Here is a 57,671-nt window from a genome sequence, read left to right as displayed (position 1 = left end):
TACCAGCGTCCCTTACTCAAAACCTATACAGGAAATACTTATAATTACGAAATACCTATGGAATTATGTGCCTTAGTGAAAAGTAAATCATTAAGCTACGGTGTAACTCCATTTACTGTTTTGGTAGCAGCAATAAACGGGCTGTTTTACCGCTACACGCAACAAGAGGACATCTTGATAGGAATGGTAACCGAAGGCAGGGGACATCCTGATATTGATCATCAAATAGGATTTTTTGTGAATACGCTTCCTTTGAGAACGCAGTTAGATCCGGAAAAAGGGTTTGGCCTGTTGTGTAAGGAAATTCAGCATCTCGTCTTACAGAATTTCAATTTCCAGGCCTATGCCCTTGATGAGCTCATTGATGAACTGAAAGTCGCGCGCGATCCATCCAGGTCACCATTATTTGACGTGGTGGTTACCTATGAGAATTATGAGCAGGAACTCATCTTTTCAGAGATGAAAGCCTTAAATCTGGAGAAAAAAACTGCTCAGTTTGATATGACTTTTGGCTTTGTCGAAAACAGAGATTTTATCAGTGCAAAAATTGAATTTAATACCAGTTTGTACGCGCACTCAACTATCCAAAGAATGGCTGCCCATCTCACTGAATTCTTAGCAGCTGCATTAGCGAGAGCAGAAGATGCATTATACACTTTAGACTATTTAACCCCGGAGGAGAAAAACTATGAATAAGAACCAGGATTCAGAAGAACTGAATGGTCTAATTGGAAATCATCAAACAATTATCAGTTTTTTTAAGCTTGTTAAAGAGAAATCCGGCCAGAAAACTGCAGTAATTTATCAAGACAACTCACTCAATTATGAGGAATTAGATCAACTTTCCGATCAGCTGGCAAATTATATGCACAGCAGAAAAGAAATTAATGCCGGTGATTATATCGGCGTCAAGTTAGAAAAAAGTGAATACCTGATTGCTGTTATTCTGGCGGTTATAAAATCAGGATGCGCTTATGTTCCTATTGATCCTGGTTACCCTGCTCAGCGCATACAATTTATTGAGAATGACAGCAATTGTAAATTTATATTCGATAAAAATGAATTAGAAAAGGCACTAAGCAGTCCCCGAAACAATCAGAAACCGGAAACTATAATTTCTCCGGATGATGCCGCTTATGTGATCTATACCTCCGGTACCACCGGAAACCCTAAAGGGGTAGTGATCTCCCATCGTAACCTGATTAACCTATTGTTTGCTCCGGGAACCCCTTTCGATTTGAAATCTTCTGACGTCTGGACCATGTTCCATTCTCATTGTTTTGATTTTTCTGTCTGGGAAATCTTTTGCCCGCTATTGACTGGCGGTACCCTGATTGTGCTCGATCGTGCACTTGTCCGCGACCCTGTTCAGGTTAAAAAGGTTATTGAAGATTACGGTGTAACTATGTTTAGTCAAACGCCATCGTCTTTCTATATGCTGACTCCGGCATTTAAATCCGCATTCAAAGAAAATAAACTTCGCTATATCTTTTTTGGTGGAGAAGCATTATCCCCTATGCAACTTTCCTGGTGGCATTCAGTATACCCGGAATTAAATTTCCTTAACCTTTATGGAACTACAGAAACAACCATCCATGTAACCGCTAAACTAATTACTGCCAAAGAGATCGATAACAATACCAGTAATATTGGAAAAGCACTTCCTGGATATTTCTGCTATGTTTTAGGGAAACGCAGGGAAAAACTACCATTTGGTACAGAAGGGGAACTCGCTGTTGGTGGGGCAGGTCTTTCTGGCTGTTATCTGAACAATGAAACCCTGACACACGAAAAATATATTGATAACCCTTTTAGTGAGCACAATGCAGACAAATTATACCTCACAGGAGATATCGTGAAAAAGCTACCAGATGGTGAGCTGATTTATGTTGGGAGAAAAGACAGGCAGGTCAAGATTCGAGGGCACAGGATTGAACTTTCTGAAATTGAGCTGGCTTTGCTGACTAAACCTGGAATATCTTATGTAAGAATTACAACGACAGCTCAGGAAGATGGCCAAAGTGAGCTGTTAGTTTTTCTAATCAGTGCCTTCACAGAGCATGCAGATGAACTTGCAGCGTTTCTGAAAGATAAATTGCCCGGTCATATGATTCCGCTTCATTATGTCCAGCTAGAAGAAATCATCCTGAATAGTAATGGAAAACTGGATGAGCAATTGTTGCTCGAAAAATATGCGCTCCTTTCTGTCAATCCACGTCAAAAAACTGCTCCAAGAGATGCCATTGATGAGAAAGTTCTGGAAATATGGTATAAGAAGCTAGGTATTTCAGACTTAGGTATTGATCATAATCTATTTGAAATAGGAGGGAATAGCCTGAAGTCTATAAGTATCATCAATGAGGTCAATGAAGTTTTCGGACTTAGTTTGCCACTGGGAAACTTATTGGGTGATTTTACCGTTCGCCGTATTGCCGATGAAATAAATAAAGTCGTATTAAACTCAGCAAATGAAACTGAGGATAATAATGATGATCAGGAAAAAGAAATATTTTCAATATAACTATGGAGTTTTTTTTAAAGCAGCTCAGTGAAAAGAAGATCAAATTGTCAGTAATTAATGATGACTTGCAGATTGAGGCACCAAAGGGTACAGTAACTCCAGAATTATTGAAGGAAATTAAATTAAATAAGGAAGCTATACTCCTGACTTTAAGATCTTCCCTGGCTAAGAAATATTATGCTGGAATTCCGAAAACGGCAATTTCCAGTAGTTATCCTTTAGCGCACTCCCAAAAGAGGTTTTGGATAAGTGAAAATCTTGAAGCCAAAGCAAGTACACATCTCATTTCAGGTGCATTCCTGTTAAAAGGAGCTTTAGACGCGGGAAAGCTGGAGAACTCTTTCCATGTTCTGGTCCATAGGCATGAAATTTTAAGAACTATTTTTTTAAAAGATAAAGATGGGAATGCCTGTCAGCAAGTAATTCCCTTTAATGCCGCAAACTATCAGCTGGAGTTAGCTGACTTCTCTGCAGCCAAAGATCCGGTAGCGGCTTCTAAAAATAAGATTGAAGAAAGGGTAAAAGATAAATTCAAGCTGGACCAGCTACCACTCATCCGGATTGGTTTATTCCGTTTAGCTGAAAATGAATGGCATCTTTATTTTTCAATGCACCACATTATCAGTGATGGCTGGTCAATGGAAATACTCATCAGAGAATTGATATTTGGTTATCGGGATATTGAAGCCTTTAGCGCCTTGCCAGCATTACAGATTCAATATAAAGACTTTGCGGACTGGCAGCTTAAATACCTGGCATCCGAAAATGGAACTCAATCCCGGGAATACTGGAAGAAAACATTTGAGAACGGGATTCCTTTATTTGATCTTCCTTCCCAATATTCACGTCCGGCAGTCCAGTCGAATGAAGGTAAAATAGAAAGCCGTGAACTCCAGACAGATTTCGTGGAACAATTGGTGGCTTATGCCCGGGTCAATCAATGCAGTTTATTTAATGTCCTGTTTTCCGGAGTATCGGTATTGCTGTACAGGTACACTGCGCAAAAAGAATTTGTTTTGGGTACGCCAGTGGCAGGAAGAAATCATCTAGAGCTGGAAAACCAGATTGGACCTTATCTGAATTTATTGCCTGTAAAGGTGGCTATAGATCCTGAAAAATCTTTCTCAGGTATCCTTAAGGAAATTAAAGCCAGTACAAATATTACGTTTGAACATCAGTATTATCCGTTTGATTTGATGGTTGAAAATCTTGGAATTAAAAAAGACCTGAGCCGCTCTCCATTATTTGACGTCATGGTCTCTTTAAGAGAAGATTTTACGCATCAAACAAAAGAACTGAATTTTGAAGATGAGCTCACGATTACTGCAATGGGAATAACCCATGACGTTTCCAGGCTTGATCTCATTTTTAATTTTGTAAAAAAAGCAGACCATTTAGTTTTAAACATCGAATACCGGACGGATCTTTTTGAGCATTCGTTTATCTTGCAACTGGCAGATCATTTCATTACTCTTTTGTCGGGTCTTATTGAAAAGGATCATTTACCAGTTTCCCATATCAACTATGTAACACCAGTCAAAGAACAGTCTCCGGCTATAGAAAATATTCCTGTAGCTGTTTTAGCCCTGCTGGACGCACAGAAAGAAATCTCAGCAGAAAAAATTGCTGTTTCACAAGGAGAGGAACAATTGACTTACCATCAGCTATATCAGCTGGCAGACCAGTTTGGAACTTATCTGAAAGAATATGGTGATGTTAAAAAGGGTGATTTTGTAGCTATCAGCCTTCCACATTCTATTCCGGCTATCTGGAGCTTCCTCTCCGTTTTAAGAATTGGAGCCGTATATGTTCCGGTTGATCCGGGTTATCCTGCATCCAGAATAGACTATATCCTTCAGGATTGCAACAGTAAATTTCTGATCAATGAACAGGTAATCCACCAATTCTTGTCCACAAGAGCTACCTATTTACCTGGAAAACCTGAAGAGGTTGAGATGAATGACCTTGCTTATGTAATTTATACCTCTGGGACTACAGGAAATCCTAAAGGTGTCTTGTTAACGCATCAGAATTTAAGCAGACATAGCCAGGTGATCCTCGGACATATTAAAGATTTTCCTGATCAGATTAAAATGCTGAACCATGCGTCTTACTCATTTGACATCTCTCTGTTTGAAATACTTCCGCCGCTGCTTTCGGGGGGGGAACTGATCATCATTAACCGTTTTGACATTCTGGCCGGGGAAAACCAAATGGCTATTTTGTCAAAAATTACACATATCCAGATTATCCCGTCATTTTTAGAGCAGATGATCAGCTCGGTTCCGGACGCAGAAAGAATCAAAGCCTTTACCGCCATCAGGCATATTCATATTGGTGGTGATGCTGTGCAGACTTTACATTTACTCAACATCAAAAAATATTTTGAACATGCAGTAATCCATGAATTATATGGACCTACAGAAACGACTATCTGGTGTACTAAAAAAACATACCCGGTTGGTCCGGGCGATCAGCAGCATTTAAATGGAAAGATCATCGGTCAGCCTGTTGCTGGTTATGCTGTCTATATCCTGGATGATTATCTGCAAATTGTACCGGATTGGGTATGCGGGGAATTATATATTGGAGGAGATGGTGTAGCATCAGGCTATTTAAATAAAGAAGAACTGACCGCTAAACAATTTATCCCTAACCCTTTTGAAAAAGGCGGACGTTTGTATAAAACAGGCGATTTAGTAAGAAGGCTCAGAAACGGCGATCTTGAATTCTTAGGAAGAAAAGATGAACAGGTAAAAATCAGAGGATACCGGATTGAATTAGGAGAAGTAGAACATGCTATTCTTTCCAGTCCCGAAGTCAATGACGCTGTATTGGTGGTTAAGACCTCAGAAACAGGAGATAAAGAACTTGTTGCCTATATCGTTTCCGACAAGCAGCCAGACATTTATGAACTGAGAAGACATTTACTGGAAATCTTACCAAGATATATGCTTCCTTCTCATTTTGTGGCGCTGACTGAACTTCCATTGACCCCTAACGGAAAAGTGGATAAAAAATCACTGCCGGATCCTGACAGCAGCACTTTACCAGATGATGCGCACAATTCCTCTTTTGTACCTGCCAGAACGGTGCAAGAGCGGGTATTGATCAGTGTATGGGAAGATGTTCTCAAAAAAAATAAGATAGGGATAAGAGACGATTTTTATAATTCAGGGGGTGACTCCATCAAATCGATACAAATTGTATCCCGTCTAAAACAGAAAGGATATCAATTGAAGATAGAGCATATTCTTGGATTTCCTGTACTGGAAAGAATGGCTGGATTCATGAGTCAGGAGCAGACCATAGCGGATCAGTCAGTGATCCTTGGCCCGGTAGTAATGACTCCTGTACAGCACTATTTTTTTAGCCAGAATCTAAATAATTATCAGCACTACAATCAATCAGTTGTCTTGAAAAGTACACAGCGGCTGGATACTGCACTGCTCAGGAAATGTATGGTGGAACTCGCAAACCATCACGATGCCTTGCGTATGGTTTTCAGGAAGCAAAACGACAAGTGGGAACAGTTCAATCAGGATTTGTATGGTGACAATTTTACTGTGCTGTATACTGATTTAAGAGGTCATGAAAATGGGGTAGCTGAAATGGGCACCATAGCTGAAAAACTGCAGGCAGGTTTTCAGCTGGAAACAGGCCCCCTGATAACCGCAGGTCATTTCAGCTTAAATGATGGGGACAGGGTTGTGCTCATTATTCATCATTTAGTAGTGGATGGAATGTCCTGGAGGATTTTACTGGAAGATCTTGCACTGCTATACAGCAGTTATATCAAGGCCGAAAATCATGTATTACCCTTAAAGACTGACTCTTTTCAGCGTTGGGCATTTTTACAACAGGAAATGGCCAGATCTGAACAATTTGAAGCGGAGAAGGGTTATTGGGAACGGGTTCTTAACCAGTTTGTTACACCCTTTCCAAAAGAGATTCATACTGCTCAGTCTCCACGTATAGATCGCCATATAACTTTTAATCTGGACAGGTCGGTCACAGAAATACTCAAGTCTGGTGTACACCATGCCTACAATACAGAGATCAACGATATTTTACTCAGCTGCCTGGCTATTGCCATAAAAAAGGTCTTTGGGATAGATAAAAGTATGGTGAAAATGGAGGGACATGGCAGAGAACAAATTTTGCAGGATGTGGATATCAGCAGGACAGTAGGCTGGTTTACAACAATGTATCCTTATGTTTTAGCGATATCAGACTCACCTGCCGCGCAAGATAGTCTGATCAAGGTTAAAGAAGACCTGAGAAGAATACCCAACAAAGGAATCGGATATGGGATGCTTAACTATCTCAGAGATGATTTTCATCATCCTGTCCAAGCAGCTGTTTTATTTAATTACCTGGGCGATTTTGACAATACCCTGCCAGAAGATAAAGACTCAGCTCTGGAGTTTTCCAGTGAATACATCGGGCGCAATAACACGGAGGAGACCACAGACGATATCTTGCTCAGTGTCTCAGGAATGTTGGTTGCTGGCGAGCTGACGATGTCTCTGGGTTATGCTTCAAACACCTATCGTGCTCAGACAATAGAAAGACTTTCAGCTAGTTATAAAGAAGCACTGATCGGTCTTATCGATCATTTAGCGAATACCGTACATCCAAAAGTTACTTCCTGGGATCTGACCTTCAAAGATTTGAGTATGGAAGAGCTGGCGGAAATCAATAAGGATAATAATGTAGCGGATATTTATACCCTTTCCCCATTACAACAGGGGATTTATTACCATTGCCTTGCAGACCCATTTTCGCCCATGTATTTTGAGCAAATGTCTTACCGCATCAAAGCTCCCGGATTGAATATTGAATCTGTAAGAAAGGCCTATGATAAACTGGTAGAAAGACATAGAGTGCTGAGAACAGGTTTCAGAAATGACCTGCGTGAAGAACCTTTGCAAATTGTATGGAAATATGCACCCAGCAATTTCACCTCTAAGGAAATTCCGGCCGGAATACCTGCGGCTGTCTTTGTTGAACAGGAAAAATTAAATGATAGGGAATTGGGATTCAACCTGGAATCCAGCTCTCAGATGAGGCTTCTGGTAATCGCTCATGGAAATGACGACTATGAATTTATCTGGAGTAACCATCATATTATCATTGATGGATGGTGTATGGGCGTGCTGATCAAAGATTTCTATCAACTCTTAAATGCAATAGACCACAATCTGCCGCCAGATTTACCAACGCCAGTACCTTATTCCGGATATATCAGCTGGCTGAATCAGATTGACGAGCAAAAGTCACGGAGCTATTGGGAAAATTATTTATGGGATTATACTAAAATAGCTGAGATTCCTTATCAGAAAACCGCTATAGCGCAGCCTGCCTATAAACAAGCAAAACAGATCCTTAAAATTGAAGGTGGCGCTTATACGCAGCTGCAATCCTTTTGTAACGAACTGGGTATCACACAAAATACTTTTATCCAGGGAGCCTGGGGATACCTGCTCTCCAGATACAATGATGTTAAAGATGTGGTTTTCGGTGCTGTAGTTTCAGGAAGACCAGCAAGTTTGCCTGGCGTAGAAGACATGGTTGGGTTATTTATCAATACAATTCCTGTCAGAGTGAATTATCAGGATATAGAAACACCAGCAGAACTTTTAAAAACACTCAATAAAGAAGCCATAGCAGGGAATCAGCATCACTATATTAATTTGTCTGAAATTCAGTCTGTCAGTGAGCTGAAAGCTCAGCTGATCAACCACATTATGATCTTTGAGAACTATCCGATTGCTGATTTGCTGAAAGAAGACCTTGAGCAGCGAAATGAAAATCAGGAACTCAGTATCCTTGCTGCAGATGTATTTGAACAAACTAATTATGACTTAAATGTTGTTGTTGTTCCATTAGAAAATGCATTGTCTATTCAATTTAAATACAATAGTAACATTTATCTCGAAAGGGGAATGTTGGAACTGACCGGACATCTTCAATCAATAATCACTCAGTTTGCAGGTAATCCCAATAGTTCGCTGGATGAAATAGAGCTGCTTGCTGAGGAGGAAAAATACCAGCTTATTGAGCAATTTAACAACACTCAGAAATCATTTCATCAAGATAAACGGATAACTGATCTTTTTGAAGAGCAGGTTAAAATTAACCCGGATGGAATTGCATTGAAAACTGCAGGAGGTAATTTTACATTCCGTGCACTGGATCTTTTACGCCAAAAATACTCCGCATATTTTGTCCATACGCTAAAAATAAAAAATGGAGATCGCATGCTGATCTCTTTAACACACGATCAGCAGCTGGTTGCAGTTTTACTGGCCGTGAATAAAATTGGGGCTGTTAGCGTTCCCGTTGATCCTGTAACCCCGGCAGAGCGAATTGCTTTTATTTATAAAGATAGTGATAGTGCTGCATTGATAGACGCGGATACACTGGTCCTTGCAGATTTAAAGAATTCTGCTGATCCTGCACAAGATACTTTGCTGACCTTACCAGAAGATCCAGAGTTTATTATTTACACTTCCGGATCAACAGGCCTGCCTAAAGGAGTATTGCTTACAGCTTCCGGTTTGATGAACAGATTGAACTGGATGTGGGAAGAATATCCTTTTCAGAAAGGGGAGGTTTGCTGTGCAAAAACATCCATAAGTTTTGTGGATCATATTTGTGAGTTATTCGGGCCTTTGTTAAAAGGGATTCCCTTAGTACTTTACCAGCGGGAGGAATTATTGGATATGAAATATTTTATAAACAGCCTTTATGCGCATAAGATCACAAGATTATTACTCGTACCCTCATTGCTAAAAGCGATGCTGAATTATCCTGCTTTATTAAAAGCTCAACTGCAAAATGTTTGTTTATGGTCTTGTAGTGGTGAAGAACTTAAGCTTCAGCTTGTTCAGCAGTTTTATGATACAGTCCAAAATGAAAACGCCCATTTAATAAATATATACGGGTCGGCGGAAGTTACCGCAGATGCCACCTATTATGACACGATTACTTACAACAACGCTGATACAATAGTTTCCTATTCTGGTATTGTTCCAATTGGGAAACCAATAGCCAATTCAAAAATCTATATTCTGGATCAATGGCTGAGGCCTTTACCAGTAGGTGTTCCAGGTGAAATTTGTATTTCGGGGGCGGTTGTCTCCTCAGGATATCTGCATCAGGAGCAAGGAGAAGATAAATTTGTCAGCAATCCTTTTGAACCTTCAGCAATCCTGTATAAAACTGGTGACCTTGGAAAATGGATGCCCGACGGAAACCTTGTGTATTTCGGAAGAAAGGACAACCAGGTAAAAATCAGAGGACATCGGGTCGAAATGGCTGAAATTGAATATTCGATTTTAAAAAATGAGCAGTTAACAGATGCAGTTGTGCTGGCCATTCAAGAACAGGAAACAGGTGAAATAGAACTGGCTGTCTATTTTACCTCAAAAACGGAAATTGATCTTTCAGAAATTAAGCAATTTTTAAAAGCAGCTCTTCCGGATTACATGATTCCTGCTTATTTTTTCCAGGTAGAGGAAATTCCACTGAATACCAATGGTAAAGTTGATAAACGTGCACTTGCTCAATTAAAAAACATAGAAATTACTGGTAAAACATACGTTGCTCCCGGAAACGATACACAAGTCAGGTTGGTAAAAATCTGGGAGAGTGTGTTGAAAAAAGACAACATAAGTGTTACAGCTAACTTCTTTGAATTGGGAGGACATAGTATTAAGGCTATGAATATTTTATCAAAAATAAACAAGGAATTTAATCTGGACATGAATATTAAAAATGTATTTCATTATCCTGTCATTGAGGAACTGTCAGTATTTATAGACTTTATACAAAAACAAAAAGAAGTCAGAGAAAAAGGAGCTGCTTTCAGGGAGATAGATTTATGATCAGATTTTTAAATAAAATTGCACAGGAAGGTATTTTAATAGATTTTGTGGATGGAAAGTTGAAACTCTTCACCGAAAATGAAACACTTGACCCTGATTTACTGAACGAAATAAAAGCTAAAAAGGAGGATATTATTGCCTACCTGTCCGAGAATCTGAGTTCCGGAATTAGCAACAATCATTATTCAGAGATTCCTGTGGCATCCCACGCGGATGATTTTATGGCTTCCAGCGCTCAAATCCGTATGTGGATACTCAGCAGGTTTGAGGAGAGCAATATTAGCAGTAACATGCCATATTCTTTAACCTTTAAAGGAAATATGGCGAATCTTGAAAAAGCTGTGCTTTCAGTAATTGAAAGACATGAGAGTTTGCGGACAGTATTTTTCGCGAATACAGAAGGAGCCGTCAGACAAAGTATAAAGTCTTTCCGGGAGTTGGCATTTAGAACAGATTACAGAGACTTCAGTACTGCAGCAGAGCCGGAAAAGTTAATTCAGGAATATCTGAATCAGGATATCTGCAAACCATTTGATCTTGAAAGCGGGCCATTATTACGTACCGCTATCTTACAGACTTCGGCTGATACTTGTACCTTTTATTATGTATTACATCATATAATTTGTGACGGATGGTCTCTTGGCGTATTGAAAAATGACATTCTTGCCTATTACAATTTCTATAATGAAGGAATGGAACTGCAATTGCCGGAGCTGAGGATACAGTATAAAGACTATACTTTATGGCAACAGGAAAAATCGGGTATACATGAACTCCGGAATCACCGGAAGTACTGGCTGGAGAAACTATCTGGAGAACTGCCGGCAGTGACTTTACCTTTTCAGAAAACCAGGCCCAAAATAAAATCTTATCAGGGAAGTAATTTGAGTACCTGGATCTCACCAGAACTGACTACAGCCCTTAAATTATTTTGTTCTGGTCAGGATGGAAGTTTATTTGTCGGCCTGCTGGCTTTATGGAATGTTTTGATTTTTAGATATACCGCTCAAAAGGATATCATTATTGGTACGCCTGTAGCAGGCCGGAACCATCCGGACCTGGAAAACCAGATCGGATTTTATTTGAATCTGCTTCCCTTGCGGAATCAGGTAGATCCACAGGAAGATTTTTTGTCTTTTTATGAGAAGGTTAAAAAGGCAGTACTGTCAGATTTTGAATACCAGAGTTACCCTTTTGACCATTTGATCGCGGACCTTAATTTGATTAAAGATACTGGACGGAGCCCCTTATTTGATGTGCTGCTTATTCTACAGAATACAGCGGGAGAAATAACGGGGACTACACAGGATACGATAGATTTTCAAGACAGGATAATGCCTAAAAAAGAGGTCAGTATTCCAAAATATGATCTCGATATAGAATTTAAAGAAACAGGGGGAGGATTATTCTTTAGTGTAAATTATAACACAGACCTCTTTGATACAGAAGAAATCAAGACCTTAATAGCGCATTATATGCAGCTGATGTCTGTTTTATTAAAACATCCTGCTCAAAAAATAGGCACAGCTGATTTTTTAACTGGTCTCCAAAAAAACACCTTGCTTTACAGTTTCAATAATACTCTGGTAAAATACGCGGAGGAGAAAACAGTCGTTGACCTTTTTAGTGCGCAGGTTTTAAAACATCCGGACCGTGTGGCTATTGTTTTTGAAAATACCACGATTACCTATCTTGAGCTTGATGAAAGCTCAAATCAGCTGGCTCATTACCTGCAGGAAAATTATGCCGTAGGGCCAAATGATATTGTCGGAATTAAATTAAACAGAACGGAGTGGATGATCATCTCTATGCTGGGTATTTTAAAGGCCGGAGGTGCTTATGTTGCTATCGACACGAATTATCCAGAGCAGCGAATTGAATACATTAAAAAAGATTGCAACTGTAAAGTATGTATAGACAGTGATGAACTGAGAAGATTTGCTTCTAAACAAGAGCTTTATGCTAAACAAGCGCTATATAGTGCTTTCTCACTAAAAGACATGGCTTATGTTCTTTATACTTCAGGATCTACCGGAATCCCAAAAGGAGTGATGGTAACCCTCGAAAATCTGATGTCCTTTTTAGTGAATCTGGACGGCCCTTTCCATTTTTCAAAGCTCAAGAGTTTTGGCTTATCCACCAGCCTTACCTTTGATCTTTCTATACTCGAAATTCTTGGTGCGCTGTGTACGGGTAAGGAGGCTCATCTTTTTTCTGATGAAGAATTACAGGATCCTTACCTATTTTTAGAGCGGCTTGCCACTGGTAAAATTGAGGGAATGTTAGCAACCCCATCCAGATTGATGCAATTGTATGAGCTCACTGCGCATCTTCCTGCAGGTCTTAAAGTTTTAATTGCAGGCGGGGAACCATTGAGTACTGTTCTTTTTGACAAACTCCGTAAAGAGCCATTTATTTCCCTGAATGCCTATGGCCCTACAGAAGCTACCATATATAGTACCCTGTTTAATCTTAAAGATGGAATAAAGCCGCTTATTGGCAAACCATTAGCTAATGAGCAAATCTATATCCTGAACGAAGAGCAGCAATTACAACCCTTAAATGTGAGTGGGGAAATTTACATTGGGGGCCGGGGAGTTGCAAAGGGATATCTGGGCAGAGCTGAACTTACTGCTGAGAAATTTATTGCCAACCCATTTAAAGCAGGGGAGTATCTCTATAGAACAGGCGACTTAGGCCGCTGGTTGCCTGATGGAAATATTGAATTTAGAGGAAGAATAGATGATCAGGTAAAAATAAGAGGCCATAGAATTGAATTGAAAGAGGTAGAGCACTGGCTCTTAATGAATCCTCAGCTTATAGATGCAGTTGTCATTAACATCAAATCAAGTTCGGGAATGGAAGAACTTGCGGCCTATATCGTTGCTGCTGCGGAAATTGATATTCAGATGATTCGTGAATATTTGTTAACCTGCCTGCCTGAATACATGATTCCGGCTTATTTTATTCAAATAGATAAAATTCCGCTCACCATTAGCGGGAAAACTGATAAAAAGAATCTTCCCGGGCCTTCCGGAGTCCTTTCACATCAAGGAACAACTTATATGCCTCCAGAAACGGCGAACGAAAAGGCCCTGATTACTGTATGTCAGGATATATTGAAAATTAAGCAGATAGGTATTAATAATAGCTTTTTTAACCTGGGAGGTGATTCCATTAAATCCATACAAATCGTATCTCGTCTTAAACAGAATGGATATACACTTGAACTCGCTGATATCCTGCATACACCTGTTTTAAGGGACATCGCTGCCCGGATGACTAAAATTTCTATCCTGCAGAAAGAGATTTCTCCAGATCAGCTGCCGGTGATATCAGCTGTAGAAAAGAATAAAGTCACCCATTTAACTGAGGAATGTCAACTTGAATTTGCTGTACTCTCAAATTACAATTTCGTTGATACTCAAAAGCCCAATTTAATTGTGTTCCATGAAGGAACAGGTGAAATACTTGGTTACAGACATCTTTTTGACGGATTGAAATCTCATTTTAATATCTGGGCCTTTAAGTTTGATAAAGCGGTATGCTCACCTACGGCCGTTAATCCGATGGAGATGGCGGCGCTTTATGCAAAAACGATTTTAGAAAAGTTCGGTGATCCTGATCAAATCCAATTGCTGGGCTGGAGTTACGGAGGCTATATTGCCTACCTGGTTACAAACTATTTTGAACAGCAGGCAAAGGCACCAGATCGGTTGATCATGATCGACAGTCCTAATTACATCAATCCTGATTATAATGGTGATTATCAAAAGGAATATTTTACAGCAGATTATCAGTTGTCAATTGAACTGGAAAGGACGTTGATCCTGGATATTTGTCCACAGCTGGACATCAGTGATTTAGCTGAAATTCAGGAGATAGACTTATTCTGGAAAGAGATAGAGAAGAAAGTTGCCTTACGGCATTATGATTTTATTATTCCTGAATTCTGGAAAGATTATTTTCAGAAGGTATACCCCGGGACTGATCTGGCTCATTGTATAGAAAAGATTAATCAGCTCAGGACCATAGGATTAAATATTCCAACTCCCCACCATGATCCGGTTGAGCAAACAAAGCTGATTTATTTTAAAGCTAAGAACTCTGATAAAGAACATGGATTATTCTGGAAAGAGCTGACAAAGTCCCCTTTCCGGGAAGAAGAAGTAACGGGCGGGCATGGCAGTATGATGACACCGCCCCATATTGAACAAATTATAGCCACACTAACTAAAATTTAATGAACGAGTTGAAGATAAATACAGACAGATTTCTTGAAGAAGATATTATGACCTTTTTAGGGCAGACTGATCTGAAAAGTAAAGAGCTGATTTCTTTTGGTTCAGGGAAACCGGACGAAAGTTATTTTGATCTGCAAGGCGCCTTAACAAATATTGATTATTACTTTAATTACCTGAAGTCTCAGGGGCTTGATGAATTGGAAGTTTATTCCAGGATTGGTCAATACACCCATGTGAAAGGGATTATCCCGAATATTATCAAGACCTACCTGGAAACAGATTATAGTTTTAAAGATATCGATGAAAACGATATTATTTTGACTGTTGGTGCGCAGGAAGCATTTATGCTGGCCATATTAAGATTTTGTGAGCAGGATAGGCATACTGTGGTCACGGAAACTCCGTCCTACATTGGTTTTAATTCATTTGCAGGACTCAGCGGATATGATGTCCATTATATTCCAGTTGATGAAGCAGGTGGAATTGATATTCAAAAACTCCTGGTACAGTTACAGACTTCAAATGAGCTGGGTAAGCCAGTAAGGTTAGTCTATATTAATCCGGATTTTCACAATCCTACGGGAGCGGTAATGCCGCTTGAGAAAAGGAAAAAACTAATTGAACTGGCAGATGAATGGGATTTTTTAATTGTAGAGGACAATGCTTATAAAATATTCCGCTACGAAGGAATAGACTTACCAAGTCTGAAAGAACTTGATCATGCAAACAGGGTGATCTACGTAGAATCTTTTTCGAAATCAGTGTTCCCTTCTGTACGTCTGGCAATTATGTATGCTAGTGGAAATCTCCGGTTTAATGAGGTCAATTTAAAGAAATCTGATGTTTTAGCTGAGTTGAAGGCTTATGTTTCCGTAAACAATCCTACCCTGGATCAGGCATTGGTGGCAGGTATATTACTTCAGAATGCCTATTCTATGAAAAAGTACAATCGCGATAAAGTATTGGCATTTAAAGAAAAGAGGGATGTAATGTTAAGGGAACTGGACAGGTACATTAATGAATTTCCGCTACCCATGCATTACCGTATTCCCGAAGGCGGTTTTTTCCTTGAATTATTTATCCCTTTTCAGGTGAGTAAAGAGCAATTAGAATGCGCTATCAATAGCTATAATGTTATTTTTTGTCCAATGTGGTTTTTTTACCATAAAGATAGTGTAGTCAAAACTAATTCAATAAGGTTATCCTTTAGCAAACCCAGCAAAGAGAAGCTTATAAAAGGAGTTGGCTATTTATTTGATTTCTTTAAGCAAGAAATGATTAATGCGGATGCCTGATGATTTTATTTTTGAAATTAAAGCGATCAAAAACGATATGCTTTTGTAAATAAAGTGGAATTAATACCGCAATATGAATACTATTTTTAAAATTTATTTATATTGCTTATGGTTATCCGATATATTATAAATTGGATAACTGCTTGTGTTACAATAAAAGAAAATATCAACCATGAGACAAAGAATTTTAGTATTGTTTATGCTGATCAGTAACTTCCTTAGTGCACAGGATTTTACGGTTAAAGATTATAAAAAAAAGGAAGTATATATTAAGACAAGGGATGGCGTAGAATTGTATACCGCTATTTATCAGCCTAAAGATAATACAGTAAAATATCCTGTTTTATTAACCAGAACACCATATGGCTCTAATCCTTATGGTAAAGAAATGCCCGATGAACTGATGTATAATGACTTATTGGTTCGCAAGGGCTATATTTTTGTTTATCAGGATATCAGAGGAAGATCAATGAGTGATGGAGAGGATATGGTAAATTTGAAACCTGTATTCAGTCAGAAAAATAAGATCAAGACAGATGACGTTACAGACACCTACGATACCCTGGACTGGCTGGTTAAGAATGTAGAGAATAATAACGGAAATGTTGGAATGTATGGCAATTCTTACCGAGGATGGACAGCCTTAATGGGGAGTTTAAGCAGACATCCCGCACTCAAAGCAGTTCAGATTGGTGCACCTTCGATCAACGATTATTTTGAGGACTTTACACGCTATGGACTTTTTAGTTTGGCCTATACACCGATTATAGACTGGTTTGGAACACCTAAAACAGCCAGGAATGAAGGGCCATGGTGGAAACGTAATTTGGAATACTTCTCTTTTTATGAAAACTATGCGAATAAACTGGATAAAGACAGCTATGAATTTTTTCTGAAAAAAGGAGCACTTAAGAATTATGGAGACTTACTTTCTGATAAAAACTATTTCTGGAGATATCTTAAAAATCATCCTGATTATGACCAGGCCAGGCAAGAACACAATACTGTTCAATATATCAAGGATATAAATTGTCCGGTTTTGATTGTTGGGGGATGGAATGATGAACAGAACTTATATGGTATTGTAAACGCTTACGACGCTGTAGTAAAAAACAACAAGAAGTCAACCAAATATATTGTAGGTCCCTGGAGTCATGGTGATTATGTTCATAATGATAGCTTAACCTATGTGGGCAATATCTATTATGGACGGGATATCAATAGTGGTTATTTAAAGGAAGAGTTTGATTTTTTTGAACATTATCTTAACCATAAAACTCAGCAACCTCTGGCTAATATTTCATTTTTTGATACTGGTAAAAAAGAATGGGCTTACTATGAAAAGTTGCCAAAAACAGTTCAAAAAGATTTCTTCTTTTCCTCGGATGAAAAGTTGGCAGCCCAAGATCCGGGAGCGGCTCAAAAAGATGTGTTTTTTGAATACCTGAGTGATCCTAAAAAGCCTGTTCCTTATATTGAACAGGATAATTATAATCTTTTTGTGGCGAAGAGTTTTATGACTGATGACCAGCGGTTTGCCTATAAAAGACCTGATGTGCTTACTTTTTCAACCGAAGTACTGACCGATGATTTAACGATTACCGGAAAAATTGAAGCTTTGCTTAAATTCTCAACGGATCATACTGATGCTGATATCATTGTTAAACTAATTGATGTTTTACCAATGGATCTGAAGCCTCAGAAAACCGACAAGCCTGGAATCAAAATGAATGGTTACCAGCAAATGATCAGAAGTGGTTATATCCGCGGACGTTACCGGGATGACTTTTCTGCGCCGAAACCTTTTATACCTGGCGCGGTGACCAATGTAAATGTAGAACTGCTCAATATCAACCATACTTTCAAAAAAGGACATAAAATCATGGTTCAGATTCAGAGTAGTCTCTTCCCGATGTTTGATAGAAATCCGCAGAATTATGTGCCAAATATTTTTAAAGCCGAGGATAGTGATTTTGTAAAAGCAAATCACCGGATTTATTCAGGAAGCAAAATTGTTCTGCCACAATTAACGGCACAATAAACTAGCTCCTGTCAATTCACCAAAAAATGAGAATCAGCCTTTTTAACCTTGAATATGTATAAAGACGAATTAATTGAATCAGATTTTCTAAATGTAGAATATGATTTTATAGAGTACTATGTTGGAATGGCTAAAATGGTTGTTTACTGGCATGTAAAAGCATTGGGATTCAAAGTGATGGCCTACTATGGGCCCGAAAAGGGACAGCAGGAAAAATGTTCTTATTATTTAGTTAAGAATAATATTAAAATCGTGATCACCGCAGCCTCACAACCTAGCTCACACGATATCGTATCTTTTGTAGACCTGCATGGAAATGGAATAAAAAGGATAGGGATTGCTATTAAAAATATTGATGATTTTTATGTTGATATACTAGGGAAGGGGGCAATTCCGGTTAAATTTCCTGCAACCGTAACAGATAGTGATGGAAAGGTGGTCACAGCTTCAATCAAAATATTTGATGACAATGAAATCATGTTTGTGGATACTTCTGAGTATAATGGCATATTTCTGCCAGGCTATAAACCGGTAGAGGAAGATTGGGATTTTAATGAAGAGGATTCCTGCCTGACTGGAATTGACCACATTGCCAGTGCCATGAGGATTAATGAAATGAGTATGTGGGAACGTTACTTTAATACTATTTTTCAATCCAAAACAGTCAAATGTTTTGACCATAGACAAAATGGAGAAGAGGAAAAAATCGGGATGTTGCTGAAGGTCTTACAGACTGAAGGCAAGCAGATGAATAATGTCCTGGTAGAACCCGATCAGCATAAAAGTACACAAGTACAGTTATTTCTGGATAAAAATTACGGTTCAGGAATTCAGCATGTCGCTTTTACATCTTCCAATATATTCAATACAGTTGAGGTCCTTAGGAAAAACGGCGTTAGATTCTCCTCCTATCCGGATTCTTATTATACTGAATTAAAAGAGAAATACCCGGCATTGGATGTTGCTAAATTTAAGAAATATGGCATTTTATGTGATATTATAGGTGATTCTCTGCTTCTTCAGGTTTTTACTACGCCAATTGGTGACAGACCAACTTTTTTTTACGAAATCATACAGCGCGTCAATAATTATGAAGGCTTTGGTATTGATAATATTAAAGCCTTGTTTGAAGCCGTGGAAAGAGAAAAAAAACTGAACTTAAACTAGTATGAATGAAAGATGCTGAAACTATAGCTGCATTATCGGCTCTTGTAGGTCATCAGAATATCATCAGCAATGCAGAAGACCAATTTGGCTATACACAGGATTGCAGCTCAGGTAAATTCTATAAATCCCTGTGTATTGTTAAACCAGGAAATGCGGAAGAGATTGCGGAGATTTTAAAGTTTTGCAATCTCCACCAAACCAGGGTGGTGGTCAGATCGGGAGGAACAGGAGTGAGTGGTGGCTCGATACCTGAAGAGCAAAGTATTGTACTTTCTATGGAGAGGCTTAACCGTATTCTTGAGATTAATCGGGTAGATAGATTTGTGATCCTGGAGGCGGGGGTGAATACGCTGGAGCTGGAAAAAAGAGTATTGGAGGCAGGGCTTAAATTTCCTCAGAATATCAGCAGTGCCTATGGAAGCATGATCGGGGGAAATATAGCCGTATCAAGCGGAAGCCCGAAATCCGTAAAATACGGCCCTACAAAAAACTATGTGCTCAATCTGGAGGTCGTACTTCCAAATGGAGAGATACTATGGACAGGGAAAAATGTTAGAAAAAATGCTTCCGGATATAACCTGACTCAACTGTTTACAGGCAGTGAGGGGACACTTGGCATTATCACCAAGGCTGTTATACAACTGGTTACACTGCAGCATGAGACCCTCATACTCGTGCCGTTTTTGTCTTCAGAAAAACTATTCAGTTTTGTTAAAAAGCTCTTTATCTCTGGGTTTAATCCATCCGGACTAGAGTTTATGGATAAAAATGGATTCAAATTAGCTGCTGGTTCAATGGACAAAAGGTATGCGATCAGTGAGGATACCCAGGGGTTGCTATGGATTGAATTTGAAGCCGATCAAGAAGCTCATGGATCGGCTATGCTGCTCAATTATGCTGAAATGCTTGGTGAATATACCGATGAAGAAATTTTTGTGGCTCAGACACCAGCCGAAATTGCCCGTCTGTGGGAATTCAGGAAAAATATCGGTTCGGTTGCTGTAAGTACCGGTGAATTTAAAGACTTTGACCTGGTAGTACTCAGGTCGCATATAGACTTAATGTATCAGCATATAGACGCGGTGTGTACTCAACTGGGGCTTCAATATCTTGTGATTGCCCATATTGGAGATGGGAATTTCCATATCAATGTTTTCAGGGATAAACATATGGATGCTCAAAAATGGAAAGCGATCATTCATGAATGTATAGACTTATTATTTACAGAAGCAGTGCGGCTTGGCGGGGAAATTTCCGGAGAGCACGGTATTGGTACATATAACCGGGAAGTTTATTCACGGTTTAATGAAAAGACAAAAATCAAGCTGATGAAAGACATTAAGCAGCTTTTAGACCCCAACGATATTCTGAATTCGGGCAATATATTCTAACGAACAAGATATTTTAACAAACAAGACATTCTAACGATCAATATATTCTAACGAACAAGCTACACAGGATGAGATTAACTTTACCACAAGAAGATATTTATTTTGAGCAACTGCTTTATCCGGACAGACCCGTTTATAACATAGGTGCCCGCACTGAAATTAGGGGTAAAATAGACTTTGTTTCTTTCAATAAAGCCTATCTTGGAATGATCAGTCAACATGATATTTGTCGTAGCGTATTAACAGTTAAAGATGACTCCCCTGAATTTTGTATCCGTGATACTGATATCGCCGATCTTGAATTGATAGATTTTTCTTCCCATTCCGATCCTGTTAACGATGCCACTTCCTATATGCAGTCTCGTTTTCTTGAACCATTCAGACTTGACGACCAGACTTTCTTACACAAAATTATGCTGTTAAAAGTAGCAGATGATTTTCATTATTTGTTTTCTGTATACCATCACTTGATTACAGATGGCTGGGGAACTTCATTGATGTTTCGCCGGCTGGTGCAAAACTACAATGAATTGAGCAGTCTTGGGGCTATTCAGTCTGTTTATCCCTATTCTTATACGGCATTTACCAAAGATGATGCAAACTACCGTAACAGCGAAACCTATCGGCTGGATAAATCTTACTGGGCGGAGAAGTTTTCTGTTTTACCTGAAAACGTGTTCGTTAAAAATAATAGCCAATCTGGAAAACAGGGGAGCAGAAGAAAAAAATGGTTAATTAAACGCGCACAGTATAATCAGCTTAATGAACTGGCTGTTCAGCTGCAGTCTACCACTTTTCATCTTTTGCTGGCAATTGTATATACTTATTTTGGCAGGATAAAAAGGATTAATGATTTTGCTGTGGGTATACCTATGTTAAACCGCTCCGGAGCTGCTTTCAAAAAAACAGCTGGTTTATTCACCGGGATAATACCCCTGAGGATTAACCTTGATTTTGAAGATTCCTTCGCAGCACTGGTCAGCAATATCAAGCAGGAGCTAAAACAGGATTACCGGCACCAAAGATTTCCCCTGGGCAAGCTCATCCAGGAATTAAACTTATTTGACCAGGAGCGAAAGCTTTTCGATATCACATTGTCCTATGAAAAACAGGACTATTCTGTACATTTTGAGCATACCGTTACGCAGGTGATTCCATTGACTCATCAGGCAGAAAGAGTAGCACTAGCTTTATATGTCCGTGAATTTGACAATGCAGAAGATGTAAGGATTGACTTTGATTATAGTCTTGACTATTTTGAAGGTACACGAGTCACAAATTTTATAACTCATTTTCAACTCCTGCTTGAAGACATTATAGCGAATCCTTATGAAAAACTGTGCAAGCTTAATTTTCTTGGTGTTGAGGAAAAGGAGTTTTTGATCACCGGATTGAATCAGACGGCGTATCCCTATCCTTCAGCTCAGACCGTTGTTGATCTTTTTGAAGAACAGGTCGAAAATAATCCTGATCATGTTGCATTAAGGGATTCATTAAAAGAATATACCTACCTCGAAGCTTCGCAAAGATCAAACGCCATTGCTGCCTGGCTTCTGGCGCAATTGGGAGAGGGCAATGAAGCTATTGCTATTTTAGTAAACCGCTCAGCTGACTTGCCGGTATTATTGATGGGTATATTCAAAGCAGGTAAATCATATGTTCCGATTGATCCGGATTTCCCTGAAGACAGAATTGCATTTATTGTTGAAAATTGTAAAGCAAAAACAATTATTTGTGAAAATGATGCGACAGCTATAGTAGATGTAAAGCAGATTCATCTGGCCGATATTCTTGCCTTTACTACGCCAGAAGAATTGGAGATCAATCGGGCAAAAGCTGCAGACAGTGCTTATATTATTTACACTTCCGGGTCTACTGGTCGTCCTAAAGGGGTAGAAATCAGGCATAGCTCTTTAGCGAATTTCTTAATCAGTATGCGTAGAAAACCCGGTTTATCTCCTGCCGACCTGGTATTTTCCATCACAACAATTTCTTTTGATATCTCAATTCTTGAATTTTTTGGCCCTTTAATTTCCGGTGGAACAGTCTATGTGGTAAAAAAGGACATTCTTGCTGATCCTCAAAAAATACTGGCAGAAATAAAGACGGTAAAACCAACGGTTCTTCAGGCTACGCCTGGCTTTTTTCAATTGATTTTTAATGCAGGCTGGGAAGGCGATAAAGCAATAAGAATTCTTTGTGGCGGTGATCAGTTAAGCAAAGCGCTGGTTGAAAAATTACTTTCAAACGTTGCGGAATTGTGGAATATGTATGGCCCTACAGAAACAACGGTCTGGTCTGCCCTGAAAAAAATTGAACGGCCTGATCAGGCTTCAAATATTGGAAGACCTATCTGTAATATGCGGTTTTATATTGTAGACCAGGATTTGCAAATTGTACCTGCAGGAACTATTGGAAGGATTTTTATCGGAGGCCCTGGCTTGAGTAAAGGTTATTGTCAAAATGAAGAATTAACCGCTGCTAAATTTATTTCGAGCCCATTTATTCCAGGTAATCAGCTTTATGAAACCGGAGACTTGGGCAAATGGACTGCTGAAGGAGAAATTGAATTTTGTGGAAGAAATGATCATCAGTTAAAAATAAGAGGATACAGAATTGAACCAGGAGAGATCGAAACTCAGCTGAACAGGTTTTTGAAATGTGATAATACGGTAATCTTAAGCTCTGAATTGAATAGCCCGGAAGGTGTGCTGGTTGCCTATATCCCAAAACAGACAGCTGAAAATATCGTTCCGCTGGCAAAGGAATTTTTACAAAATTATCTGCCAGGCTATATGATACCTGAGGTATTTGTTCAAGTGGAAAGCTTCCCGCTGACCGTTAATCAGAAAATAGATAGAAAAGCGCTGTTGGCGATGGAGTTTGAGCTACCTGCTGCGGTCATGATTGATACTGGTATCAAAACAGCAACAGAGGAAAAGCTTTTAACACTCTGGAAGGAAGAACTGAATCTTGGTCGGCTGACGAATATCCATGATAACTTCTTTTCTTTGGGCGGACATTCTCTGATGGCTGTGAAAATGACATCCGCTATCTACCGGATATTTAACATCCGGCTTACCATGAAGGATGTTTTTACAAAGCCCAGTATTTTTTTACTGGGAAAGTACATTGATAATTTAAATCCTGCAATAATCCATAGCATAGAAAAGGCAACAGAGCAGACATATTATAAATCAACTCCTGCACAACAGGGTATCTGGCAGGCCTGTTTGAACACAGATTTGCTTGTTGCCTACAATATGAGTGCCATATTTGAGATTAATGGAGTTCCGGATAAAGTGAAAATTGAGCAGGCAATAATCAGTTTAATCAGCAAGCATGAAATCCTAAGAACTAATTTCAAAGAAATTAATGGGGAAGCCTATCAAAATATACAGGATGTAGACAGGCTTAAATTTGAAGTTCATGTAACTGATGCTGTTTCGCCAGAAGAGGCAGCAGTGTTGATTAAAGCCTATGTAGAGTATGAATTTGATCTTGCTAATGATTTACTCTTAAAAATTGGTATCGTACATAAAGTGACAGGGGAAAGCAATTTAATATTTCTTACTCACCATTTGATTATGGATGGTATCTCCTTTAAGTTTTTTGTGAAGGATTTTCTCCATGCCCTGAATGGTATTACTCCTGTTGAGCCTGATATTCAATTTAAAGATTATTCCGAATGGTACAATAACAGGATCGCAACGCAACCCGATCATCAGAAATTCTGGAAGGAGTATTTGTCAGGTTATCAAAGAAAGGGGATTTTTCAAAAAGACTTTTTGAAAAATGGTAGCTCAAAGGGTAGAAGAGTGACTTATGAGCTTTCAGGAAATATACTTGACGATTTAAAAAAGAGCGCGGTCAATTATAATTCGACGATTTTTTCCATGTTGTTTGCGACTTTTAACCTGTTGATTTTTAAAGATACAGGTCTAAACGATTTTTGTGTTGGAACAGTTTTTAGTGGAAGAAACGTGTTTGAACTGGATCAGGAAATTGGGATGTTCGTTAAGACTTTACCTGTGCGTACAGTTATAGCACCTGAAAATAATTTTAAGGCTCTGGTTGAAAATACGCACCATACTTTAGTACTGATTGATGAACATCAGGATGTAATTCCTGAAGTAACCGGCAATATTTATTTTGATATTGTCCTGGTTTTCCAGGACCCGGGATTCTTAATCCAGGAGCAGATCCAGTATGGTGATTTTTCCCTTCAACTGCTTGCGCAGGAAGAAATTGTGCCCAGGCTACCGATGACCTTTAATTTTTATGAGGGACATGGGAAAATAAGCTGTGAGGTTGATTATGACGCGGGGCTGTACGAACCTGAGACTATCCAGCTGATCTGGGAGAAGTTTTTAATGCTGATTCCGCAGCTTGCCAACAATCCTGATCAGTTCATCAGCGCTTATGATATTGTGCTGGAGATTGAAAAAAACAAAAGTATTGACATAGACTTTGATTTTTAATCTTCCTGTAAAAGATCATTCAGATGGGTATTCAATAAATTTCTGCTTGCGTTAAAAGATCACTGCTATTTGTTTTTCTGGTCAGAAATTGTCTGTTATAATGACGGTTGGAATATGTGGCCGACAGTTTTTCCCTGGAAGTTCTTTATTGCTTATTGCCCTCAATATATTCAATAAACATATGTTCAGACAGTGGCAATAATCTCTTACGGCTATCTGTAGGATTTTCACCCCCAGCGGTGTAGAATTCAACCTGACCATTCACCTTTGAATAATGAACTTTTCCAATATCCTCCCGGGTGATCTCTGCAATATTTTTTATTCTTTTCAACTGCTTTAATCTGGAAGCATCCTTCGGAATAACATGAATTCCTTCTATATTTTGATCACAAGTTACGGATTGATATTCGTCACCATTCCAGTACATACATTGGGTATTGGTATCATAAAAGAAATAGGACCCGCCAACAATAACTAAGACCGCAACAAATGAGATAACTGCTTTATTGAATTTAGTAGGAATGCCAAATCTTCCTTTTCCAATCTTTTGATCGCTAGTTAATGAACTGTTACCTGGTGAATCACTGCCTGATGAATTGTTACCTAACAATCTATTAGATGGTGGTGCCATTCCACTTAAGTCTTTCTCTTTACGAATTGATAATTCCCTATCAATATTCACCAGATCATACACATCTGCATAGACATGTGGTCTTGGCTGGAAATCTATAAGCCAGGCTAAAAGCTCAATATTCTTAACTTTTGTATCACCTGTATTTCCTTTTAGAAAGTTGTCTAACGGTTTAAACTTATCAGCACTTGTTATTTGGATCTTTTTAAAATATTCTTCTGCACTACTCCTTTCCTCATCGAGTAATAATTTGAAAGTCTCTTCATCCTTTTTGGAATATCGCTTATGAAAAACAGCCAGACATTCCTTTCTCAGATTTGCAGGTGTATGATACTGCAAATTAGGAGGTAATAATCCCTCATCTTTTCTCTTTTTATAAGCCAGAATTACTTCTTGTTTATAATCTTCAATCCTTTTCAAATCAACTAACTGATAATTATTAAATGGAATTTTCGGAATCTCCAAGGAATTTTCGGAATTCCAACAGAATCATTGGAATCTTCGGAATCCTCTGATAGCTAGCCGGTTACATCCCTGTATGTTTGTATCAGAAATCAGTTCAGACTTTGATTCGCTATCAGAGTTTAAATGTACAAAACAGATTTCATAAAGAGATGAAAGCGCGGTGGTTAATGACCGGTTTGGGAAGCAGTTATTAGTTCCCGCGTTTGATTCTCACACTTCCCAAAAATTTCAGAAGGCCTTCTGATTAACAACCGTAGCAGTCCCCACGAGTGATTCGTGGGGGACTACATAGTAATCATATTCTAAATTTTTGAGTCATGTTTTTTCATTTTTTAATAACTATGTTCCTGGGATTGGTATGCCCATCAAATACAAACACAACTTATCATACACAAGGTGATACTACGATCACACAGGGCGAAACGGAGCCAATTACAGGAGGTGATACAGGTCAGAATCCTCCACCAAAATAAGACTAATTAAAATCATAACAATCCGGTAGGGCAGAAATGCGGCGTCCCCAGAAACAGGGTGGGGACGCTCGCATTTCACCCTGCCTTTTTTATGTAAACCTAATGGCTCTTGTTATTAATTGATCAATTCTTTTTCGTTAATATATATAATAATATTTTTTTGATAAAAGCGCTAAATTTTTTCTTTATTTTGGATAAAAATAAGCTCTTGAAATATCTCTATTCACTCTCCATTTCCATTATGTTTCTTTACTCCTGTACGAATCATGCAGGGAAGAAAAAGAAAGCAGACAATTTGTTTTATGATCGGGCTTTTGAATTCCGGGAAAAAAACATGCCTGACAGTGCTTTTTTTTACTTCATTAAAGCTAAAGACTTGTTCTTGCAACAAAAAGATTCAATGAGTGCAGGAAAGTGTTTAACCAACATGGGGATTTTGTCAGAAGGTAAGGGAGACTATTACGGAGCACAAGAGCTTTCCTTGAGTGCTATCTCTTATTTTGATGAGAAAAAGAAAGATCAATACGCTTACATTAATTCCAATTATAATAATCTTGGGATTGTAACCTCTAAACTTTTCAATTTCAAAGCCGCATTGGAATTTTATGACGATGCAATTAAGTTCGCAAAAGATTCTTCGGATATCCGTCTTTATCTGAACAATAAGGCTACAAGTTATCAGAGAATTGGTGATTACAAAGCCGCTTTTGAAATATATAATCGCGTCTTAAAAGGTGTCACCAAAAATAAGAAAGCATATGCCATGGCACTGACTAATCTTTCTGCTGCTAAATGGGAGCAAAACCCCAGCTATAATGCCTTACCTGATTACTTAAAAGCATTACATATTCGAGAAAGTGAAAAAGATCTCTTAGGTCTGAATTCCAGTTTTTTACACCTTTCTGATTTTTATGCTAAAAAAACAAAAGACTCTGCTTTCTTTTATGCGCGTAAAATGTACCAGGTAGCTACCCAGTTAAATATCGCTGATGACAGACTAGCTGCGCTTAGAAGATTGATCAGGTTAAGTCCGCCCAAAGCAACTCAACAATATTTTGCAGCCTATCAAAGCTTGGATGACAGCTTGCAAACTGCACGTAACATTTCTAAAAATCAATTTGCGCTTATTCGCTACGAAACCGAGAAAATTAAGGCAGATTTTCTAAGAGCTCAGTCTGAAAATATCCAGAAACAGAATAATATTCTACGAAAGAACTTCGCCCTTGGCATTCTCGTTTTATTCTTATTAACTGGATATTGGTGGTATAGAAAGAGAAAAAAAGGACTGGAGCAGGAAAAAGTAATAGAAGTCAAAAATACAGAGATCAAGTATGTAAAGAAAATTCACGACCGGGTAGCGAATAAAGTGTATCAGTTGATGTCAGAAGTAGAAAACATCCTGGAAGTTGACAGGGATACTTTGCTGGACAAACTGGAAATCCTTTATAATATTTCAAGAGACATTTCTTACGATAGTAAGGAATTGAATACGGGAAAAAACTATGACCAGGAGCTTTCGGAAATGCTAAAATCCTATTCGGGCGAAACCAGGCAAATTTTTATTATCGGGAACGAAGAAGAGTTATGGGAAGGTGTAGGTCAGGAAGCAAAGGATGAGATTTTTTGTATCATGCAAGAACTGATGACCAATATGAAAAAGCATAGCCAGGCGGAAACTGTGGTCTTGAAATTTAACAGGAACGAAATGGATATCAATATTTCGTATTCGGACGATGGAATCGGGATGAAAGATGCTATTCAGAAAAACGGTTTAACGAATACGGAAAACCGTATAAAAAGTATCCGCGGCACTATTACATTTGTTAATACACAAGAGAAAGAACTTGAAATTCAGCTCTCATTCCCTTTTTCGTAAAACTTAAGAATAATGTTCAAAAAAGTACTTATAGCAGAAGACCACGAACACGTTAATATTTCAGTGCGCAAAACCCTTGAAGATCTCGGTACAATCCAGAAAGAGTTTAGATATTATTGTGATGATGCGCTCGCACTCCTGCAGGCTGCAATGCGTCAGGAGCAGCCTTTTGATTTATTGATCACTGATCTTTCCTTTGAAGAAGACAAAAACATACAGCAAATTGCCGGAGGCAGGGAGCTTATTAAAGCAGTAAGACAATTACAACCGAGTTTGAAAATAATCGTTTTCTCCCTTGAAAATAATATCAACATGGTTGATGAATTGTTTGATGACCATGGCATTGACGCTTACGTACGTAAAGCCCGCCATGATGCAGAAGACCTCAGGAAAGCGATAGATGCAGTTTCCAGTAATAAAAAATACCGTTCTGCCAGTTTAATGCGCAATAAAAGAATAGAGAATTCTTATGATTTTAAAGCTTTTGATATTGGGATTATCAAGTTACTCTGCAGCGGAATGCCGCAAAAAAATATCCCAGGTTATTTGCAGGAAAATAATATTAAACCATCTGGCTTAAGCAGCGTTGAAAAACGATTAAATGCGATCAAAACCACATTGAATATTTCCAGTAATGAACAGCTGGTTGCTTATTGCAAGGATAAAAAGATTATCTGATAGCTCAGGATCAAAAATAAACACTTTACGGTTATCCGTAATATAAAGACTTTCGCGCTGGATACTTTTGTCATGTCTACTCACTAAAAATTGGATTATGAAAAAGTACCATGTAAACAAAAATGCCCAGGGTAACGGCGATCATGAAGTTCACGCCGAAGACTGTATATATCTGCCGAAAGTCGATAGCAGAACCTACCTGGGCGAATTCTCTTCTTGTATTGGGGCAGTAACTAAAGCAAAAAATATATATACTACTACAAACGGCTGTAAGACCTGTTCGAATTTATGTCACACCACATAAATTATCTGATATAATTGAATCTTTCACATAAAATCTAAATGAATGAAAACACTCTTACTCTTAATCATTTTCTTTACCCAGACGAACTTCTCACAACCAAATACAGTATATGTATGTAGCAGTGGTACTTCAAAAAAATACCACTATAAACAAGATTGCCGCGGGTTAAAAAATTGCCAGTATAAGCTCTTGAAAATTAGCCTGGATAAAGCTGTAAAAGAGGGCAAAACTTTATGTAAATGGGAAAAATAATCAAAGGTTTTTAATTTGTAAACCTCCCGCAATACACGCTTTTGGAGACTTCATCACTCATGATGTCTTTAAAAGCGATGAATACTTCATAGGTGTTATTCTTGATATAACCAGGTTTCATGGGAAAAGTATGGCTGAGTTCATCTCTTCTTGCACCGCTGTAATTGGCATGTACATGCCCGAATTTTTTGTTATATAAAAGGATAATAGCCCGGTCAGTTGGATTACCTGTGGCTGTAATATCCTCATCCCAGGTGAAATTAAACGCATTTTCGGTTACAGCAACTTTTACGTTTTCTGGCTTAAAAAGCTCTCCGTCTGCCACTAACATTCTTCCTCTGATACCTGCTAATAAAGAGCCTTCCTGTAAAATTGTCATAATCTTGTTTGCATAGTTTCGATAATATACGTAAATATCACGTAATAGTATAATAATTAATATTTATTTAAAAAATAATACACCTTTAGTTTAGTTGTTGTTCGATGGAGACTGAGTGAGATTTGAAGGCCCTGTGAAGGGTCTCCGAATGACGTCTGAATAAGGTAGTATAAATGTATTGATTGTCAGTGTCTTATGAATAGTTTTTTTAGCTCTTTTTCGCCTCATAATCTATTGTTTTACAGGTAGGGTCAACCCCTCATTTTCGTTATTGAAAACCTCATTTTCGCCATCTTATTTCTTAAACATTTTGGACGAACGTAATAAATATGATAACTTCCTGTATAAAACCAAATATTTAAACCTTTATAAATTGCTCTTACCTATGACTAAAACGTTTAATTCAATTAAAAACGTAGTAAAGCTTCTGCTCTTATTACAGTTTTACACGTTGCATGCAATGGCTCAGATCACCTGGCCGGCTAATCAACTCCTTCCTTCATTTGCATCTCCAGCACAAACTCAGGATTTAATTACCCTTCGCGAAACATCCTCCCGTTGGGAAGCTGAAGGTTCAGCAATCAGTCACAAAACCGGAAGACCAGAAACCGATGGCTGGCTCTGCCAGACCGGGATTGACCTTCCAAATCTTCATATGGTTTACGGACCTTATGATAAAACCATTCCGGCAGGGCCTAATGTAGCTGAGTTTCGGATGAAAATTGACAACAATACTGTTAACAACGATCCAATAGTAGATCTTGAAGTCGTCAATGCCACCACGGGGCAGATGCTGACCACACAAACAATTACCCGTCAGCAGTTTGCTATAGCTGGAGATTATACCAGTTTTAGGTTGCCCTTTACTATGCCGGCAGATAACCAATCCATTGAATTGCGTGTATTCTGGCGGGGAACCAGTTATCTCAAAGTTGACTGGGTGAGTGTAGATCAAAATAGTTCCACCGCAGAAATGTACCTTTTTGCATCCTTAAAAGGGATTATTAATAAAACAAAGCCCCGTATTTTCTCTTATGAAGGTGATGCATTTGCAGAAGGACCCTACACCTGGTTGCAATCTTTAGGCTTGGGCTGGTCTGAGCCTGCAGATAAATGGGATCTGATTACTAAGTACCGCAGTGAAATATCCGGTTTAATCGTTTACGATCCGGCACAAATACATACCGTTAATTTGGCAACGATGCTTGCAAAAGGTAAAAAAGCCCTGATCGTCTCTCCATTACTGTTATCGCGCTTAACCTCCGCACCCTATAACCTGCCTATTCTGGTCGATATGCGCGGACAGTTCAGCAGTAAGTTGCAAGTGTACCAAACTTTATATAATACCTATTGGCCGGCTATTGATCACCGGTTATTAATCGGATTAAATCCTGAAGCGCATAAAGCTGCCTTAAGAGAATATGCAACGGCACTGGGAGCCGCGGTAGTTTGGCTCGATCCTGCTATTGCTGGTGAAAGTGAATTGCTAAACAGCTTTTTATCTTCCATGCCAGCTGGTTCAAACTTCATGGGATGGTGGCCAGAAGAAGCTGCGGGTGTAGAAAGAGCATCAAAATATGGATTGACAACAATTGCGAGTGACTGGTGTACTAATTTAACCGTACATAGTGGCACATCCAGAACAGTAAATATTAAATCGATGCCGCCTAAACCCGCATTACAAAATAAGATTTATGTGGCTTTCATTTTAAGTGATGGGGATAATTTACAATACGTTGAACATTTGATGCGTAAGCTTTGGTCTAACCCTGATCGTGGTTCAGTTCCCATAGGATGGACGTTGTCACCCGCAATGCTGGATGCCATGCCCGGAGCACTTAATTACTTCTGGCAAACCGCTACTGATAATGATAACCTGATTTCCGGCCCATCGGGTTATGGTTATACCTATCCCAACAGCTGGACAAATCAAACTGCACTGGAACAATTTGTTGCTAAAACTGAAGATTATAACAAACGTGCTGGTTTGCGGGTCATTACAATCTGGAATACAATTACTGGTGGAATCAGTCAGAATGTTGGGCAAACTTTTGCCAGCCATGCACCAACTTTACTTGGATTAACTGGCCAGAATACAGGTGGGGGATTAACCATTTACAATAACAACCTTCCTGGGATGGCACTTTCCTGTAACTATTGCAGCGATGAACAGAATATGAAAGATCATATTGCTTCTGCTGCTGCAGGATGGGATCATAATTCACCACGCTTTGTGATTATACAAGCGCAACCCTGGAATAATGCGAGGCCAACAAGTTTTAAGAATGTCGCCAATTCCCTTAACGCAGATTACGTGGTGGTGCGTCCGGATCATATTTTTCAGCTTATTCGTGAATCAAAAGGTCTTTCAACCAGTCTGCCGGCGACACCTCATTTATCTAATAAATTATAATTGAGTTCATCTCTGTAAATTTGATCAAACAGCAGGTCCCATGCAAAAAGGTTATCCTTTTTGCATGGATTTTAAATCACTTAAACCTTTTTTTTCTGATTTGCATGCATACTGGCTGCATAATCGGTTGGTGACATGCCAAACTGTTTGGCGAAAACCCGGCCAAAATGAGTTTGAGAACTATAACCAACCACTTCTGCGATCTCGTAAATTTTAAGGATTCCTTCATTCAGCAATTCTGCAGCTCTTTTTAGCCTTGCCAGGTTAATCAATTCATTCGGGGAAAGATTGGAAATTGATTTTATTTTCCGGTATAGCGTTGGCCTGCTCATATTCATGTGGTCCGTCAAAAGATCCACGTCTAATTGAGGGTTACTGATCGCCTGATCTATAATTATCTGTATTTTTTTTAAGAATAATTCATCTGCCTTAGAGTAGGCGAGGCTTTTGATATGAAGCAGCGGAGAGCTTGAAAAATAAGCTTTAATTTTATTGCGGTTGGCGATTAAACTTGCAGCCTGTACCTGTAAAAATTCCGGAGAAAATGGTTTTTCAATATAAACATCTGCGCCGAGTTCCAATCCTTCAATCTTGGACTGCAAGCTATTTTTAGCTGTCAGCAAGATAACCGGAATATGGCTGAATTCTATGCCTGATTTGATTCTTCTGCAAAATTCAAAACCATCCATCTTCGGCATCATCACATCACTGATAACCAGATGGACAATCTCTTTCTCTAAAATTGCAAGACCTTCAAGTCCATTCGATGCCATCAGGATTTTGAACTTTTCGCTCAGGTCATCCGCAATAAAATCAAGAATTTCTTCATGATCATCTACAACAAGAATAACCGGCTTCTCCTGCATATTAGTTGCTATATTTGGTACGAAGTTTAAATCTTTTTCCATTTTCCTTTTAAGTTAAACTCTATCATTTGATGAATAGGGAAGGTGGCCACGAGTATGTTATAATCACTATGGCTATCTTCCAGTTTAAGAGCACCTTTGTGTAGCTCAGCAAGTGATTTTGCAATAGACAAGCCGATGCCCGTTCCCTGTTTCATTTCGGCTTCTTTTGTCCGGAAAAAAGGCTCGAAAATCTTATGTTTCAGCTCCGGTGTAATTTTATTTCCATCATTCAGAATAGCGACAATAAACTGATCTTCCTGTTCATTTACGGTAAGCGTCACTTTTACAATCTGTTTTCCGTATTTAATGGCATTATCCACCAAATTACTCATTATTTTATAGAAGGCCTCCAGATCGATATAAGCATACAGCGGTTCTGTGGGTAAAAAGGTTTGGTAAATAAGTTCTTTTTGTTCGGCAGCCAGCAGGAACTGTAAATTCACATCATGAAGGATTTCAGAGATATTTGCTTTAACGAAGTTTAAAGAGAAACCATGAACCTCCGTTTTTCTGAAATCCAGGAGTTGATTCGTCAGGTTCAGCAAACGGTCAGTGTTGCGGTCCATAATCTTCAGATTTTTCTCCATGGCTGGAACTTCTCCCGCGGCTTTGATCATTTTTTCCATAGGTCCTTTAATCAGGGTAAGCGGTGTTCTTATCTCGTGGGCAACGTTCGTAAAGAATTCAATTTTTGCCTGATAAATTTCCTTTTCTTTTTTATGTTCAAAGATTTCCATACGCCTGTTGTTTTTACGCTGAACCCTTTGATGGTATTGCCTGATGAGCAAGGCTGTTAAACCAATGAAAAGCAGTGCGTAGATGAACCAGGCAACCGGACTTTTCCAAAATGGTGGCAGTACAACAATAAATAGCTTGATGTTGTTTTTGCTCCATTCTTTACTGCCCTGGATCATTGCTTTAGCTTCAAAGACATATTCTCCCGGAGCAAGTTTTGTGAAGTATATTTTCCGGTTAGTCTTTAGGTATTGCCAGTTGTTATATAGTCCGCTTATTTTATAAGCATATTCAGTTTTTTCCGGAGAAAAATAGCTTAATGCAGCAAAATCAATATTAAAAGATGATTGACTGTTGCTCAATATAATCTGATCCGTATAGGAGATTGATTGCTGGAGTACCGAATCTTCCTTTTTCGGCTGTAACTCTGTATTGTCTATCTTAAAATCTGTTAAAAACAGAGGGGCCGTTTTGGCATTGGTATTCAGTTGATTTGGGAGGAAGCTGATCAAGCCTTTTACACTTCCGAAATACATCCTGCCATCAGTATCTTTATAAGAAGAGCTATAGTTGAACTGATCGGTGAGTAAACCATCCGTTTTTGTATAAACCTTAACAGTCTTTTTAAGCGGGTCAAAACTCACCAATCCGCGGGTGCTGCTGATCCATAATTTATACTGATCATCTTCCAGGATATTAAAAAGGAAATTACTGGGCATTCCATTTTTTACAGTATAGGATTTAAAACTACCTGTTTTTTTGTCGAAAAGTGATAAGCCACCACCATCTGTTGTTACCCAAAGCCTCTTTTTGCTATCCTGAAAAATACAGTTCACAGTATTGTTAGGTAAACTATGCCCATCCTTACCCGTATTCCTGTAATTCTTGTAATTGCTGTTACCGAGCCTGAAGCTGAACAGTCCGTCATTGAAAGTCCCTACCCATATTGTTCCGTCCGCATCTTCTCTGATATTGTTAAAGAACAGAAAGGGCAAACCAGGAACAGGATCAAAGTCATCTTTTTTATGGTTATAAGTATAAATGCCTGCTGTAGTTGCAATAAGAAGATCACCAGCCCTGGTTTTATACAAACTTAAAATGAAATCTGACCGGAGTAAACTTCCCTTACGCATATGGTAATGTTTAGTGATCAAACCTGTATTGATGTTCATCACATCCAGCCCATGTTCAAAAGTGCCGATCCAAAGTTTGTCGCCATCAGCAAGCAGACCATGAATGTTATAATGAGCGATGGTCTGTTTACTCCCATCTGGAAAATAAGAGCTGAATTTGCCACTTCCGGGGGTTAATTTATTCAACCCTGCATCTTCGGTTCCAATCCATAAATTACCATTCTGATCTTTACATATTTCCCTGATATCATTTCCGCTGATAGAATTTTCCTGTTGCGCAGGGAAGTATTTAGTGAAAATGGAAGATTGAGCAGCATAATAATTCATCCCGCCAAAATAAGTTCCGGCCCACATGCCACCTTCTGTATCCAGGCAAAGAGAATAAATGGCGTTGTCGGATAGGGAATAGGGGTTACTGTTTTGTTTTTGCAAGTGAACCAGCTTCCCGCTTTGGTGGTTATAAATATACAGCCCGGATTCTGTGCCGATCCAATACTCCTGATCATTCGATTTTTTTATAGCCCGGACAAAAATGTGAGTTTTGTCCTTGTTCATTACGATCAGATCGGTCAGAACATTTGTTTTAAGATTGAATAATTTGATCCCCTGGTTTGTGGTTCCAATAATGAGCTGCTGATCATTGGTTTCTTCGATTGAAGAGATCCAGCCGATAGCTACAGGCTTTTTTTTATCCGTTAAATACTGGATTTTAAAAGTCCGGGATGCCTTGTCGTATTTGCCAATATAGCCATCGGGGCTGCTTACGAGAATTTCACCATTTGGACGGCAATAAATATAAGTGGGCGTAAATGACTTATCCTGCAATACCAGAGAAAACTTTTTCTGAACCGGATTATAGGTGTAAACTTTTCCAGACGAGAGTATCCATAAATTACCTTCATGATCGAGCGTGAGTACGGCTATGCCTATGTTTTTTGTTTCTTCGACCAGTGTAAAAGATTCGTTGACTGCGTTGTAATGATATAAGCCCTGATCTGTGCCTACCCATAAACTGGCTGGCTTATCACTGACCAGGGAATGAACCTTGTCATTGCCCAGACTTTTCTGATTTGCAGGGTCATGACGATAGGTTTTGAAAGAATAACCGTCAAATCTGTTCAGCCCGTCTTTTGTCCCCATCCACATAAAGCCACTACGATCCTGAGTACTGCAAAAGACACTATTATTGGAGAGCGCATGCTCTACCTGATAATGTTTAAAGTAGTAAGGCTGTGCCTGCAATACTGTGGCAGACAGCAATAAAAAAAATAAGGTTAGAATTCTCAATTTGGTCGTATCGTTCTTTCAAATATATCAATAATTATAAAGCTGAATCGATTTTATAACTAAAGCTGCTACAACTGTCCCGAATAAAAAATAGAGACAAATTGAAGAATTATTGATACAAACGCGTGCAACAACCAAAAGCTAAAAAACTAATATTTGATTATACCCGGATAGAACGAGCTGATTGTCCGGGTATACCTAACCAAATATAAATCTTTATGGAAAAAAGTCTACATGCTTATTGCAGAAGTGTGCGCTTAAAGCAGTATATGCTTAAAGCTTTTACCTTTTGCATTTTCCTTCTTTTGTCCCTAACCACTACCGCGCAAACGAGCACTGTCAGCGGAACCGTAACGGACGACAAAGGACAGACACTGATCGGTGTCACAGTAAAAATTAAAAACACAAAAAGCGGTGGAATGTCTGATGCAAACGGGAAATTTAAAATTACCGTTCCGGATAAAAATGCCGTCTTAGTATTCGCTTACATCGGATACACCACGCAGGAAGTTCCTTTAAACGGGCAAACGGAGCTAACTGTAAAACTAAAAGATTACGACAATGACCTGCAGGAAATTGTGGTTACCGGATACGGTTCGCAAAAAAGAGAATCGATTACCGGAGCTATTTCTTCTGTAACCAGCAAGGATATAGAGCGGGTACATGGAGGATCGACAGTAAGTACGGCGCTGGCAGGAAAGATTCCTGGTGTTACTTTCCGGATGACAGACGGCCGGCCGGGAGCAAGTGCTAGCATACAAATCCGTAACATGGGCCGCCCGCTTTATGTTATTGATGGAATTCAGCAGGATGAGGGGCAGTTTAACAACATTGCACCCAACGATATTGAAAGTATTTCGGTACTGAAAGATGCTTCTGCTGCTATTTATGGTGTGCGTGCAGCGAATGGGGTCGTGGTAGTGACCACTAAAAAAGGCACAACTGGTGAAAGCCGGATTAATGTAGACGCTTACCTGGGTGTCCAGAACTGGTCAAGATTCCCTGATGTGGTACGTAACTCTTATGACTATATGCGCTATAAAGCAGATGCAGAGATAAACAAAAATGGGAGCACTAGTATTACACCGGCAGAACTGGAGAAATACAAACTCGGGACCGATCCGGCTTACAGGAGTTTTGACTGGCGGGATTATATCCTGAAGAGTAATAACAATGCTCCTCAGAATTCGGTGAATGTGAACTTTACCGGCGGAACGGATAAAATGAGTTATTATGTTTCCGCGACAAATCTGTATCAGAATTCTGTATTGGGAAAAGAGTATGAATTTAAACGGACTAACATCCAATCTAACATTACGGCAACTGTAGCCAATGGCCTTAAAGTAGGGGTAAACATTAATGGAAGGATTGAAAGCCGCGAAAATCCTGGTGTTCCAGGTACAGATGATTATTTACTGGCACGTTTGGCAGTGTTGCGGAATACTCCTTTGGAGCGTCCATATGCCAATGACAATCCAGATTATCTGAATGATATCGGGCATACAGAAACCAATTACGCCTTTTTAAATAAAAAACTTTCCGGGATATACCGGAACGACTGGCGTGTTTTACAAACCAACTTCAATGCTGAATACCAGATACCGGGTGTAAAAGGATTGGTTGCTAAAGCCGTATATTCTTATTATCTGGCAGATTATGTGCTCAACAATCATGAGTATACTTATAATACTTACACCTACCGTCCCGCTACTGGTACTTATGACGTTACTGGCGGTAGTAATAATCCATACCGGGAACGTGAACAGAAAAAGGAATTTGCGACCACTTTTCAGAGTCAGTTAAATTATAACAACACTTTTGGTAAACATACTGTGGGTGCTACATTGGTTGCGGAAAGAATTAACCTGAGGCATCAGCGGAATTATATACACTCTTCACCAATTTCTAATAACCTTCCTTTAATCTATTTTCCAACTGCCGACAGGTATGATGATGTTGATGATAGCGAAGCACGTATAGGGTATATTGCCAGGTTAAATTATAGTTACAACAGTAAGTATTACCTGGAAGCTTCTGCAAGAAGGGATGCTTCTTATTTATTTGCACCTGATAAACGCGTAGGTTATTTTCCTGGTGTTTCTGCGGGATGGAGAATTACAGAGGAAGGATTCATGAAAAATATCCTCGGAGATAAAAATATCCTGGGTGATCTGAAATTCCGTGCTTCTTACGGTATACTTGGAGATGACCGGAATCCAAATGATCCGAATCAGCCTATTGTATCTCCATATGCTTATCTTCCAGGTTATAACTATAATCAGGGAACAGTGATTCTGGATGGGAACCCGGTGATTGTTTCCAGAGATAAAGGAATTCCATTAAACCGGATATCATGGCTAAAGAGCAGGACTTTTGATGTAGGAGCAGATTTCAGTATGTTCAACAATAAGCTGACGGGTACAATTGATTATTTCTACAGAAAACGTACCGGATTACTGGGAGGAAGAAATGATATTATTGTTCCTGTTGAACTGGGCTACAGACTGCCAGATGAAAATGTGAACAGTGATGCACAATATGGTCAGGAGATCTCTTTAAATTATAGCAGTAAAGTTGGACAGGTTAACTTTAATATCGGAGGTAATTTCTCTTATACCCGATCTAAAAACCTGCAATCATATAACCCATTATTCTTTAATTCCTGGGATCAGTACCGCAACTCGTCCGAAAACAGATATACCAATATAGATTGGGGCTATGTCGCTATTGGTCAGTTTACTTCTCAGGAGCAAATCAACAATTACCCGGTAAATATTGATGGTAAAGGAAATAGAACTCTCTTACCTGGTGATTTGATCTATCAGGATCAGAATGGCGACGGTAAAATTGACGGGTACGACAACCGGCCAATTGGCTTCGGTTATGGCAAGCAACCTAATATTAATTTCGGTTTAAGCTTTGGCGCAAGTTATAAATCTTTTGATTTTCACGCAGACTTTTCTGGAGGAGCGGGTTATACCTGGTACCAGAATTATGAAACCAGATGGGCCTTTCAGAACAATGGTAACCTGAATACGATTTTTGAGGACAGGTGGCACAGGGCTGATCCATTTGATTTGAACAGTGAATGGATCGCAGGTAAATATCCTGCAAACCGCTATAATGATGGCGGACATAGCAATAACTATAATTCTACCTTTTGGCTGCATAGTGTCAAATATTTACGTGCAAGAACGATAGAATTTGGCTATTCTTTACCAGCTGCAATGCTGGCTAAAATCAAGATTAAGCGGGCAAGATTCTATATAAATGGTTACAACCTATTCTCTTTTGATAATATGAGCCAGTATAATGTTGACCCTGAAGTTGCAGATGACAATGGTCTTCAATTCCCACAGAGTAAGGTGGTTAACGTAGGTCTTAATTTAACTTTTTAATAACATGATGAAGAAGATATATACAGTACTCACCTTTACTACCCTTTTATTTATAGGGGCTTGTAAAAAAGACAGTGCATTTTTAGATGTACCTCCTAAACAGATTATTCCCGAAGAAGTTGCCTTCTCAGATCCGGCTTTAGCACTCTCTGTTTTAGGCGATTTGTATAACAGGCAATTGGATTTTTCAAGTTTGGACGGAGATGGCTGGCGATCATTTGTTGATTTTAGTGAAGCTTTTCCTTCAGAAAATGGAAGTTATAATATCGTTCAGCGCACAGGTTGGGGGTATGGAGAATGGGGAATCTGGGATTATGGATATATCCGGGACATGAATCTTTTTATCAAGCGGGCCACTGCGGCGACTAAGCTTACCGAAACAGATAAAGCCAGGTTCATTGCAGAAGCCCGTTTTCTCAGAGCCAATTTCTATTTTGAAATGGCAAAACGTATGGGTGGATTACCCTTAATCACAGAGCCAATGCAATATGATTATTCGGGTAATGTAACCAATTTACAGGTTCCAAGATCAAAAGAGTCGGAAGTCTATGATTTTGTGATCAGCGAGGCTGAAGCGATAAAAAATATATTACCAAAAGATGTGAACCAGAAATCAAGAGCATCTAAGGGAGCTGCGCTGGCAATGGAAGCACGTGCTGCCTTATATGCGGGTTCTATTGCTAAATATGGTTTTAAAACTCCGCAAGTTACTTTACCGGGTGCAGAAGTGGGAATACCTGCTGGTTTGGCCGGCGGTTATTATCAAAAAGCTTTTGCAGCTGCACAAGAGATCATCAATGGGCAGGCTGGTGGTTATCAGCTGTATAAGGTTTTACCCGATCTTTCGGAGAACTTTGCAGCAGTGTTCCTGGATAAAAGCAGTGTCAACCAGGAATCTATTTTTATTGAAGATTTTAAAGTAAACTCTGCAAAGGTTCATGGATTTACAACTAACAATCAGCCATTTTCTATTTCTGATGAAGGGCTGGATGCCGGGCGTCTGAATCCTTCTTTAAATCTGGTTCAGGCATTTGAAAAACTGGACAATACTTATGCACCTATTGCTACAAAGGACGGACAAGGCAATCCGGTATATTACACCAATCAACTTGATGCTTTTGCAGGCAGAGATGCCAGGCTTGCAGGAACTATCTTACTGCCTAATGGGGCTTTCAAAGGTAAGAATGTTGACGTCTGGGCTGGTTATCAGTTGGCCGACGGTAGTATTTTAACAAGTGATGATGCCAGTCATCTGGTTAAATTACCCGGAACTGATGTTGCTGTTCAGGTAGTAGGAAAAGACGGTCCTGTTAACGGACAGGAGTTCAGGTCACAAACAGGTTTTTATATCCGTAAATATTTAGATCCGCAGGTGGGTTCCGGAAGAAGAGGCAGACAGAGTGACGTCGCTTTTATCCGTTACCGTTATGCCGAGGTTTTATTGAACGCTGCCGAAGCTGCTTTCGAGTTGGGAATGGGTGGCGTTGCTGATGGATACATCAACCAGGTTCGCGCCAGAGCCGGTTTAACCAGGGCTATACAGGGGGTCACATTTGATCAGATTGTTCATGAACGCCGGGTAGAGCTGGTCTTTGAAGGCCACACTTTATTTGATATGAAAAGATGGCGCTTAGCACATATTGTTTGGGACGGAAGTAAAATGTCTGTGAATCAGTTGGTGAGTGATATCGGATCGTCTACCAAGAAAAATACCCAGCCTTATGGACTTTGGCCATATAAATACTACAATCCTGGAAATCCAAATCATGGGAAATGGTTATTTAAAGAAGTATTGCCTACGGCAGTTACTGGCGCAAATCTGTTCCAGATGGGGAATTATTATTCGACTATTGGCGATGATGTTTTATCTGCGAATCCAAAAATTGTTAAACAACCAAACCAGTAAGCCTGGCTTTTAAATCGTACAATTATGAAGTTAAAACCTATATATATCCTGTTATTTTTCCTTCCGGTTTTCTCCTGTAAAAAGGATAATTATAAGGAGCTCTCCACTACCTTAAAAGGAAGAATCTTGTATAACAATGAAGAAATCGGATTGGAATATGACCGCGTACCGCTAGAATTTTATCAAACGGGTTTTGGGAAAAAGGGGGCGATGACGGCGAGTTTTGCTCAGGACGGAAGTTATTCAGTGCTTTTTTCTGATGGTAATTATAAGCTGATTATCCCTAACGGACAAGGGCCTTTTAAATGGCATCAAAATGCAGCCGGGGTCAATGATACTTTGGCAGTGACGGTAAACGGAAATCAGACGCTGGACTTGCAAGCGATTCCTTATTACTTGATCAGGAACGCTGTTTATAAAATTTCCGGAACAGACCTGACTGCCACATTCCGTGTAGACCAGATTATTACAGGTAACGGTGCTAAAAAAATTGAGCGCGTTAATTTATATGTGAATAAAACTCAGTTTGTTTCCGGCTCAGACAATATTGCCAGTTCAGAGCTATCAGGAGGCACTATAACCGATCCAACTGCTTTAACCCTTAAAGTTACTGTCCCGGCTATTGTTCCGGTTCAGAATTATGTTTTCGCTCGTATAGGGGTGAAAATAGAAGGATTAGAAGATATGGTCTTTTCACCTCTTCAAAAAATCCAGCGGTAACCACAAAATATGAGTTGTAACCACGAATACCAGTTTTTAATACGAAATACTAATTGTAACCATAAATTAATAAGATGATGAAGAAAATTCTAACGGGAACAATGCTCTTACTATTAGGCTATTCTGCCAATGCACAGCAGGCAAAATGGGCTTTAATTAAAGACAAAATTGTTTCTCCATGGGCGGAGAAGGTAAACCCGACTGCCCCTTTGCCGGAATATCCGAGACCGCAGCTTGTGCGTAATAATAACTGGAAAAACCTGAACGGGCTTTGGGAATATGCGATTATACCAAAAGACCAGCAAGAACCCACTAAATATCAGGGTAATACCCTGGTGCCATTTGCTGTGGAGTCTGCTTTATCCGGAGTTGGTAAAACGGTGGGTAAAGACAGTGTATTGTGGTATAAAAATACCATCGTGCTACCTGCATCAGCGAACAATAAAGACGTACTGTTGCATTTTGGAGCAGTAGACTGGCAGGCAGAGATTTTTATTAACGGCAAAAGCGCAGGTAAACACGAAGGAGGTTTTGATCCTTTTTCGTTGAACATTACTTCCTTGCTTAAAAAAGGGAATAAGCAGGAAATTAAAGTAAGGGTCTGGGATCCAACCGATGAAGGGCCTCAGCCAAGAGGAAAACAGGTGAGAAAGCCTGAAAGTATCTGGTATACTCCGGTAACGGGTATCTGGCAAACGGTTTGGCTGGAAGCTGTCCCGAAATCTTATATTCTATCGACTAAACAGACACCGGATATCGATGCGCACCGTATTTCGGTTAGTGCTGCAGTTCAAAATAATCAACCAGGTGACCAGTTGAAAATCAGTATATTGGATGGTAGTACTGTCATTGCTGAAAAACAAGTGGCTGTGGATGCGATGGCTGATATTTCGGTTGAAAATGAAAAGTTATGGTCTCCGGAACATCCGTTCTTGTATGATCTGAAAATCACGCTGCTGCGGAATGGGAAGCCTGTAGATGAAATAAAAAGTTATTTCGCTATGCGTAAAATTTCTATGGGCCCGGATGCTAAAGGTATTCAGCGGATGCTGCTGAACAACAAATTTGTATTTCAATATGGCCCGCTCGATCAGGGTTGGTGGCCAGATGGTTTATATACAGCACCTACAGAAGAGGCTATGGTATACGATATTGATGAACTCAAAAAAATGGGGTTCAACATGATTCGCAAGCATATTAAAGTGGAGCCGGCAAGATATTACAACTATTGCGACAGAGTTGGAATGTTGTTGTGGCAGGATATGCCGAGTGGCGATCTGGGCAATGGATGGGAAAACAATCCTGGAGTATTGGATCGTGCTACAGACAAAAACAGGACAGCTGAATCTGAAGGATATTATCGCAAAGAATGGGATGCGATTATGAACAGTTTACATAATTTCCCATCCATCGTAGTTTGGGTACCGTTTAATGAAGCCTGGGGACAATTTAAAACTGTTGAGATTACAGAATGGACGATGAAAAAAGATCCTTCCCGTTTAGTGAACAGTGCAAGCGGGGGTAATTTTTATATCACCGGACATATGGTCGATCTGCATAATTACCCGCATCCGGCTATGCCAAGACCAGATTTGTTTGGCAAAAGCCATCTCCTTGTTTTGGGTGAGTTTGGTGGGCTTGGTTTACCGGTGGATGGACATACCTGGCAGCAAAAAAATAACTGGGGTTATCAGTCTTTCAAAACTCCTGGTGAGCTGTTTGCCAAATATGCAGCTTTTACCAAAAGGATAGAAGAATTAATACCACTAGGACTGTCGGCTGCAGTTTATACGCAGACTACAGATGTAGAAGGCGAGATCAATGGCTTTATGACCTACGATAGAAAGGTAATTAAAATGCCTGTAGAAGATCTGAAACGCGTTAACGATAAACTTTATTTAATACCAGCTCCTTAATAATAGCCATAAAATATACATAGCATGAAACGATTATTTCTCTCTTTAGCTTTAGCAGGTTTACTGTTGAAGTCTTCAGCTCAGCAGCGTATTGCTCCGGCATATCCACTGCTTACACACGATCCTTATTTTAGTGTCTGGTCATTTACAGACGGCTTGAACACTTCGGTTACCAAACATTGGACAGGCGCAAATCAGTCGCTGACAGGTTTGGTAAAAGTAGATGGCAAAGTTTACCGCTTTCTGGGTGAACAGGAAGAAAGCTTTCTAACGGTACTTCCTGCTTCGGATGAAAAAGCATACACGGCAAAGTATGTGGAATCGGAGCCCGAGAAAGGCTGGAATCAGGCAGGTTTTGCAGAAAACAGCTGGAAAACCGGAACAGCTCCTTTTGGAGATGGTGCAGCAACGACCCAGTGGCGAACTAAAGATCTGTGGATGCGCCGGACGTTTAATTTGACGCAGACAGATTTCAAGGGTTTGAAACTTAAATTGATGAACGATGATGATGTTGAAGTCTATTTAAACGGAACCCGGATTTTTGCCTGTGAGTGTTTCAATGGCAAGTTTATTTACGTGCCTGTAGCTACTAAGCTTTTGAAAAAAGGACAAAATCTATTGGCTGTTCATGTTAAAAATAATGTGGGTGGTCAATGGCTGGATGCAGGTCTTGTTTACGATAAACCTGTTGCAGGCAACCCAAATGTTTTACTGGCCAAACAGACTAAGGTTGGAATAACTGCCACTCAAACTTCTTATAGTTTTGACTGTGGAAATGTAAACCTGGATGTTGACTTTACTTCACCATTGTTGATGAGTGATTTAAATCTATTGTCCCGTCCGGTTTCTTACGTGTCTTTTAAAGTGAAAGCTAAAGACGGTAAAAAACACAATGCTGAAGTATACTTCGGAGCAAGCACAGGTTTAGCGGTCAATACAGAGTTTCAGGAAGTGACTGCTAAGCAATATAAAACCGGACAATTGTCTGTTTTGAAAGCAGGTACCAAAGAACAGCCAGTATTAAAAAAATCTGGTGATGATGTGCGTATCGATTGGGGTTATTTATATGTGGCTGCACCGGGGTCGCAGGTGAAACAATATGCCGGTCCGGCAGATGAAGCTTTAGCTGCATTTACAACAGGAAAAACTACAGGAAAGACTAGCGCAGATGGAAAAAAATTAATGCTTTCTACAGAGTTGCCTTTTAATCAGGTTGGAGCATCACCAGTTGAAAAACACATTTTAATAGGCTATGATGATTTGTACGCTGTACAGTATTTTGGCCAGAATCTTAGAGCCTGGTGGAACCGGAAAAATGACAAGACGATAGAAAAACAATTGGAGCTTGCCAATGCTGAATATGCGGCTGTGCTGAAAAAATCTACTGATTTTGATCAGAGATTTCGTGCCGAAAATGTTAAAGCAGGAGGTGTAAAATATGCCGATCTTTTAGATCTTTCTTATCGCCAGTCTATCTCTGCGCATAAACTGGTAGAGAGTCCACAAGGAGAACTGCTTTTTCTTTCTAAAGAAAACTTTAGTAATGGGTCTATCAATACGGTGGATATCACTTATCCTTCGGCACCACTATACCTTGTCTATAATCCTGATTTATTAAAAGGTATGTTAAACGGGATCTTTTATTATAGTGAAAGTGGCAAATGGAAAAAGCCATTCCCTTCGCACGATCTGGGAACTTATCCTTTAGCAAACGGACAGACTTATGGAGAAGATATGCCGGTTGAAGAAGCTGGTAATATGATTATCCTGACTGCTGCAATCGCTAAAGTAGAAGGCAACGCAGACTACGCAAAAAAACATTGGAAAACACTTTCTGTTTGGGCAGATTACTTAAGTAAAGAAGGGTTCGATCCGGCTAATCAGCTATGTACAGATGATTTTGCAGGACATATGGCGCGTAATGCAAACTTATCCGTTAAAGCAATTGTTGCTTTGGGTGGATACGGAGTGCTTGCAGATAAATTGGGGATGAAAGCAGAGGCTGTGAAATATAGCACGATGGCTAAACAGATGGCAACGAAATGGATGGAAATGGCCAATGACGGAGATCATTATGCGTTAACTTTTGACCAGAAAAATACATGGAGCCAAAAATATAACATGGTTTGGGATAAAGTATTGGATATGGATATCTTTCCAAGAGAGGTGTTCAAAAAGGAAATTAAGTATTACCTGACCAAACAAAATGCTTTTGGTTTGCCGCTGGATAGTCGCCGTAGTTATACTAAATCGGATTGGATTATGTGGACAGCAACGCTGACGGATAACCGTGCAGACTTTGAAAAACTTATTGACCCGATTTATAAGTTTGCTACAGAAACACCAACCAGAGTTCCATTAAGTGACTGGCATGAAACAACGGATGGTAAACAGGTTGGCTTTCAGGCGCGAAGTGTAGTAGGGGGTTATGCGATTAAATTGCTGGATTATAAATTACATGGTAAATAAAAGATAAATTTGGTTTGGTGGGTCTTGTCCTGATGGATTGTCAGGCAGGACCACCATTAATTATAAAAGCATATGAAGGTTACTTACATCACTATTTTGGCAATTGCGGGGACAACTTTTGCTTCCTGTAATTCAGAAACTAAATCAACGCAGGTATCAGACAGCGCGCAAACGGTTAAGCTTTCGGCAGATTCTTTTAAAAGGACCACCGATGGTCAGGAAACAGGGCTTTATGTTTTGAAAAATTCGAAACATGCGGAAGCTGTATTTACTAATTATGGAGGGAGGCTGGTGAGTTTGCTGATCCCTGATAAAGCTGGTAAATTAACGGATGTCGTCGTTGGTTTTAATAGTGTTAATGCGTATGAAAAGTCTACAGAACCTTATTTTGGGGCAACCATCGGACGTTATGGTAACCGGATTGCCAAAGGTAAATTTAGTTTGGATGGTCAACAGTATACTTTATTCACTAACAATGGACAGAATACTTTGCATGGTGGTAAAAAGGGCTATCAATATGTGGTTTGGGATGCAAAGCAACCGGATGCGCATACCGTGGAATTTAAATATATATCGAAAGATATGGAAGAAGGGTTTCCGGGTAATTTAGCTGTTACGGTAACTTATACCTTAACAGATGAAAATGAATTGAAAATGGATTATGTGGCGACAACTGATAAACCAACTGTCGTAAATTTAACCAATCATGCTTTTTTTAACCTGAATGGAGAAGGAAGCGGTAAGATCCTGGGACATAGGCTACAGATTTATGCAGACGGATATACCCCGGTTGATTCCACTTTAATCCCAACAGGTAAGATTGAAAAGGTAGCCGGAACTCCATTCGATTTCTCTAAACCATTTACTATAGGAGCCAGGATTGAGGATAAAAATGAACAATTAAGCTATGGGAAAGGTTATGACCATAACTTTGTGTTGAATAAAACAGCAGGAATGGGCATGTTTCATGCAGCCACCGTTAAAGGTGATAAATCAGGTATTGTCATGGATGTTTATACGACTGAACCTGGGCTGCAGTTTTACAGCGGTAATTTCATGCAAGGTAAAAATACCTTTAAAGGTGGTACAAGAGATGACTTCAGAACGGCAATAGCGCTGGAGACTCAGCATTTTCCGGACTCTCCGAATCAGGCTGCTTTTCCTTCGACAGTGCTTAAACCTGGTCAGACTTATAAAACAAGTTCTATTTATAAGTTCTCGAACTAAGAATCAAATTTGAGCAGCAAACATAAAATGCTCCGGATGTTTAACATCCGGAGCATTTTATGTTTTAAAATAAAGCCTGTTATTTAGCTAAGCTCAACCGCAGATTAAGTTCAAAACTTCCATTGGTATAAGAATCCCAATTTTGTACCTTAAAATGAACAGTAGTAGTTAATCCAATAGCTATTTTGCCTGACGTGATTTTAATTCGGTATTGATCTGACTCAATTTGATGATACCAGGCAGCAGCAGCAAAAGGCAACACGGAATAATTGTCAGGAGCGCAGGCTTTTTATTCGTAGTAATCAAATACAAGAGTATACTGCATAAAATTAGTAATACAATGCCAGTTGCAATTAAAATGCCATTTAATGTGCTTTTTTGTTTATTCAGTTCAATAATTGTTAGTTCTGAGAGCTTATTCTTTTTCATAAATTATGCTGAATTCCTTTATGTTATTTAATTTATAAGTTAAAATATAACTTTTTAAGCTATTTATGAAATGTTTATTGATAAGCGTGCCTTCTGCTGCTCATAAAAGAATTGTCCTGACCCCAGAAGATTGTAAATTTGAAGAATATTAATAAGGGCCTGTTTCATGAAAGAAAGTAAAATCAGCGAATACCATCTGCATAAAGATTTGCCGGAGAAGAGACAGTTTGAAGTGTTTTCATTAAAGGAGTATTTGAAAAAAAACAGCCCGGATACAATCAGGCCACACATCCATAGTTTTTACCAGGTGCTTTGGTTTTATGAAGGGGAGGGAGCACACTTTGTTGATTTTAAAAAGTATGAGGTTCATCCCAATACTTTATTTTTTATCGGAAAAAACCAGGTGCATTATTTTGATGAATATTTAGGTTATGAAGGGATTATGATTCATTTCAATGAACGGTTCCTGGTGCAAAATGAAAATGATATCAACTTCTTTTTGAAGTATAACTTATTCAATGATCCGTACCAACAACCTTTTTGTAAGATTAGTGCGCAAGCAGAAAAGGATTTAAATATGCTGATGTCACAAATCAATACTGAATTAAGTAAGGCTGATGGTTTTGGACAATTGGAATTGCTCAGATCGTATCTGAATGCTTTTTTAATCTTTGCACATCGGGAAAAAGCAAACCCTCATCTCAATAAGGAAAACAAGTTATACGCTACCGATGAAAAACATTTACAGCTGCTCAGGTTTATTGATTTGGTGGAATCTAATTACCACGGTAATCTCACCATTTCTGAGTATGCTGCTTTGCTTAATATTTCCAGTAAAACATTAACTGAACTGACGAATAAGATTATTTTTAAAACGCCTTCCATGATTATTCAGGAGCGGGTGATGATTGAGGCGCAACGTCTTTTAACGCATTCAGGTTTAAATGTAAATCAGATTGGATATAAGTTAGGATTTGAGGATCCGTCTTATTTTGTGAAATATTTTAAGAAATACGCTAAACTCTCGCCAGGTGAGTTTAGGAAGTTTATTTCCTGAATTTACCATTTATTCTCTTTTTTGTCCATTTTGCAAGTGTTTTTTCCTTTGGACATTTGTAGTGTACAATAAAAAGAAGAACAATGAATCAACAAGCATTAATAATTGGTGGCACAACTGGAATGGGAAGAGCTACCGCCGAACGTCTGTTAAAAGAAGGAATTGAAGTCGTTATCGTTGGCAGACCAGATAAAAATCTTCAGCTTGCCGAAACTGAATTGTCGGCATTAGGGAGCATCAGAACTGCAGGGGTTGACCTTTCTAAAATGGATCAGGTTACTCAATTTGCTTCTACTATAAAAAATGAAATACCAAATTTGAGATATTTAGTCAATGCTGCGGGTTATTTCAGTCCAAAAGCATTTCTTGACCATTCGGAACAGGACTATGATATTTACCATAATTTCAATAAAGCTTTTTTCTTTATTACACAGGCAGCAGCCAGAGTAATGAAGGACAATGGTGGTGGCTCCATCGTAAATGTTGGCTCAATGTGGGCAAGACAAGCCATCAAAGCGACACCTTCTTCTGCTTACGCTATGGCTAAAGCGGGTCTTCACAGTTTGACACAGCATTTAGCAATGGAACTTGCTGCAGATCAGATCAGAGTTAATGCAGTTTCTCCTGCTGTTGTAGTTACGCCAATATATGGTTCCTTTATCGAAGCAGATAAAATTGAAGAAACATTACAGGGATTTAATGATTTTCATCCAATAGGCAGGGTAGGCAGACCGGATGATATTGCCAAAACAATTGCATTTCTGTTGTCGGATGAAACGTCGTGGGTGACGGGTGCAATCTGGGATGTAGATGGTGGAGTAATGGCAGGTCGTAATTAATAAGAAAGAAGTCTATGCCGGGGAAATGATTATTATTTGATTAATTTGTAAAATCAGAGGAATAATAACATGACCGATACGGAGATTATTAAAGCATCACAGGCCATCTGTGATGCACTTTCAACAGAAGACGACGGGCTTAAAAGAGAAGTTTTAGGTCACTTAGGCAATACATGGTCACTTTTGATTATCCAGATGCTTGGCGTAAATGGTAAGTTGCGTTTTTCCCGTTTGCAGGAACAGGTGAGCGGAATAAGTCAGAAAATGCTAACTAAAAGTCTTCGTGAACTGGAAAGAGATGGGTTAATCACCAGAACTATGTTTATGGAAGTTCCACCGAGAGTAGAGTATGAACTAACTGAGCTGGGGCGTGGATTATTAATCCAGATCCTTCCGTTATGGACATGGGTACTGGATCAGTCTGACAATTTCAAAATGGCGCGCCATGTTTTTGATAGTAAGGGTCAAAAGTAATTGTAATCTAAATCTAATAATGAAAATTTAACTGATTCATTACCAGTATTGTATCATTTGAGTTAGTAGGGAACCAGCAGGTTCCTTATCTTTTTTTAAGCCTATACTTTATAGGTTTGAGAAAGATTTAAAAGCATATGTATATAATTACAGGTTCAACCAGCAACACCGGAAGTGTTGTTGCATATCAATTATTAGACGCAGGAAAACAGGTTAGGGTAATTGGCCGGAGTTTGGAAAAATTGTCACCTTTCATCGACAGGGGGGCAGAGGCTTTCGTTGCCGAGCCTACCGATGCACAAGCCTTAATTGAAGGTTTTCGGGGGGCTAAAGCTGCCTGGATAATGCTTCAGCCAAATTACATTCCTGATAGTCCTGATTTTTCCGGATATCAAGCTCAGGTTACAGCTGCTATCGCTCAAGCCATTGTAGCAAATCCTCTCGAATATGCCGTTACATTGAGTAGCTGGGGTGCTGATCGGGAAAGTGGTTCTGGCCCTGTTCTTGGGCTGCATCATATGGAGCAAATCATGAATATGTTGCCTGTTGAAAATTTACTTCATTTAAGAGCTGGATATTTTATGGAAAATACCCTTTCTTATCTGCCATCTATCCTGAAAAATGGAAAGGCGTCAGGGCCTTTTGATCAGGATATGCGCTTGCCATTTATCGCAACCAAAGATATTGGTCATGCGGCTGCGGAAGCTTTGATTAATCTCAATTTTACGGGAAGACAAGTGCAGGAATTACATGGCCAGCGTGATCTGAGTATCCGGGAAGCTACAGCAATGATTGGAAATGCAATTGGAAAACCCGGTTTGGTTTATCAGCAAAATACAATTCCGGAATTTAAATCAGATTTGATGGCGGCCGGGTTTTCAGCAAATGTTATTGCATTAATGGAGGAGGTAGTTATTGGGATGAATAGCAAGCACATCACTACTTCACAAATGCGCACAGCAAAATCTACAACCTCTACTTCATTTGAGAATTTCCTGGTGGAATCTTTTGTGCCGGCTTACAATAGGATGCATGAGTAATACTTTTTTGAAAGATCAACAGACGAAAAGTAAATTGGCAAGTATTCGGGAAAGTTATCCATTTTTTCAGGGGTTTATAACCGCGACTTTTGACTTGTGAAAAACAATAAACACACGCAAAATATGAGAACATTGAAATTTCTGATACTTACAGTATCGATAGTTTTAGGAACTATAAGCGGTTATGCTCAGGAAGCAAAAGCTACAAAACCTAGCATCATTTTTGTTCATGGCATATGGGCGGATGGTTCTTCATGGACCAGTCAGATTAATGATTTACAAGCCAAAGGATATCCTGTTATTTCGGTTCAGAATCCGATTACTTCACTAAGTGATGATGTGGCGGCCACTAAAAGAGCAATTGACAGAGCAGAAGGTAATGTTATCCTGGTAGGTCATTCATGGGGTGGTTTTGTGATTACGCAGGCAGGTAATGATCCTAAAGTTGTTGGTTTGGTTTATGTTGCTGCTCTTGCTCCTGATTTGGGTGAAACCTTACCATCTTTATCTGCTAAAGGGCCGGCAGTTAATTTAAAGGACTACTTTGAACCTGTGGGTGGGTTTGTGTATTTATCTAAAGAAGGGGTGAAAACTGTATTTGCACAGAATCTTACTGCCATGCAGCAAAATTTAATATATGCTACCCAAACTCCTGCAGCTCAAACTGTATTCGGAGATCAGAGTGGTGAGCCTGCCTGGAAGCAAAAACCAAGCTGGTATATTGTGGCCAAAAGTGACAAAGCTATACATCCGGATCTGGAACGTTTTATGGCAAAAAGGAGTCATGCAAAGACCATAGAAGTTGAGGCTAGTCATGTCGTGATGATTTCACATGCTAAGGAAGTTTTAGCTGTGATTGAAGAAGCAGCGAATTCGAAAAAGTAACGGTCGTATAAATAGTATTATAAATTTTTGATAAAGACAAGCCTTATTCAGGCTTGTCTTTTTTGTTCGAATTGTTCATCTTCCAGTAGCATAGCTCTGTATCCTTTTTATGCAAAATAAACCGGATATTAGTTTAACGTTTAAACTCATTCTCAATCCTGATTAAAATATTGTCTTATATAAAGAAAAATATTTTAAGATAAAAAGGTATAAACACCTTAAATAATCAGGCATTTCTATCCCGATTCAACTCAATATTTTGGAATAATTTAGTGCTGTTCTTAATAGAAATAAGGCGTAAACTGAAAAGCCATAAAAGAGTAAGTATTTTAACCTAAAACAAAAGATCGCAATGGGACAATTTGCCTCCATTATCTCCCTGACCAGGAAAGAAATTCTGACACTAACGGAATCTCATATTACGGATATTCCAACCGCTATTAAGGATCTGAATTTAATTACGACTTCTCTCACTCCACGCAGAAAGGTTTCAGTTCCTCCACCGTTTCCTGATTCTGATTTGTCTGACTCTCTACTTTCGAAGGCTATAAGTAAAGCAATTAATTCGGCTTATTTGGAATCAAGATATTTATTTAAAGCTATTTTTCCATCAGTTGACCTGCCTCTGGAAAACACTGATTTTGGTGTTGTACTTAATTATAGCCCTTTAGCGGGTGATTTTAAAAGCCTGACCAATCAACTTTCTCTTTTTTTGACAAATAGTAATTTACAACCTTTACTTGCTGCGGAAGTTGCCAAACAACTACAACCACAGGTGATGGCAAGCGGAAATACACCATCTGCAACTTTTGGCAGGGTAGCAACATCCAATCTGGCGATTGTCGATCCGCTGATTACGATTGAATATTTGTTTTGGGTTGCTTCTTTTGGAATATTCCGTACCGAAGAAATAAATCCGGCAGGTGAATCCAATTATGCCGTGGTCTACAGTTGTAGTGCTGCCGACGGAACCTTGCAAAGTATTATGAAATAACATCTTATTATCTAAAATAAAGAAATCATGGAAAATTCCAATACCATTCAACCGCTAAAAGCAACACAAACAACCGTCACTGCTGATGTTCCGCCAACGATACCTTTAAATGTCGCCATAGCGAGGGCTTCATCCTGGCGAAATATGATCACCTCAATCCCTGATGAATCCAAATTGCCATATACAAATGCAGCATGCGATTCGGTTGCGCCATTGATCCCTTCTCAATTAATTTTCAGAGCGATCAATATCAACATGAGAGATATAGATTTGCTGAAGCAAGAACATCCAAATGCCAGTTCAGTGAGGTTATACATGAGTATACCTGATCCTGATTTTCCATTTCAAATCTGTGGTATGCTGGTTCCGGTTGATTCGCAGAATAATGAGATGCTTACCAGAGCAGGTGATGCGAATACATCGAGGGAAGATCTGTTAAATAAGGAAGAATATTCTACTGTTTATGATTTTACTCAACCTTGTCCAACTTTATGCAGCACCATGAGCCCACTATTTGACAGTTTAAATAGTGTGGAACCTTATTTGCAGTATACCAAATAATGGCTCTTCCCGCCGGTTTAATCTATACGGGAATAATTGTTCCTGTAAGTATTTTAATCCCTATTGGTGTAGCTGCTTCCAAAAGAAAATATGCTGATACGGCGTTAAAAATAATCTGGTATTATTTACTGCTGGATAGTGTCGTCAATGTATTAGCTGTGGTACTTGCAACTCAGGAGATTAACAATCTTCCGGTTTTACATGTTTTCACCATACTCGAATTTGTACTGATGAGTTATTTTTATCTATGCGTTTTGAAGGAAAAAATAGCCGGCAGGATTATTAGATATCTGCTGATACTTTTCCCGGTATTTTGTATTGTAAACTTCTTGTTTTTTCAAAGTATCTATCAATTCAATACCTATGCCAGGCCAGTCGAAGCATTAATTATAATGGGCTGTAGTCTTGCTTATTTTGCGCAGAGTAATGATGGAGAGACCAAGTGGTCATTAAACCCCATAAACTGGATTAATACTGGAATACTGCTATACTTTTCAGGTGCCTTGTTTATTTTTTCTTTCTCCAATTTAACTGTAAACGAGATCAGTAAAAAGTATTATGCGATCAATATTTTAATGTGGAATATCCATGCCACACTTTTACTCATTATGTATCTTTTAATTGCCTTTGGTTTTAGTAAATGCAGGAAACAGTAGGGGATAATATTTTTCTGTTAATCATTTTGTGTACCGGAGGTATTTCTCTGCTGGTGATCTCTTTTGTGATTTTATTTATAAACAATCAGAAAAAATTGCTCAGGAACAGACAGCAGCTTCATGAGTCGGAAATGAGCTATCAAAAGGAATTGATGCGGGTAGTACTCCAATCACAAGAGGAAGAAAGAAAGCGGATTGGTCAGGATTTACATGATGATGTTGGCGGTTCTTTGTCAAATTTGCGCATGGTAATTAACCGGAATGAGTTGTACAATGAACAGGCGGGTGGTAGCGCAGCAGAGCGTCATAAGTTATTGATTGATAAAATTATACAAGATGTACGCAACATTTCACATCATTTGTCACCTCCTGCTTTAGCATTATTTGGTTTTACGGTGGCTCTGGAAGAATTAATTGATAGTATAAATGATGAAGATAATTCATTGATAACTCTTATTAATGATGCAGAGGCAATTACAGATAAGTTATCCTACGATATGGCGCTTGCTTTAATCAGGGTATTACAAGAGCTTATTTCCAATACGGTTAAGCACGGGGGCGCAAAACGGATAGAAATATCCATTTTCATGGAGAAGGGTTTATTGGCTATTCAATATAGAGATGAAGGATTGGGGTATGATCCTGGCGATCAGAAGAACAGAAAAGGAATGGGCATGCAAAATATAGAAAGCAGGTTGAATATGATCAATGCGACTTATACGGTGAAGACTGCTCCGGGGTCTGGATTTTCTATGTTTATCGTGTTGAACAGCTCATTAGTTTAGTTATTAAATTATGTCAGATAAAATACATATTGCAGTTGTTGATGACCAGCATTTGTTTAGGGAAGGACTGGTTAATCTTTTAAGTAGTAAACCAGATTACCAGCTGGTGGCTCAGGCTGAAAATGGGAAAGTTTTTTTAGAACAGCTTGACAGACTGGAAAGTCTTCCTGATGTGGCATTGATTGATATGAATATGCCTGAAATGAATGGGGTTGAACTGAATGCTGTTTTGCATAAGGATTATCCTTCGATAAAAGTAATCATACTTTCAGTGCATGGTGAAGAGCGTTATCTAAGTAAAATGATAGAGGCTGGGGCCTGCTGTTATCTGATCAAGAATTGTGAAACGAGCGAATTGTTTTCGGCCATTCATAATACCTATCATGTGGGCTTTCATTTTAATATCGAAACTTTAAATGCGATGCGCAACGCTGCCAAATACCGCAAGCAGGGTTTAAAAAGTGTGAGCAGTATACCTATTAGTCTTTCGGAGCGGGAAACTACCATCTTAAAGATGATCTGTGATGAGCTGACCAATATCGAAATTTCTGAAAAACTGTTTATAAGCAGTCGTACTGTTGACGGACACCGGACAAATCTGCTTATAAAAACCGGTTGTAAAAACACAGCAGGCTTAGTCATCTTTGCCATCAAATATGGCATCTTCGAAGTTAAATTCTAGTAGAAAGCCTCTTTATCTTTTCTAAAATGTGATGACCAGGTGTTTTTACCTGGTCATCACGTTAAAACACCTGTTTACTAAGCCGGGATGTTCAACGCGGAAAAAAACCTTTATTCCGCCTTTACTTTGACATGTCAAACGATTAAAGCGCTTTAATTCAAATCTGACAAAGGCAGAAACCGAAAAGCCTTAACAAAGTAGGTAAAATTGAACCCTCAAAACTCTACAACCATGAATACTGAATTAACCGTTGAATCAGAAGCATCAGAAATTATCGATGCGCTGAAAGAGCAAGCATCCACACTTTTGTCATCTGTATTAAAAGAGCCGCTAACAGATTTTGGCGTAACCGCTTTAGGAAACTTCCCTTATTATTATCAAAACCCTAATAACCTGCAATTCAATGCGACCACTTATGGGTGGATCAGTGCTGGTTTAACAGCAGGCGCAACTCCTGTAACGCTTGATGAACCATTTACCAATCTTTTTATTGAAGCATTAGCCAGCGTAAGTTATAAGTTGTCAAGTGCAGATCAGGCTTTACTTAATGCGGCTCAAAAAGCAGCGACCAATCAGCAATTGGCTCTTTTAAATCTTTGGACATCAATCTACGGCCCGGTAGTGGCCACAAGTAAACAACAGCCAATAGATATTATTATGAGTACTATTGCAACAACCTGGGCAAAACCTGCTACCGATCTTTATACAATACAGAAAAGCAAGAATTTGCGCAAATTGTTAAACAATACGCCAGCAAGTGGTCAGCCTGTATTACCAATTTTCGCAAATTATCTGAATGCGCTGGGCAGCAGTATTTCCTTGCAAAATGCAACAACAATGAATACCGGATATCTGAGTACAGCAATGGATAATGTACAAAGCGCTGATGCTGATAATGGTGGAATGTTAGTAGATGACAGCACGACTGTTTATCATCCTGCTTATGCAGTAAGCACGCCGTTGTCTGATATCATTAATGGCTTAAGCGCAACCAGTAATAAGATTGAATTAAACATGACTGTTACCCGTTCCAGTGAAAGCGAGTTGAAAATAGATATTGAAGGTGG

At 39.1% G+C, this 57,671-nt stretch carries 35 protein-coding genes (2 of these 35 only partly in view); 30 read left to right on the top strand and 5 right to left on the bottom strand.

The window, feature by feature from the left end; genetic code table 11:
- From ABIB30_RS17075 to ABIB30_RS17035, 9 genes are all read left to right on the top strand, one after another.
- Nucleotides 1–696, top strand: the final stretch of a protein-coding gene (locus ABIB30_RS17075) for a non-ribosomal peptide synthetase (protein WP_354304068.1). It extends 7,272 nt beyond the left edge of the window; 696 of the gene's 7,968 nt are visible here — the last part of the coding sequence; its start codon lies beyond the left edge, outside the window; its stop codon occupies nucleotides 694–696.
- A complete protein-coding gene (locus ABIB30_RS17070; RefSeq protein ID WP_354304066.1) occupies nucleotides 689–2,521 on the top strand; it encodes a non-ribosomal peptide synthetase in 1,833 nt (610 codons plus the stop codon). The genes ABIB30_RS17075 and ABIB30_RS17070 overlap by 8 nt, the downstream gene beginning before the upstream one ends.
- A 2-nt stretch (nucleotides 2,522–2,523) precedes the next feature.
- The gene (locus ABIB30_RS17065) at nucleotides 2,524–10,413 is read left to right on the top strand and encodes a non-ribosomal peptide synthetase (RefSeq protein WP_354304064.1); all 7,890 of its coding nucleotides are present in this window, start codon (nucleotides 2,524–2,526) and stop codon (nucleotides 10,411–10,413) included.
- Nucleotides 10,410–14,657 (top strand): non-ribosomal peptide synthetase, encoded by a 4,248-nt coding sequence (locus tag ABIB30_RS17060; RefSeq protein WP_354304062.1) that lies wholly within the window; start codon nucleotides 10,410–10,412, stop codon nucleotides 14,655–14,657. The genes ABIB30_RS17065 and ABIB30_RS17060 overlap by 4 nt, the downstream gene beginning before the upstream one ends.
- Nucleotides 14,657–15,952 (top strand): aminotransferase-like domain-containing protein, encoded by a 1,296-nt coding sequence (locus ABIB30_RS17055; RefSeq protein ID WP_354304060.1) that lies wholly within the window; start codon nucleotides 14,657–14,659, stop codon nucleotides 15,950–15,952. Before ABIB30_RS17060 ends, ABIB30_RS17055 begins: the two co-directional genes overlap by 1 nt.
- A gap of 172 nt (nucleotides 15,953–16,124) precedes the next feature.
- On the top strand, nucleotides 16,125–17,993 hold the full coding sequence (locus ABIB30_RS17050) for a CocE/NonD family hydrolase (protein ID WP_354304058.1): 1,869 nt from the start codon (nucleotides 16,125–16,127) through the stop codon (nucleotides 17,991–17,993).
- Nucleotides 17,994–18,047: 54 nt separating this feature from the next.
- On the top strand, nucleotides 18,048–19,160 hold the full coding sequence (locus ABIB30_RS17045) for a VOC family protein (protein ID WP_354304056.1): 1,113 nt from the start codon (nucleotides 18,048–18,050) through the stop codon (nucleotides 19,158–19,160).
- Between the two features lie 5 nt (nucleotides 19,161–19,165).
- Complete coding sequence (locus ABIB30_RS17040; protein ID WP_354304054.1) at nucleotides 19,166–20,551, top strand: FAD-binding oxidoreductase; 1,386 nt, start codon at nucleotides 19,166–19,168, stop codon at nucleotides 20,549–20,551.
- 68 nt (nucleotides 20,552–20,619) lie between these two features.
- Nucleotides 20,620–25,032, top strand: a complete 4,413-nt coding sequence (locus ABIB30_RS17035) for a non-ribosomal peptide synthetase (RefSeq protein ID WP_354304052.1) — start codon at nucleotides 20,620–20,622, stop codon at nucleotides 25,030–25,032.
- Between the two features lie 145 nt (nucleotides 25,033–25,177).
- Here ABIB30_RS17035 and ABIB30_RS17030 read toward each other — a convergent pair whose 3' ends face one another.
- Nucleotides 25,178–26,128, bottom strand: coding sequence for a hypothetical protein (locus ABIB30_RS17030; protein WP_354304050.1), 951 nt, complete (start codon nucleotides 26,126–26,128; stop codon nucleotides 25,178–25,180).
- 681 nt (nucleotides 26,129–26,809) lie between these two features.
- Here ABIB30_RS17030 and ABIB30_RS17025 point away from each other — a divergent pair.
- The 3 genes from ABIB30_RS17025 to ABIB30_RS17015 all read left to right on the top strand — a co-directional run bounded on the left by ABIB30_RS17025 (nucleotide 26,810) and on the right by ABIB30_RS17015 (nucleotide 29,459).
- Nucleotides 26,810–28,477, top strand: a complete 1,668-nt coding sequence (locus ABIB30_RS17025; RefSeq protein ID WP_354304048.1) for a tetratricopeptide repeat-containing sensor histidine kinase — start codon at nucleotides 26,810–26,812, stop codon at nucleotides 28,475–28,477.
- A 12-nt stretch (nucleotides 28,478–28,489) separates the two neighbouring features.
- Nucleotides 28,490–29,155, top strand: a complete 666-nt coding sequence (locus ABIB30_RS17020; RefSeq protein ID WP_354304047.1) for a response regulator — start codon at nucleotides 28,490–28,492, stop codon at nucleotides 29,153–29,155.
- Between the two features lie 97 nt (nucleotides 29,156–29,252).
- Entirely contained in the window at nucleotides 29,253–29,459 is a 207-nt protein-coding gene (locus tag ABIB30_RS17015; protein ID WP_354304045.1) for a hypothetical protein, read from the top strand.
- Between the two features lie 262 nt (nucleotides 29,460–29,721).
- Here ABIB30_RS17015 and ABIB30_RS17010 read toward each other — a convergent pair whose 3' ends face one another.
- Entirely contained in the window at nucleotides 29,722–30,090 is a 369-nt protein-coding gene (locus ABIB30_RS17010; protein WP_354304044.1) for a DUF6266 family protein, read from the bottom strand.
- Between the two features lie 385 nt (nucleotides 30,091–30,475).
- On the opposite strand from ABIB30_RS17010, the gene ABIB30_RS17005 reads away from it, so the two are divergent.
- Nucleotides 30,476–32,503 (top strand): hypothetical protein, encoded by a 2,028-nt coding sequence (locus tag ABIB30_RS17005; protein WP_354304043.1) that lies wholly within the window; start codon nucleotides 30,476–30,478, stop codon nucleotides 32,501–32,503.
- Nucleotides 32,504–32,583: 80 nt separating this feature from the next.
- On the opposite strand, the gene ABIB30_RS17000 is transcribed toward ABIB30_RS17005, so the two are convergent.
- Both ABIB30_RS17000 and ABIB30_RS16995 read right to left on the bottom strand, forming a co-directional pair.
- On the bottom strand, nucleotides 32,584–33,411 hold the full coding sequence (locus ABIB30_RS17000) for a response regulator transcription factor (protein ID WP_354304041.1): 828 nt from the start codon (nucleotides 33,409–33,411) through the stop codon (nucleotides 32,584–32,586).
- Nucleotides 33,396–36,539: a ligand-binding sensor domain-containing protein gene (locus ABIB30_RS16995; RefSeq protein WP_354304039.1), complete on the bottom strand. Its 3,144-nt coding sequence runs from the start codon at nucleotides 36,537–36,539 to the stop codon at nucleotides 33,396–33,398. The genes ABIB30_RS17000 and ABIB30_RS16995 overlap by 16 nt, the downstream gene beginning before the upstream one ends.
- A 245-nt stretch (nucleotides 36,540–36,784) precedes the next feature.
- Here ABIB30_RS16995 and ABIB30_RS16990 point away from each other — a divergent pair, with 245 nt between their 5' ends.
- From ABIB30_RS16990 to ABIB30_RS16965, 6 genes are all read left to right on the top strand, one after another.
- Complete coding sequence (locus ABIB30_RS16990) at nucleotides 36,785–39,964, top strand: SusC/RagA family TonB-linked outer membrane protein (protein WP_354304037.1); 3,180 nt, start codon at nucleotides 36,785–36,787, stop codon at nucleotides 39,962–39,964.
- A 4-nt stretch (nucleotides 39,965–39,968) separates the two neighbouring features.
- The gene (locus ABIB30_RS16985; RefSeq protein ID WP_354304035.1) at nucleotides 39,969–41,870 is read left to right on the top strand and encodes a RagB/SusD family nutrient uptake outer membrane protein; all 1,902 of its coding nucleotides are present in this window, start codon (nucleotides 39,969–39,971) and stop codon (nucleotides 41,868–41,870) included.
- 24 nt (nucleotides 41,871–41,894) lie between these two features.
- Nucleotides 41,895–42,590: a DUF3823 domain-containing protein gene (locus ABIB30_RS16980; RefSeq protein ID WP_354304034.1), complete on the top strand. Its 696-nt coding sequence runs from the start codon at nucleotides 41,895–41,897 to the stop codon at nucleotides 42,588–42,590.
- A 74-nt stretch (nucleotides 42,591–42,664) separates the two neighbouring features.
- Nucleotides 42,665–44,506 (top strand): glycoside hydrolase family 2 protein, encoded by a 1,842-nt coding sequence (locus ABIB30_RS16975; protein ID WP_354304032.1) that lies wholly within the window; start codon nucleotides 42,665–42,667, stop codon nucleotides 44,504–44,506.
- A gap of 24 nt (nucleotides 44,507–44,530) precedes the next feature.
- On the top strand, nucleotides 44,531–46,975 hold the full coding sequence (locus tag ABIB30_RS16970) for a glutaminase family protein (protein WP_354304030.1): 2,445 nt from the start codon (nucleotides 44,531–44,533) through the stop codon (nucleotides 46,973–46,975).
- A 72-nt stretch (nucleotides 46,976–47,047) separates the two neighbouring features.
- On the top strand, nucleotides 47,048–48,202 hold the full coding sequence (locus tag ABIB30_RS16965; protein WP_354304028.1) for an aldose epimerase family protein: 1,155 nt from the start codon (nucleotides 47,048–47,050) through the stop codon (nucleotides 48,200–48,202).
- 180 nt (nucleotides 48,203–48,382) lie between these two features.
- Here ABIB30_RS16965 and ABIB30_RS16960 read toward each other — a convergent pair whose 3' ends face one another.
- A complete protein-coding gene (locus ABIB30_RS16960; RefSeq protein ID WP_354304026.1) occupies nucleotides 48,383–48,631 on the bottom strand; it encodes a hypothetical protein in 249 nt (82 codons plus the stop codon).
- 166 nt (nucleotides 48,632–48,797) lie between these two features.
- Between ABIB30_RS16960 and ABIB30_RS16955 the strand changes: the two genes are divergently transcribed.
- The 11 genes from ABIB30_RS16955 to ABIB30_RS16905 form a co-directional block, all read left to right on the top strand.
- Nucleotides 48,798–49,688 carry a helix-turn-helix domain-containing protein gene (locus ABIB30_RS16955; protein ID WP_354304024.1) on the top strand — a complete coding sequence of 297 codons (891 nt, stop codon included), beginning with the start codon at nucleotides 48,798–48,800 and terminating at the stop codon, nucleotides 49,686–49,688.
- 83 nt (nucleotides 49,689–49,771) lie between these two features.
- Nucleotides 49,772–50,527: an SDR family NAD(P)-dependent oxidoreductase gene (locus tag ABIB30_RS16950; protein WP_354304022.1), complete on the top strand. Its 756-nt coding sequence runs from the start codon at nucleotides 49,772–49,774 to the stop codon at nucleotides 50,525–50,527.
- 69 nt (nucleotides 50,528–50,596) lie between these two features.
- The gene (locus ABIB30_RS16945; RefSeq protein WP_354304020.1) at nucleotides 50,597–51,001 is read left to right on the top strand and encodes a winged helix-turn-helix transcriptional regulator; all 405 of its coding nucleotides are present in this window, start codon (nucleotides 50,597–50,599) and stop codon (nucleotides 50,999–51,001) included.
- 137 nt (nucleotides 51,002–51,138) lie between these two features.
- A complete protein-coding gene (locus ABIB30_RS16940) occupies nucleotides 51,139–52,041 on the top strand; it encodes an NmrA family NAD(P)-binding protein (RefSeq protein WP_354304018.1) in 903 nt (300 codons plus the stop codon).
- A 123-nt stretch (nucleotides 52,042–52,164) separates the two neighbouring features.
- On the top strand, nucleotides 52,165–52,926 hold the full coding sequence (locus ABIB30_RS16935) for an alpha/beta hydrolase (protein ID WP_354304016.1): 762 nt from the start codon (nucleotides 52,165–52,167) through the stop codon (nucleotides 52,924–52,926).
- 352 nt (nucleotides 52,927–53,278) lie between these two features.
- Nucleotides 53,279–53,920, top strand: a complete 642-nt coding sequence (locus tag ABIB30_RS16930) for a hypothetical protein (RefSeq protein WP_354304014.1) — start codon at nucleotides 53,279–53,281, stop codon at nucleotides 53,918–53,920.
- Nucleotides 53,921–53,947: 27 nt separating this feature from the next.
- Nucleotides 53,948–54,481 (top strand): hypothetical protein, encoded by a 534-nt coding sequence (locus ABIB30_RS16925; protein ID WP_354304012.1) that lies wholly within the window; start codon nucleotides 53,948–53,950, stop codon nucleotides 54,479–54,481.
- Complete coding sequence (locus ABIB30_RS16920) at nucleotides 54,481–55,137, top strand: hypothetical protein (protein WP_354304010.1); 657 nt, start codon at nucleotides 54,481–54,483, stop codon at nucleotides 55,135–55,137. The genes ABIB30_RS16925 and ABIB30_RS16920 overlap by 1 nt, the downstream gene beginning before the upstream one ends.
- Complete coding sequence (locus ABIB30_RS16915; RefSeq protein ID WP_354304008.1) at nucleotides 55,122–55,922, top strand: sensor histidine kinase; 801 nt, start codon at nucleotides 55,122–55,124, stop codon at nucleotides 55,920–55,922. Before ABIB30_RS16920 ends, ABIB30_RS16915 begins: the two co-directional genes overlap by 16 nt.
- 10 nt (nucleotides 55,923–55,932) lie before the next feature.
- Complete coding sequence (locus ABIB30_RS16910) at nucleotides 55,933–56,604, top strand: response regulator transcription factor (RefSeq protein ID WP_354304006.1); 672 nt, start codon at nucleotides 55,933–55,935, stop codon at nucleotides 56,602–56,604.
- 231 nt (nucleotides 56,605–56,835) lie between these two features.
- Nucleotides 56,836–57,671: the 5' portion of a hypothetical protein gene (locus tag ABIB30_RS16905; RefSeq protein WP_354304004.1), read on the top strand. 802 nt of this gene lie beyond the right edge of the window; only the first 836 of its 1,638 coding nucleotides appear in the window; it begins with the start codon at nucleotides 56,836–56,838; its stop codon lies beyond the right edge, outside the window.

Origin of the sequence: Pedobacter sp. UYP1, from assembly GCF_040547305.1 — a bacterium.
In the GTDB taxonomy this organism is placed as follows: Bacteria; Bacteroidota; Bacteroidia; order Sphingobacteriales; family Sphingobacteriaceae; genus Pedobacter.
The sequence above is the reverse complement of the archived record's forward strand: the minus strand, read 5'-3'. Positions and strand labels throughout refer to the sequence as shown.

What these genes read in the sequence shown, in the direction of transcription:
- ABIB30_RS17070 (WP_354304066.1), top strand. Translation starts at nt 689, where the DNA reads ATGAATAAGAACCAGGATTCAGAAGAACTGAATGGTCTAATTGGAAAT.
- ABIB30_RS17065 (WP_354304064.1), top strand. Translation starts at nt 2,524, where the DNA reads ATGGAGTTTTTTTTAAAGCAGCTCAGTGAAAAGAAGATCAAATTGTCA.
- ABIB30_RS17060 (WP_354304062.1), top strand. Translation starts at nt 10,410, where the DNA reads ATGATCAGATTTTTAAATAAAATTGCACAGGAAGGTATTTTAATAGAT.
- ABIB30_RS17055 (WP_354304060.1), top strand. Translation starts at nt 14,657, where the DNA reads ATGAACGAGTTGAAGATAAATACAGACAGATTTCTTGAAGAAGATATT.
- ABIB30_RS17050 (WP_354304058.1), top strand. Translation starts at nt 16,125, where the DNA reads ATGAGACAAAGAATTTTAGTATTGTTTATGCTGATCAGTAACTTCCTT.
- ABIB30_RS17045 (WP_354304056.1), top strand. Translation starts at nt 18,048, where the DNA reads ATGTATAAAGACGAATTAATTGAATCAGATTTTCTAAATGTAGAATAT.
- ABIB30_RS17040 (WP_354304054.1), top strand. Translation starts at nt 19,166, where the DNA reads ATGAAAGATGCTGAAACTATAGCTGCATTATCGGCTCTTGTAGGTCAT.
- ABIB30_RS17035 (WP_354304052.1), top strand. Translation starts at nt 20,620, where the DNA reads ATGAGATTAACTTTACCACAAGAAGATATTTATTTTGAGCAACTGCTT.
- ABIB30_RS17020 (WP_354304047.1), top strand. Translation starts at nt 28,490, where the DNA reads ATGTTCAAAAAAGTACTTATAGCAGAAGACCACGAACACGTTAATATT.
- ABIB30_RS17015 (WP_354304045.1), top strand. Translation starts at nt 29,253, where the DNA reads ATGAAAAAGTACCATGTAAACAAAAATGCCCAGGGTAACGGCGATCAT.
- ABIB30_RS17010 (WP_354304044.1), bottom strand. Translation starts at nt 30,090, where the DNA reads ATGACAATTTTACAGGAAGGCTCTTTATTAGCAGGTATCAGAGGAAGA.
- ABIB30_RS17005 (WP_354304043.1), top strand. Translation starts at nt 30,476, where the DNA reads ATGACTAAAACGTTTAATTCAATTAAAAACGTAGTAAAGCTTCTGCTC.
- ABIB30_RS17000 (WP_354304041.1), bottom strand. Translation starts at nt 33,411, where the DNA reads ATGGAAAAAGATTTAAACTTCGTACCAAATATAGCAACTAATATGCAG.
- ABIB30_RS16990 (WP_354304037.1), top strand. Translation starts at nt 36,785, where the DNA reads ATGGAAAAAAGTCTACATGCTTATTGCAGAAGTGTGCGCTTAAAGCAG.
- ABIB30_RS16985 (WP_354304035.1), top strand. Translation starts at nt 39,969, where the DNA reads ATGATGAAGAAGATATATACAGTACTCACCTTTACTACCCTTTTATTT.
- ABIB30_RS16980 (WP_354304034.1), top strand. Translation starts at nt 41,895, where the DNA reads ATGAAGTTAAAACCTATATATATCCTGTTATTTTTCCTTCCGGTTTTC.
- ABIB30_RS16975 (WP_354304032.1), top strand. Translation starts at nt 42,665, where the DNA reads ATGATGAAGAAAATTCTAACGGGAACAATGCTCTTACTATTAGGCTAT.
- ABIB30_RS16970 (WP_354304030.1), top strand. Translation starts at nt 44,531, where the DNA reads ATGAAACGATTATTTCTCTCTTTAGCTTTAGCAGGTTTACTGTTGAAG.
- ABIB30_RS16965 (WP_354304028.1), top strand. Translation starts at nt 47,048, where the DNA reads ATGAAGGTTACTTACATCACTATTTTGGCAATTGCGGGGACAACTTTT.
- ABIB30_RS16960 (WP_354304026.1), bottom strand. Translation starts at nt 48,631, where the DNA reads ATGAAAAAGAATAAGCTCTCAGAACTAACAATTATTGAACTGAATAAA.
- ABIB30_RS16955 (WP_354304024.1), top strand. Translation starts at nt 48,798, where the DNA reads ATGAAAGAAAGTAAAATCAGCGAATACCATCTGCATAAAGATTTGCCG.
- ABIB30_RS16950 (WP_354304022.1), top strand. Translation starts at nt 49,772, where the DNA reads ATGAATCAACAAGCATTAATAATTGGTGGCACAACTGGAATGGGAAGA.
- ABIB30_RS16945 (WP_354304020.1), top strand. Translation starts at nt 50,597, where the DNA reads ATGACCGATACGGAGATTATTAAAGCATCACAGGCCATCTGTGATGCA.
- ABIB30_RS16940 (WP_354304018.1), top strand. Translation starts at nt 51,139, where the DNA reads ATGTATATAATTACAGGTTCAACCAGCAACACCGGAAGTGTTGTTGCA.
- ABIB30_RS16935 (WP_354304016.1), top strand. Translation starts at nt 52,165, where the DNA reads ATGAGAACATTGAAATTTCTGATACTTACAGTATCGATAGTTTTAGGA.
- ABIB30_RS16930 (WP_354304014.1), top strand. Translation starts at nt 53,279, where the DNA reads ATGGGACAATTTGCCTCCATTATCTCCCTGACCAGGAAAGAAATTCTG.
- ABIB30_RS16925 (WP_354304012.1), top strand. Translation starts at nt 53,948, where the DNA reads ATGGAAAATTCCAATACCATTCAACCGCTAAAAGCAACACAAACAACC.
- ABIB30_RS16920 (WP_354304010.1), top strand. Translation starts at nt 54,481, where the DNA reads ATGGCTCTTCCCGCCGGTTTAATCTATACGGGAATAATTGTTCCTGTA.
- ABIB30_RS16915 (WP_354304008.1), top strand. Translation starts at nt 55,122, where the DNA reads ATGCAGGAAACAGTAGGGGATAATATTTTTCTGTTAATCATTTTGTGT.
- ABIB30_RS16910 (WP_354304006.1), top strand. Translation starts at nt 55,933, where the DNA reads ATGTCAGATAAAATACATATTGCAGTTGTTGATGACCAGCATTTGTTT.